Here is a 56489-nt window from a genome sequence, read left to right as displayed (position 1 = left end):
AGCTGCCCAATGGCGATCAGTTCTACGGCTTCCCCGCCGAAAATAACGAACTGAAAATCGGTAAACACAACGGCGGACAGCTTATCGACTCGCCTGACCAGCGTCAGCCGTTCGGTGCCCTGCCCGGCGACGGCAGCGAGGTATTCAGCTTTCTGCGCCAGATTCTTCCCGGCGTGGGCGTCTGTCTGCACGGCGCAGCCTGTACTTACGATAACTCCCCGGACGAGGATTTTATCATCGACAGGCTACCGGATATGCCGGAAGCCATGGTGATTACCGGTTTGAGCGGACACGGCTTTAAGTTCGCCAGCGTACTGGGCGAGATCGCCTGCGATTTTGCCCGCGGTAACCCATCGCCCTTCGATCTCACCCCTTTCCGACTTAGCCGCTTTAGCTGACCCCCTCTGCCGGCTTATTGACTGGCCGGCAGATTCTCTGCCTGACGTTCCAGCTTCTGCACCAGGCGATGCGCCTCTTCTTCACTCCCCACCGCAGGCGCCGACCCGTGCAGCGGCTTACGCGCGGTTTCACGCATAAAGAAAGCGGTGATCACCCCGATAACGCCAGCCCCCATCAGATACCAGGCCGGAATCATCACGTTACCGGTCTTTTCCACCAGCCAGCTGGTCAGCAGCGGCGTGGTGCCGCCAAACAGCGAGACCGACAGGTTAAAGCCAATGGCCAGCGCGCTGTAACGCACTTCGGTGGTAAATAGCGCAGGCAGAGTGGCCGGCATGGTGCCGCTAAAGCAGGTGTGCAGTACGCCCAGGATCACCAGCCCCAGGAAGATGGCCGACATCGAGCCGCTACCAATCAGCCACAGCGCCGGAATCGCCAGCACGATAAGGCCGATGGCGCCGCACATAATCACCGGACGACGGCCAAGCCTGTCATTCCAGTACCCCGAAGCCAGGGTCAGCGGCATCATAATAAACATGACCACCATCACCAGCATCAGGCCGCTCAGCTCGCTCATTCCCAGCACGCTGGTCAGATAGCTGGGCATGTATGACGTCAACATATAGTTAGAGACGTTAAACACCAGCACCAGGCCAACACATCTCAGCATCTGGATGCGGTAACGTGACAGCATCTCCCACAGACCAATCTGCGGTTTGCTGTGCTCCAGCGCCTCCTGTTTTTCCATATGCTTCTGGAAGGCCGGCGTCTCTTCAAGCTTCAGACGGATGTAGAGCCCGAACAGCCCCAACGGCCCGGCGATAAAGAATGGAATACGCCAGCCCCAGCTCATAAGCTGCTGCTGGGTCAACAGCGCGGTCATGCCAGTGACCAGTATCGCCCCCAGCAGATAGCCAGACAGCGTACCAAACTCCAGCCAACTGCCCATAAAACCACGCCGCTTATCGGTGGAGTATTCCGCAATAAAAGTCGCCGCACCGCCGTATTCACCGCCGGTAGAGAACCCCTGAACCAGACGCGCCACCAGCAACAGCAGCGGTGCCGCAATCCCTATCTGGTCGTAACCGGGGATCAGGCCGATACAGAAGGTCCCTATCGCCATCATGATCATGGTGAAAGCCAGTACCTTCTGGCGACCAATACGATCCCCCAGCGGTCCAAATACCATGCCGCCCAGCGGACGAACCAGGAAGGCGGCGGCAAAAGCGCCAAAGGTGGCAATAAGCTGAACCGCCGGGCTGCCGCCGGGAAAGAAGACCTTACCGATGGTGACGGCCAGGAAACTGTAAACGCCAAAATCAAACCACTCCATGGCGTTACCCAGGGCAGCGGCGCCAACGGCGCGCTTAAGCATCTGCTGATCGACAATCGTAATATCATCGACCGATAGCGTTTTCTTCTGACGCTTGCGCCAGAAACTATGGCGCTGGGCCTGTTGTTTTTCCGAATGATTACTCATGAATATCCCTCAGATAATGACCTGATTATGCTGACGGCATCATAGCTTTCTCGTCCTTGTTGCGCGTGGTACTCCGCCAACAGGCGCCACGCAGGGTGTGAAAGCTATAACGCAGAGAAAAATCGGGGGGCTATCTGTAGCATGCCGCCCGACTTACATAACTTTAATTTACACAAAAATCTAACTGCAATCAAATTTGCGACTTTTATCACTACCATTTGCGACATATTGCAGCAATAAACATCAATAAGATGACGTTTTTATAGTGAAAAACACCAATAAAATTACAGTACGGGATAGCGCTATGGTGAATAATACAACTATCCATAAGGTGATTTACCATCGGTGATAATGGAAAAGAGTATCACCCGGGTTGCTTATTTAACCCTGAAATAGCGTATGAGATTGACACTTATTGACAAACAATAGCATATCATCTTTTTCAGAAAAATTATTTGATGATTCAAAAAATTAGAATAAATTGTTATTTTTCATTGCAGTACATCTCATCACCATTGATAGCACACCATTAATTCTGCATTATTGATAATAAATGGCATTTCTTTTTCATATTTTTTGAATATCATAAAAATACTATTCCCTGACGTTATTTTTTTGTTGCAGATAGTAATTTTCCAGGACACATTTAGCGCTACCGATAATTATTTTGGCAATTCTGATATGCAATGGCGTAATTCACCATCGCGCTACGGGCATCTTGCGCTCCTGTTCCACTGGCTGGTGGCGTTAACGGTCTATGGCATGTTTGGCTTAGGTCTGTGGATGGTCACGCTGGGTTATTACGACGGCTGGTACCATAAGGCGCCTGAACTGCATAAAAGTATCGGCATTATGCTGCTGCTGGTTATGCTGGCCCGCGTAGTCTGGCGCTGGATATCACCACCGCCTCCCCCACTTGACAGTTATTCGCGCTTTACCCGCGTTAGTGCGGCGGTGGCGCACCTGCTGCTCTATCTTGGTCTGTTCGCCATTATCTTTACTGGCTATCTGATCTCTACCGCCGATGGTAAGCCCATTAACGTTTTCGGCTGGTTTGAGGTTCCCGCCACGCTGAGCGGCGCGGGCGAGCAGGCCGATCTGGCAGGAGATATTCACCTGTGGCTCGCCTGGGGCGTGGTATTACTCTCCCTCGCTCATGGGCTGGCCGCATTAAAGCACCACTTAATTGATAAAGACGTTACGCTCTGGCGCATGCTGGGCAAAACGTCACGTTAACTATGGAGTGAAATGATGAAAAAATGCCTGCTGGGACTGACCCTTGGCGCCATGATGTTCACCAGCGCCCCGGCGCTGGCCGCGGACTACAAGATCGATAAAGAGGGGCAGCACGCCTTTATCAACTTCCGAATCCAGCACCTTGGCTACAGCTGGCTGTACGGAACCTTTAAAGACTTCGACGGCGGCTTTACCTTCGATGAAAAGAACCCTGCCGCCGATAAAGTGAATGTTACCATCAATACCAATAGCCTGGACACCAACCACGCCGAACGCGATAAGCATCTGCGCAGCGCCGATTTCCTGAACACAGGGAAATTCCCGCAGGCCACTTTCACCTCAACGGAAGTGAAGAAAGATGGCGACGAACTGGACATCACCGGTAATCTGACGCTGAACGGCGTCACTAAGCCGGTAACCCTGGAAGCAAAACTGCTGGGCCAGGGGGACGATCCCTGGGGCGGCTATCGCGCAGGCTTTGAAGCGGAAGGGAAAATTCGCCTGAAAGACTTCAATATCACCAAAGATCTGGGTCCGGCCTCTCAGGAAGTGGATCTGATTATCTCCGTGGAAGGGGTTCGTCAGTAATTCCCCAGCCCCGCCGGGCGGCGGGGCGATTTCCTTAGTCGGGATCGGGAATACCGGTCAGGGTATTCAGCCGTCCGCGCGACTTGTTAAAGATCTTCATTCCATTTTCACGCTTTGCCCGACGCTGGCGTTGCTCTTCCGGCGACAGTTGCAGTTCATCACGACAGAGTTCGCTGCAGCAGCCCTGATACTGCTCCGCACAGCGAGGACACTGAATAAACAGCAGGTGACAGCCGTCGTTTTTACAGTTGGTGTGGCTGTCACAGGGGGTACCACACTGGTGGCAATGGGCGATAACATCTTCAGTAATCCGCTCACCAAGACGTTCATCGAACACAAAGTTCTTACCCACAAAACGCACCGGCAACCCCTGTTCCCTGGCCCGACGCGCATATTCAATAATGCCGCCCTCAATATGATACACCTGCTTAAAGCCGTTATGCCGCATCCAGGCGCTGGCCTTTTCACAGCGAATACCGCCGGTGCAGTACATCACAATCTTTTTCTCGCGGTGAGGCTCCATCATCTCTACCGCTTTCGGTAGCTGTTCGCGGAAAGTATCGGCCGGGATCTCCAGCGCCCGCTCAAAGTGACCGACTTCGTACTCATAGTGATTACGCATATCGATAAACAGCGCGTCGGGATCGTCCAGCATGGCGTTAACGCCGTCGGCGGTCAGGTACTCACCCACGTTCGAAGGATCGAAGTTGGGATCCTCAATACCATCCGCCACGATGCGCTCGCGCACCTTCATGCGCAGCACCCAGAACGATTTGCCGTCATCGTCCAGCGCGATATTCAGACGCAGGCCGTCCAGCGCTGGGTGAAAACCGTACAGCGTCTGGCGCAAGGACTCCACCCGGCTCTGGGGCACGCTGATTTGCGCATTGATACCCTCATGGGCCAGATAGACCCGACCAAAGACCTTAAGGGCCGTCAGCGCCTGATACAGCGCATCACGGGTCGCTTTGGGATCGTCGATAGTAAAATATTTATAGAACGAGATGGTGATGCGCGGTTCGCTTTCAGCCAGCATGCGCGCTTTCAACTCCTCGTTACTGATTCGGTTATGTAACACTGGCATGGTGTTTTTTCCTGCAATCGGTAAACGCTTATCTGTGGCGCGGCATCATATAGCAACAGCGGCCAATTTACATCCACACATTTTACGCTACATTCTGCACACAATATGATGCCGCCTGCGCCAAATATGGCGAGAGTTCAGCCACCCGGTGCTTGCGGTTTTGGCGGTGACACAAATAAATGTCACAATATAGCTCTTCGTGGCGTTGCCATTAGTTGATGGAATTTTCATGACTCATTTACCACAATTTTCCCGCGCCCTGCTGCACCCCCGATACTGGCTCACCTGGTTGGGTATCGGCGTACTCTGGCTGGTGGTACTGCTTCCCTACCCGGTTATCTGGCGTATCGGCCGTCTGCTCGGCTGGCTGTCGATGAAGTTGATTAAACGTCGGGCGCAGATTGCCCATCGTAACCTTGAGCTGTGCTTCCCCGAGATGTCGGAAGCAGAGCGCCAGCGCCTGGTACGGCAGAATTTCGAATCCGTGGGTATGGGGGTTCTGGAAACGGGTATGGCCTGGTTCTGGCCTGACTGGCGTATCGCCCGCTGGTCAGAGGTTTCAGGCATGGGGCCAGTAAAAGAGCTACACGCCCGGAAAAAAGGCATTTTGCTGATCGGAGTTCACTTTCTGACCCTGGAGTTAGGAGCCCGGATGTTTGGCATGCAGGAGCCGGGCATTGGCGTCTATCGTCCCAACGATAACCCGGTGCTCGACTGGTTACAGACCTGGGGGCGAATGCGCTCCAACAAAGACATGATCGACCGAAAAGACCTGAAAGGGATGATCAGGGCGCTGAAAGGCGGTGAGGTGGTCTGGTATGCCCCGGATCATGACTACGGCCCACGTACCAGCGTCTTCGTGCCTTTCTTCGCGGTGGATCAGGCCGCCACGACTTCTGGCACCTGGATGCTGGCCCGCACCTCTAAGGCCTGTATCGTCCCCTTTGTGCCGCGCCGCAAGCCGAACGGCAAAGGCTATGAGCTGATTATGCTGGAGCCGGAAAACGATCCGCCGCTGGAAAGCGCGGAAGCCACCGCAGCCTGGATGAACAAGGTGGTCGAGCGCTGCATTATGATGGCTCCCGACCAATATATGTGGTTACACCGCCGCTTTAAGACCCGCCCGGAAGGGGTTCCTTCCCGCTATTAGTCATATCCTGCGCCCGGGGCACTCCCGGGCGCCTGAATCCCACGTCGATCTAAACCTGCTAATTTTTTTTCCACGATATTTTCTGCTGCGCCACAGTTCGTCTATTCTTTCCAGAAATCAGGTCAACTCAGGGAGCACGCTATGTCAATGTACACCACGCTTGAAGAAGCCATCGACGCCGCACGCGAAGAGTTTATTGCCACCAACGGTGAAGATACCCCCGTCCAGCAACTGGCCCTGCAGAAATATATTCTGCAGGATGGCGACGTTATGTGGCTGGCCGAATTCTTCGCTACCGAAGAGGAAGAGGGAGAATGCCTGCCGCTGTTTAGCGCAGAGGCGGCCCAGGAGGTCTTCGATGGTGACTATGAAGATATTGAAATCGAAGAGGAGTGGCAGGAAGAGAACACCCTGCATGAATGGGACGAGGGCGAGTTCCAGCTCGAACCGCCGCTGGATACCGAAGAGGGGGAAGCCGCGGCGGACGAGTGGGACGAGCGCTGAGTGACGGTTTATCGCGTTTAGCCGGGGCAGATAATGATTCTGCCCGCCTCAATGGTCACCTTAACCGGACAGCCGATTTCAAACCCGGCTTCACCCAGCCGGCAGCCTTTCAGATGCAGGCTGGGGCGGCGGTCGTAGTAAGTTGTTTTGCAGGTCAGGCTATTTTCGTGACGCGGGCTGATATATCCGACGGTCAGGTTGCGTTGCGTTTTGGAAATAGCGGGGCGTGGCTTATGATGGGTATCAGCCATAATCAACTCCTTGTTAGTTGGTTGTGGTTAGCGGCCTGTCAGTGTTCGTGCACTGGCGGGTCGCGTCTGTATAAGTCTCTATAATTAATTGTGTTTTGCTGTTTTTCTCCTCTCATGAATAAAAATCGCTGCCGATATTTTACCCTGTAATAAATCACAGTGGTGGCCTGAATATTTTATTGCTGAACCTGTCTTGCAATAATTCTGTATGTTTTCAGTATTATTTCATTGACGGGGAATATTATTACTGCGGTGCTGTTTTCAGGCGGAATATGTCACGCTGATGAAGGTTCCGTTCACTTTAAGGTTATTTTTTATATGTCAGTTTCGGAACCGGTGAATCAACAGAGAAGCAGTCGCGCAAAGTGAACGGAACAGCCCACTACCGCCCCATATTCCGCCTCTTTTATTCTGAAACAGAGCATCAATGATATTGACTACCAGGCGCCGGAGCTGCCTGTCACCCTCACCCCGGCCCTCTCCCTGGAAGGGAGAGGGAGTATTCCCCTGACCCGTTCACCGGAAGGGAGAAAGAAATTACTCGTAAGGCCCGTGATGGCTATCTATCGGCAGCAACAGGGTATCGAAGACCAGCGAAAACGGCAGGTCAAGCACCGTCACATAGCGCCACGGCGAGTCGCGCAAATCCCACTGTACACCGGGGTAGTACTGATTTCCGTTGCCCTGCCCCGGTATCGTACGGCTGATAATACTGCCGCAGCCGCTCAAAAGCAGAGCGGCAATAATGACAAAGATAATTCTCAACGGCTATCCTCTTTAGACGTCCGCGCCCGTCCCGGGCAAAAAAAAAGCCGGCGTTACCGCCGGCATATTCCTTATCACTGAGCCTTAAGCGTCTCAGGATTTAACGTTACCGACTGATAAAGCTGCACCCAGGAAGAGTAGCGATCCGGGTTCGCCCAGACGCGATAGTGCATCCGCGTCATGGTCACCGGGTCGCTCAGCAGCACCAGGCGACGGTCGCGGTTCAGCTTGTCAGGTGTTTCATTAAGCGCCTGCTCTACGTGGCGATCCCGGGCAATTTCCAGTACCTGGCTGGCACGGTGACGGGCCGTCGCCATGGCGCAGGAGAGTGCATTCAGGGCCGGGTTAAACACCGCGTGGATAAAGCCGTCATCCAGCACCCGCGAGCGATTGAGCGCCAGATACTTTTCGGTATCCACCAACACCTGCGGCGGGGAATACTCTTCCGGGATCAGGAACAGCTTCCAGCGTTTGGTGCGCAGTCCGATGGTCGCCCGGCTGGAGAGCACCGATACAAACGGCGACAAAATCAGCGAGAAGACAATTGGCGCCAGCCAGAACAGGAAACGCAGGTCGAGCCACGCCATGCCGGCAGCCCATACCAGACCCAGCAGCAACTGAGAGCCGTGACGCATAAAGGCTTCGCCCCAGGGGGTGGAGTCATCGTCACGCTGCGGCGAATTCCAGACCACTTCCCAACCCAGGAAAGCGCTGACCACGAATACGGTGTGGAACAGCATGCGCACCGGCGCCAGCAGCACGGAGAACAGCACTTCGAGCAACAGCGACAGCGTTACGCGAATAAAGCCGCCAAACTCCTTCGAGCCCTTGCACCAGATCAGGATAACGCTCAGCAGCTTCGGCAGGAACAGCAACACCATAGTCGAGGCAAACAGCGCAATCGCCAGTTCCGGACGCCACTGGGGCCAGACCGGGAACAACTGTCGCGGTTGCAGGAAGTATTGCGGCTCAGTCAGGGCGTGCACCACCTGAAGCGCGGTGGAGAGCGCCAGGAACATAAACCACAGCGGCGCCGACAGATAGGACATAACCCCCGTCAGGAACACCGCACGATGCACCGGGTGCATCCCCTTCACCAGGAACAGGCGGAAGTTCATCAGGTTGCCGTGACACCAGCGGCGATCGCGTTTCAGTTCGTCCAGCAGGTTCGGCGGTAGCTCCTCATAGGAGCCCGGCAGATCGTAGGCTATCCACACGCCCCAGCCTGCACGGCGCATCAGCGCGGCTTCCACAAAGTCGTGCGACAGAATCGATCCTGCAAAAGAACCCTCGCCCGGCAGCGGCGCCAGCGCGCAGTGCTCGATAAAGGGTTTGACGCGGATAATGGCGTTATGGCCCCAGTAGTGGGACTCACCGAGCTGCCAGAAGTGCAGACCGGCGGTAAACAGCGGACCATAAACCCGGGTGGCGAACTGTTGGCAGCGCGCGTAGAGAGTATCCATCCCGGATGCGCGCGGGGCGGACTGAATAATCCCGGCGTTGGGGTTGGCTTCCATCAGACGCACCAGCTGCGTCAGACACTCGCCGGTCATCACCGAGTCGGCGTCCAGCACCACCATATAGCTGTACTGGCTGCCCCAGCGGCGACAGAAATCGTCGATGTTGCCGCTCTTGCGCTTCATACGGCGACGGCGGCGACGATAGAAGATCTGCCCTTCACCCTGCACTTCGGCAATCAGCTCCATCCAGGCCTTCTGTTCGGCCACGCAGATGTCGGGGTCGTAGCTATCGCTCAGAATGTAGATATCGAAATGCTTATGCTGCCCGGTCGCCTTAACCGACTCCCAGGTGGCACGCAGCCCGGCAAAGACGCGGCTGACGTCCTCATTACAGATAGGCATGACCAGCGCAGTGCGGTGTTCGGGATTAAGCGCTTCGTCCCCCACCGTCGAGGCTGAAATACTGTATTTATCCTTGCCAATCAGCAACTGCAGGAAGCCCATCAGCGCGGTCCAGAACCCGGCCGAAACCCAACAGAACAGAATGGCGAACAGAATCAGGATGCCGCTCTGCAGGACGTAAGGCAGCAGTTGCATAAAGGAGATCCACAGATCCTGCCCCACCATATCGGCGGGGTTGATCAGCGCCCAGCCCTGATAAGGAAGGATAGTCTTCATGTACCAGGTGGCAACGGCGGTCTGGGACAGCGTCAGCAGCAGCAGGATGTAACGACGGATGGTGCCGACGGTACGCCACTTCTGCTCATTGGCCTGCTCCTCTTTGGACATCGCATGATGGCGCGGCGACAGATTACGCCCAAGCAGGCGATCCCAGAAGCGGCCGATCGGGTTGGTACGCCAGGGTTCGGGCACCATGGATGAACGCTTAATCTTCGGCATAGCCTGTAGCTCGGCGCGCCCTTCGGCATCATCAACGAGCTGCCCGTTGCCGACGGAATCCGGCCACTGATGCTCCAGACGGGCTCTGACCGAGCCCAGGGGAGAATCATCCTCACGCGGATAGCGATGCGCTTCGGCGTCCAGCGCCTGGTGCACCTCACGCACGTCCGTTGTGGGCAGCCGGGCCTGCTGCTCCGCAGGCAGACCAAGCGCCTCCACATAGTCTTGTGTCGTCAGTTTATTCATTGGCGGGTAGCTGGTAGCTCCAGGTTTCACTCAGGGTCTTATCACCGTTAACCAGCGCAGCGCGCATATCGGTGGTCTTCTTCTCGTCTTTTACCTTCACGCGCAGCGTCAAACGCCAGCCTTTAGTGACCGGGTTGTAGCGCACGTTGTTTTCGACGATTTCACCATTGTCGCCAATGCTGGCCTGAGCGGTAATCGGGGTATCCGCCGCCATTTTCTTCATCTCTTCGCCGGTGAAGTCCACCACGAAGGCCACGGTACCGTCAGGCTGGCGAATCAGATTAGCCTGCTTCACATCACCGGTAGAGCGGCGGGTCTGCTGCACCCAGGCAATCTTCGGATCGTGCAGTTTGCCTTCATCGCGGGTCATCAGAATGGAGTACTTGTAGTTCATCTCCTTACCCGGCTCCGGCAGTTGCTCCGGCGTCCAGAAGGCGACAACGTTATCGTTGGTTTCGTCGTTGGTCGGAATTTCGACCAGCTCTATCCGACCTTTACCCCAGTTGCCTTCCGGCTGAACCCAGGCGCTGGGACGCAGATCGTAACGATCGTCCAGATCCTCATAGCGGGAGAAGTCGCGGGTGCGCTGCAGCAGACCAAAGCCTTTCGGGTTTTCGGTGCTGTAGGTACTGACCGCCAGACGTTTCGGGTTATTCAGCGGACGCCAGATCCACTCATCATTACCGGCATGGATCGACAGACCGTCGGAATCATGCATTTCCGGGCGATAGTTGGTGGTCGGCGATGGCTGGTTAGCCCCGAACAGGAACATACTGGTCAGCGGCGCTACGCCCAGTTTGCCGACCTTGTCGCGCAGGTAGATCTTGGCCTGCACATCGATTTTACTCTCTTCGCCCGGACGAATAATAAAGCGATAGGCGCCGGTGGCGCGCGGAGAATCCAGCAGCGCGTAGACCACCAGCCAGTTGGCTTTCGGCTGCGGCCGCTCGATCCAGAATTCGCGGAAACGCGGGAACTCTTCGCCGGAAGGCAGAGCGGTATCGATGGCCAGGCCGCGGGCGGAAAGACCATACACCTGGCCTTTGCCGATAACGCGGAAGTAGCTGGCCCCGAGCATGCTGACAATTTCGTCGTTCTTATCTTTGCTGTTGATCGGGTAGAGCACTTTAAAGCCCGCGAAGCCAAGATCCTTAACGGTGTCTTTGTCGTGCTTCACGTTACCGAACGTGAAGTAATCCGGGTTGTACTTGATCTTGTTCACGGCCGTGGCGGTCACTTCGTTGATCGTCACCGGCGTGTCGAAGTACATCCCCTGATGATAGAATTCGAGCTTGAATGGGGTCTTAAGCTTATTCCAATACGCTTTATCGTGATTGAACTGGATCTGCTGGTAGTCCGCATACTTCATGTCGCGGAACGCGGAAGGCAGGTTGCTTTTTGGCGCCTCGTAGCTTTTACCTGCCAGAGACTTAGCCTGTTTCGCAACGTCATCAATAGAAAAAGCCCATACCGAATTGGCATACAGGGACAACATTACAGCAGCACCCAACCAGCGCAGTTTCTTCATTTCTGGTTTATTTTTCATAAAAGTCAGCACATCCCCCTTTGTGTGCTAATGTCAATCCAATCCATTCTAATGGATACTTCAACTTTCCGACAACCATATCCCCATCAGGTTCATACTGGCGGTTCAGGGTTTAAGCGAATATAAGTCAAGTGATTACGCTTTCCGTGCTTCTCCTGGAGACAGTCAGGCTGCGTTAGTGTAGGGTTAGCAGCCAAATGTAATCCGTAGTCGTCTTAAGGATAAGGCGAAAAGTCTTATATTACTCAGGAGTGTTATGAGCAACCCACCGGCACAACGCGAATTTTTCCTTGATTCGATCAGGGCCTGGCTGATGTTACTGGGGATTCCGTTTCATGTCTCCCTCCTCTATTCAAGCCACCAGTGGCATGTTAACAGCGCAGAGGCCTCTGACTGGCTCACTCTGTTTAACGATTTTATCCATGCCTTCCGCATGCAAGTTTTCTTTGTTATCTCGGGTTATTTTTCCTGGATGCTCTATCTGCGCTACAGCCCCGGTCACTGGTGGAAAGTGCGGGTCGAACGTGTGGGCATTCCGATGTTAACCGCCATTCCGCTGCTAACCCTGCCGCAATTTTTGATGTTGCAATTTGTCGGCGCCAGAGAGCCAAACTGGTCACAGCTTAGCGGTTACCAAAAATATAATACGCTGGTCTGGGAATTGATTTCGCACCTTTGGTTTTTGCTGGTGCTGACGATATTAACCACGATTGGTCTTATTCTGTTTCAAAAAATGAAACAGGCGCCAGTCAGAGAGAGAAACTTCTCGCTACTGTCGCTGAGCGTTATTTTCCTGGGATTAGGGATCGGCTGGGCGGCGCTACGCCGTTTGCTACTAATCCTCTGGCCGCCTGTCCTCAGCGACGGGCTGTTTAACTTCGCGGTGATGCAGACGCTGATGTATCTGCCGTTCTTTATCCTGGGCGCCGTCGCCTTTAAGTATCCGACGCTGAAAGCCCGCTTTATCACCCCCTCCCCGGCCTGCTATGTCGGTTCACTGCTGGCCTTTATCGCCTATGTGGCTAACCAGCACTACGGCAGCGGCGAAGGCTGGATGTATGAAAGAGAAGCGGTAATCACCATGCTGATGGGGCTGTGGATGACCAATGTGGTGTTCTCGCTGGGACACCGGCTGCTGAACTTCCACTCGCCGCGGGTCACCTACTTTGTTAACGCCTCGCTGTTTATTTACCTGGTGCATCATCCGCTAACGCTGTTTTTCGGCGCTTATATCATGCCGCATATCCGCTCCAATACTCTGGGGTTTGTGGTGGGTCTGGCCTTTGTGATGGTAATTGCGACCCTGCTCTACGAGCTGCACCTGAGAGTGCCGCTTCTGCGCTTCCTGTTTTCAGGAAAACCGCAGAAAAAGAAAGCGGAGCCCGCCACCAGTGGCGCCCGCTAAAACCCAAAACGCCCGGTTCAGCGCCGGGCGTTTTTGATTACAGCAGCCATTCCACCGGCAGCCGGGCGGTGATCCGCACCACCAAACGCTTCCAGAAGCTGGTCTGCGGCTCTTTACGCCAGACCACTTCCCGCTCGCCCTCCTGCTCCACCCAGTTGATACGCCCGCGCCTGTCCAGACGTAGCTCCCAGGCGCTGTGGCGGCGGCTGCGGATAAAACGCTCATGGCCCAGTTTCGCCAGGGTTTCGCACTCAATGACAAATCCCATTTCGGTATTGAGCAGCGCCGAGCGCGGATCAAAGTTAAAGGAGCCGATAAACACCTTTTCGCCATCCACGCTAAAGGTTTTGGCGTGCAGGCTGGATCCCGAGTTCCCGGTCAGCCCCCGGTCGTGGGGCGTGGCGCGCCCGGAATGCTGCTGAGGCTTTAGCTCATACAGCGCCACGCCGTGGCGCAGCAGCTTTTTGCGCCAGCGTGCATAGCCCGCATGCACCATGGCCACATCGTTGGCCGCCAGCGAATTGGTCAGAATAGCGATTCTGACCCCCTTGCGAACCAGGGTCAGCAGATGCGCCACCCCGGAGCGGGTGGGCACAAAATAGGGAGAGATAATATCGAACTGCTCGCGCGGTTCTCCCACCACCCGCATCAGGCGTACGCCCAGCAGGCCGCGTAGCCGTACTTTCCCTTCGCCTTTACGCGGATCGTCGCTGAGCAGCCGGGTCTTCGCCCACAGCATATTCAACTCGCCGGACTCCAGCTGCGCCACAAAACGGCTGGTGCGCAGCCGTTCCAGATAGCGCTGCGCCATCGGGTTTTCAAGCCAGTCCGGAGGCAGTTGCACGCGGCGTGAAATTTCGCCTTCGTTCACCTCCAGCACCCGGGAAAGCGGCGCTACCGCGGCCGATTCCCAGTAGCGCTGGAAATCGTCGCACACATCAGCCACCACCGGCCCGGTGGCCATCACGTCGAGATCGGTAAACAGCGGCTGGTCGCCAGCGCCAAAATAGGCGTCGCCTATATTGCGTCCGCCGACGATGCTCACTTCGCCATCCACCGTAAAACTCTTGTTATGCATCCGCCGGTTCAGGCGGGCAAAATCGGTGAGATAGCCCAAAAAGCGCAGCCTGCGAAACGAGAAGGGATTAAACAGCCGGACGTCAATATTCGGGTGGGCATCCAGCAGCATCAGAATGCCGTCCATCCCTGGGGTATTATTGTCATCCAGCAGGATACGCACCCGCACGCCGCGGCTCGCCGCCGCCAGCAGCGCCCCGAACAGCAGGCGCCCGGACATATCGTCCTCCCAGATATAGTACTGGACATCCAGGGTCCGCTCCGCCACCCCAGCCAGGGTGTAGCGCGCGGCAAAGGCGTCCAGGCTGTTATCCAGCGGATGGATACCGCTCAGCCCTTCATGGCGGGCCGCCTCGGGCGCGACTGCGCGTCCAAGACGGGTGGCGTGATCGTCACTCGCTGGCGGTTTCTGCCAGCAGACGTTGGTAAAGTCGGGTATTTTCTTCGTCATAGCAGACGAAGTATACCTGCTCCGGTAGCGGATGTGTTCTGAGAAAATCGCTCACGGCACGCCATGCCACCTCTGCCGCCAGGGCCTTCGGATAACCGTATACGCCGGTGCTGATATTGGGGAAGGCCACGCTGCGCAGGCTGTTATCACTCACCAGTTGCAGGCTGTTGCGATAAGCGCTGGCCAGCAGTTCCGCCTCTCCCGCTTCACCGCCATGCCAGACCGGCCCCACGGCATGGACCACGGCGCTGGCTGGCAGTTTCCCGGCGCCGGTAATCACCGCCTGCCCGGTGGGGCATTCGCCATGACGCTGACGCACCTCGCGACACTCGGATAACAATTCCGGTCCGGCTGCGCGGTGAATGGCGCCATCCACGCCGCCACCGCCCATCAGCGATGAATTAGCCGCATTAACAATGGCCTCTGCGTTAACCTGTGTGATATCTCCCTGGATAATTTCAATTCGGTGCTGCATTGCGACCTCCTTTTATTCGGCGATGCCCAACAACGAAAAACCCCGGCCAGGCCGGGGTGTGGGGATCAGAAGTCGACGGACATCGACACTTTCACCGTTCGTGGCTCGCCCTGAACAATATAGGTACCGGAATTATCCACCGATGCCCAGTATTTCTCGTTGGTCACGTTTTCTACCCCGGCACGCCAGACGATCTGCTGCTCATTCACCTTCATACTGTAGCGCATACCAAGGTCGAGTCGGGTCCAGCCATTAAGTTTCACGCTGTTATCGGCATTAGCATACTGGCCGCCGGTGCGATACAGGGTGCCGGTAGCGGTCAGGTTTTCCTCGCCAGGAATGTCCCACTCGCCGCCCAGACGCCACTGCCAGCGCGGCGTGCCGACCGCGTCGTTGCCGTTGTTAGCGCCATCTTTAGTTTTGGTCAGTTCCGGGTCGATAAACACCGCGCTGCCCATCACCCGCAGGCCGTAGACCGGCTCGCCGAAGACGTTCAGCTCCACCCCGCGGTTACGCTGTTCGCCGTACAGGCTGTAGTAGCTGTTGCTGTCCATCATCCCCACCGGCTGCTTAATTTCAAACAGCGCCAGGCTGCCGCCGATACGGCCATAGTCCAGCTTCACCCCCACCTCGTTCTGCTTTGCGGTAACGATACCCGACACCTGCCCGGAATTAGTCGCATCGTTCGGCGCCGTCGATCCCGGCTGTAGCGACTCGATATGGTTGGCATAGAAGGAAACCTCTTCCCAGGGCTTCACCACCAGCCCGTAAACCGGAGTCACCTTCATGGCATCGAAGGCGGCACCGCTCTCTTCCACCCCGGCCGCCGAATAGTTACGCACCATCACATCCTGACGGCGCGCCCCCAGGGTCAGCAGCAGCCGATCGTCGAGCACCGACAGGGTATCGGAGACAGATAACCCGGTACTGCGGGTGCGGGCGGTGACTGCCGGGTGATTCATATCGCCGCCGGTATACAGCGTTTCCGGGTTCGGGATAGAGATCGGGTCATAAATATTGGTGTCGTAAGCGCCGGACATGGTCCAGGCAGAGCGGGCCTTGCGGTAAACCCCGGAATAGCCCAGGTTGACATTATGCTTTACAAAGCCGGTTTCAAATTTGCCGCGCACCCCCATCATGCCCGAGAAAGTATCCGCCTTATAGCGAGTGCTCAGGCGCGACATGGTGGCATTGCCCGCGTTATCCACCAGCTTAGGGGAACTGTAGGCGCCGCGTTCGTCGGTATGGCTACCGCCAAAGGCGCTGTAGACCGTCCAGTCCGGCGTCAGGTCATATTCACCGCGCCACATGGCGAAACGCGAGGCCATATCGCTATAAACCCACGGCTGGCTGTAGTTGGTGCGGTTATCCGGTACGTTGGGCGCTTCGGTCGCCTGGCCGATACCAACACCGATGCGGCCATTGTGCATGGTCGACTTTTCCCAGCCGGCATCCAGCGAGCTGCGAAAGCGATCGCCTTTATAGTCCAGACCGACGGTGGCCAGGGTCATACGCGATTTTTCGTCATCGACCGCGGTCTCCCCTTCCCGGTGCAGTACATTGACCCGCACGCCGTACTGATCGTTATCGCCGAAGCGACGCCCGGCATCGATTGCGCCGCCCACCCGGGAGTCGCTACTGTAATCCACGCTCAGCCGGTTCAGCGGCTCGCTGTCAGCATGTTTCGGCTCCAGGTTAATGGAGCCCCCCACCCCGCTGCCGCCCGGCGGCACGCCGTTAAGAAAGGCGGTAGAGCCTTTGATCACCTCGACCCGCTCCGCCAGCTCCATACTGATCACCTGACGCGGCAGTACGCCGTACAAACCACCGTAGGCGATATCGTCGCTGGTAAGGTCGAAGCCGCGAATACGGAAGGATTCGCCGAAGTTACCGTAGCCCGCCACGTTCTGAACGCTGGCATCGTTAGCCATCACATCGCTCAGGGTCTGGGCCTGCTTATCGCGCAGCATCTTCGAGGTATAGCTAATCACGTTAAAGGGAACGTTACGCGCATCCTGCTCGCCGAGGATCCCCAGACGCCCGCCGTTGGCCACCTGACCATCCAGATACGCCGGTACCAGCTGGTCGCCGCCCGGGGTAAAGTCGCTTTCCGGCGTGGCGGTCACGGTAATGGTGTCGTCGGTTTTTGCCGGTGCGGTTTCAGCAGCCATGGCCGGGCAGAGGGCGGCACTCATCAGCACCGCCAGCAAGCGGGGGCGCAGGCCCGGAGCCTGCGGAGTATCAAGACGCATAACGGAATATCCCTGAACAAGAAATCAAATAATAATGCTTATCATTTATAGCTGCGATTATCGATGTGTTGACACGCATTGCAAGCGGTTTTTCATATCAGGTGCCTGACCGACGACTAAATAACCTGATGAAAATATGGGGTATTATCTGAAGAGCCTGTGCCGCAGAGACGGCGACACAGGGAAAAGAACCGGTTACGCCCAGCGGCGGAAAACGAGCGAGGTATTAATACCGCCGAAAGCGAAGTTGTTGGACTGAATAAATTCCGTATCGATAGCACGCCCCGCTCCCATGATGTAGTCGAGATCGCCGCAGGCTTCGTCCGGCTCCTGCAGATTGATGGTAGGCGCAAACCAGCCTTCGCGCACCATTTCAATCGCCAGCCAGGCCTCCAGCGCGCCGCAGGCCCCCAAAGTATGACCCAGATAACTTTTCATCGATGAGATTGGCGCTCCCCGACCAAACAGTGCCGCCGTGGCCTGGCTTTCCGCGATATCGCCGCGCTCGGTAGCAGTACCGTGGGCGCTGATATAGCCGATAGCCGCAGCTGGCAACCCGGCGCTGGCCAGACTCTGCTCCATACAGACCTGCATGGTACTGCTGCGCGGCTGGGTAATATGCGAAGCATCACAATTGGTATGGAATCCCACCAGTTCGGCATAGATGGTGGCGCCACGCGCCCTGGCGTGCTCCAGCTCTTCCAGCACCAGGGTGCCCGCTCCTTCGCCAATCACCAGGCCATCGCGCTGGCGGTCGAATGGTGCCGGGGTGGCCCCGGGCTGGTCATTGCGCTGACTGGTGGCGAACAGGGTATCGAAGACCGCCGCCTCTGAAGGACACAGCTCTTCTGCGCCACCGGCCACCATCACCGTCTGATAGCCGTGGCGAATCGCCTCCCAGGCGTAGCCAATAGCCTGGCTGCCCGAAGTGCAGGCGCTGGAGCTGGGGATCACCCGCCCGCGCAGGCCGAAGAACAGACCGGCGTTGACCGCCGTGGTGTGGGGCATCATCTGAACGTAGGTCGTGCCGGTAATGTTGCCGGTATGCTTTTCGGTCAGCATGGTGGCGAATTCGCTCACCGGCCCGGTACTGCCAGTCGAAGAGCCATAGGCGATGCCGACTTCACCACTGGTCAGCAGAGGATCTTCCAGCAGCCCGGCCTGCTCCAGCGCCAGTTCACTAGCCCGGGTCGCCAGCAGCGACACCCGCCCCATGGCGCGAATGCGCTTGCGGGTGTAGTGCCCTGGCAAAGCAAAGTTTTCCACCGGTGCCGCCAGCAGGGTATTCAGCCCCTGATATTCGCGCCATTCGGGCATCATCCGTACCGCATTGCGCCCGCGCTTCAGGGCCGGGGCTATCGTCTGCCAGCTGTCGCCGAAGGCGGTGATCCCCGCCATGCCGGTGACCACTACCCGCCGGGTCATAGCATGCCTCCATTGATGGCGATGGTCTGGCGAGTCACGTAACCCGCGATATCGGACATCAGATAGCTGGCAAGCCCCGCCACCTCTTCGGCCCGCCCCATACGGCGCAGCGGAATGCTTTGCATCGCCTGACTCATGGCCGCCTCTTCCATCTCGATCATGCCGGTATCTATAAGCCCCGGCGCAATGCAGTTGACGGTAATTTTTCGCTTCGCCAGCTCCACCGCCAGCGCTTTAGTGGCGCCAATGATCCCCGCCTTGGCGGCGCTATAGTTTACCTGGCCGCGGTTACCCATCATGCCGGATACCGATGACAGCGTGATAATCCGGCCACCGTCGCGCAGGCCGATCATCGGCATCACGCAGGGGTGAATCACGTTATAGAAGCTGTCGAGGTTGGTGTGGATCACCTGATCCCAGTCATCGTCACCGAGCGCCGGGAAGGCGCCATCCCGGGTAATGCCCGCGTTGCTGACAATGCCCCAGTAGGCGCCGTGCTGCGCAATATCCTGCTCCAGCGCGCGGCGGGTATCGTCGCGCCGGGCCACGTCAAAGCTTATCAGGCGGCCGTTACCGCCCGCCTGTTCAATGGCGGCCAGGGTGTGACTCGCCCCCTGTTCGTCCCGGTGATAGTGCACCACCACCGTAAAACCATCGGCCCCCAACTGTCGGGCGATGGCGCTGCCGATCCCTTTACTGGCACCGGTAACCAGAACCGTACGTTTCATCCCTTCTCACCTATAAGCTGTTGTAGTTGTTCGTCGTCCGGCTGCCAGGTGTTGATCCTGCCGCTGGCCAGTTGTATACCCTGGCAGCAAATGCGGCCTTCAAAACTGCCGACTTTATCGTCACGCATCAGCATCTGCACGTGGCAATCCAGCACCATGCCAGGGGAAAAGTATCCCGGCTCGCAGCACAGTTCACGGCCCCCAAGCAGCATGCCGATGCGCTGATTGTCCGGATCGTACCAGCCGTTCCACACCCCCACCGTCTGGGCCATCAGCTCAATGGCGAACCAGCCAGGCAGTGCCCCATCGGGCGTCAGAAACGGCGCCAGCACGCCATCGGGCTTCACCGTTACCCGGCAGTGGGCGCCCTGTTCAGAAACCGCCACCACCTGTTCCAGCAGACACATCGGTGCCTCGTGCGGCAGATAGCTTTCCGGCGTCTTAAAATGGTTCATCGTTTCTCCCGAGAATCAGACTGGTGTTATTGCCGCCAAAGGCGAAGGCATTGGACAAAATCCAGGGGCGGGCAAGCGGCGCAGGCGCCGTCAGCACCCCGCACGGGGGCAGCGTCTCATCCCGGGGATGGCGGCTGAAATCCTGGGGCGGCAGTGCCAGATTCCGGGTCAGAATCAGCCAGCACAGCGCGGCCTCCATGGCCCCGGCGGCCCCCAGAGTATGGCCGATCAAATGTTTGACTGAACTGGCAGGCACGCTATCGCCAAACAGCCGGTTCACAATCCTGGCCTCAATGTCATCATTAAGCCGGGTCGCCGTACCGTGCATATTGATATAACCGATATCGTTCGGGGCTAAACCGGCATCAATCAGCGCCATCCGGATCGCCCGACCGGCACCTTCCCCTTCGGGATGCGGCGCCGACATATGCCAGGCATCGGAAGATTCTCCTACCCCTTTCAGCGCTACCGGCCCCCCATCGCGGGTCAGCAGCAACAGCGCCGCCCCTTCGCCGATGGTAATGCCGCAGCGATCTTTACTGAAGGGCGCACAGCGCTCAAGGCTCAGGGATTCCAGACTGTGAAAGCCGTTGATCGGCATCCGGCTCAGGGTATCGGCGCCGCCAACCAGTGCAGCGTCAACAATTCCTGCGTCGATCAGACGCTTGCCGGTAATTATCGCCCGGGCGCTGGATGAACAGGCAGTCGAGATCGTCAGGGACGGGCCATCCAGCTGCAGCGCCTGGCTGATAAAACGAGACGGATCGCCCAGTTCCTGCTGGTCGTAACGCCAGGCAGCAACCCGCTCTGCGCTGACTCTGGCATCGCCTTCATCCAGTCCGGAGGTGCTGGTGCCCATCACCACCGCCACCCGATCGCGGCCATGGCATTGAATAACGTCCTCAAGCTGCGGAGATAGCTGATTCAGTGCCGCCAGCAGCAGACGGTTATTGCGGCTGTCATGACGCGTAAGCAGCCGGGGCAACGACGGCAAAGCGCCCTTCACTCGCGCGACGGCGCAGTTTCCCGCCTGTAGCCAGCCGCTGGCCTGCTCTTCCATGCCGGGCGCCTCACCCGCCGTCAGATTTGCGGCGATGGTGGAGAGATCGTTGCCCAGAGCGTTAAGCATCGCCACCGCGCGGATCGCCGTCATGATTTGCCCTCCAGTTGTTCAATGGTCAGGCGGTAGCCAAAGGCGTGGTTATCGATAGCCGTTGGCACCCGCCGCTCCCCCTGGAGCTGATAGTGGATGGTTTCCACCAGTACACCGTCTGCGTCACGTAGCTCGCGGCGATTCGCCTTATCGGTCAGGCTCCAGCCTGTGGGGAGCTGCGGCTGCCAGTGCGCCGTCGGCCAGTAGCACAGCATAATATCGGCCAGTACCTGGCTGGCGGGAGGCAGTTTCGGCAGCGCTATCGCCTGTTCCGTTTTCACCCCTCGCTCATCGTAGTTCAGGCTGAACAGCCGCACGCCGAGCGGCGACAGTCCGGCCAAACGAAGCCGCTGTCCGTCGGCTTCCAGCACCACCACCAGCGAGTGAGTCTGGCCGTCCACTTGCGCCGTCAACAACTGCTGGGCGCTGAATGGCACGATCTGCGTCGGCGCCGGTAAGGTTACCTCAACGCCGGGTTTTAACCAGGCTTCAGGCCGCCCCTGACTATCATCATGATTGCTACAGGCGCTCAGCGCCAGGCTCAGCGCCAGCAGCGCACCGCGTAATACGCCCTTCATTCATAGTTCTCCTTGCGGTCTGACAGCGCCAGCGGCGCGGTCAGCCATGCGATAAATATGCCGCTGGCCAGTACGGTGCCAAAACCGCTGATGGCGCCGGTCTGGCTAAAGACCAGCATCCCTAAAGTCAGCAAGGTAGTGGCCAGGGCCACGCTCACCGCCAGCAGCGAAGTTAGCGGCGTCCCTCTGGGGTTGCTGAAAAACAGCGTATAGTTAATGCCGATCCCCAGCACCAGCGTCAGCGCCAGCAGGGCGAACAGATTGAGCGGCTGGCCGCAGAGCCCCAGAGTCGCCAGCCCGCCGAGCAACGCCAGTAACGAAGGCGCCACGCTTTGCAGGCCGCGCCGCAGCCCCAGCCGCGCCACGTAGCTGACGGCGATCACCAGCAGCGCCAGCGCCAGCAGCCCGCTCAGCAGCCCGCGCCAGAAGCCAAATAGCCCGTCGAATTCCGCTTTGCGATCCACCCAGGCCACGCCGTGACTTTCCTGCGCCAGCCTGCCCAACGCCGCGCTTTGGGTAACGCCGTCCACCGGCACCAGAATGCCGCTGCGGCCATCCGCCAGCGAAAGCCATAACAGACGCCAGCCGCTGCTGTTAACGCTGTTCAGCCACTGTTCCGGCGTCAGCGGCCGCTCTTCGGGAACCGCCACCTTAATATTCAGTCCGGCCGCCGCCAGCCGCTGTTCCACCCCAGGGGCTGCGCGACCGAGCAGCGCCATATCGGCCTTCTGCCGCGCCAGCGACGACAGCGGCAACTGGCGCCACCCCGTCAGCCAGCCCTTGTCCCGGGCCTGCTCCAGGCGCGGGGTCAACGCTTCAAGGCGTTCCAGCGCCTGTTGCGGGCTGTCGCCCCACACCATAAACCAGCGCTGATCCAGGCTCTGGCCGGTTAACTGACCGATGGCGCGATCCTGGGCCACCAGATCCGGCGGCATGGCCTGCAGACGCGAAATATCATCATCCACCCGCAACTGCCACAGCCCCACGGCGCTGAACAGCGCCACCAGCAGCGGTAGCCCCAGCCGTAGCCCGGGACGTCGCCAGGCCGCCAGCCACCAGACCATCAGTCCACGCAGCGGCACAGGTCGAACCGGCAGACCTTTTGCCAGTTGCGGATACCAGCAAATCACCGTCAGGCATGACGCGCTCAGTCCGGTGGCGGCAAACAGCGCCATCTGGCGAATGCCGGGAAACGGCGCCATCATCATGACGCCCCAGGCGAGCAAAGTGGTGCCCAACGCCAGCAGTAGCGTAGCGCGCACCTTCACCAGGCTTGCCAGCGCCGAATCTTTCGCGCCATGCACCATCCGTTCGGTCAGGTAATAAAGGGTGTAATCGGCGGAAACGCCGATGATGCCCATGCTCATCACCAGGGTCATCAGGTGCAGTTCGCCATACCACAACAGCGTTACCGTTACCCCCGCCAGCGCGCCGATAGCCACCGAAAGCAGACACAGCAGCAACGGTCTGGGCGAGCGGAACACCGCAAAGACCAGCAGCAGCACGCCGCACAGCGTTCCCACCCCCAGAGTGGACATTTCGTGATGGGCCTGACGGCTGGCATGGTCGCTATAAAACAGGGCGCCGCGCGACAGCAATTGCGCCTGGGGCCAGCGCTGATGTAACTGCTGCGAAAGCGTCGTCAGCCGGTCAACGGCGGCATTCCCCTGGCGCATACTGAAGGCATCGCCTTTTAACTCGCCGTGAATCAGATACCAGCGCTGCCCCTGACCGTCGACGGCCGTCAGCCAGCCGTTGTGCAGGCGTAACGCCCCGGCCCCCTGCTGCTGCGCCAGTTGGGCGCCGCGCACCAGCATCAGCGGGTCGCCGCGCAGTTCGGCCCCGCTGACGCCGGAAAAGGCCGAATAGAGCTGGGCCAGAATCCAACTGGCCTGCGCTTCTCCCCCCTGCCCCAGCCGGGCCCGGGTTGTCGGGTCTATCAGGGCGGCGCGATGCTGCCATGCGAAGCGTCCCCATTCCTTTTGCTGCGCATCGCTCATCGGCCCCTGTATTGACTTAAGCAAGGGCTCCTGCGCAAGCCTCGTCAACCACCAGCGCGCCGCGGCGTCATTCTCTTCTTCTGGCGCGGCCACCAGCCACATAAGCTGGCCGTCCAGGCGCTGCATAAAGCCGTGGCGCAAGGGCGTGGGAACCTCCTTGCCGCCCACGCCCGGCAACAGCGCCAGTACGCTGCTGTTAAGTCGGGCGCCCGGTAGCTTCAGCCCCAGTACCGCCAGCATCAGCAGCACGACAGCCAGCCACAGCCAGCCTGCCCGCCGCTGTCGGTCAGAAGTCAAAGCGCTGCTGTTCGGCATCGGTCAGGGTCCGCGGCTCGGTCTGATGGTCGCTAAAGGTGATGCCGGTGGTATCGCCCTGCTTATCGTCGAGAATGATTTTCTGCAGGAAGCGATCGCCGTCCAGGGTGATGCTGTTGAAGATTTGATTCAGCGGTGCGGCTTTTGGGATCAGCACCAGACGCCAGGCGCCGTTGCCCTTGTCGCTCAGTCGGCTGGTGAAGTTCTCTTCCAGAGTTTTTCGATCGGCTTCAAACAGCGCACGCAGCAGATGGTTGAACTGGAACATCTGGGGATTACTGGCGGCGGTAATCACCTGAGGCGCCTGGTTGCCCATAGCCTGCACCATGTGACTGTCATCCAGCACCAGGGTCATCGGGAATGGTCGCTGCTGATGCCACCATAGCCCTTTGTCGCGGGCAATCAACAGTTCGCCGCTGGACCACAGCGGCTGGCCCATATCTTTAATCTGGCGCTGTTGTTCAAATTTGGCCCGCACCACCGGCTGTTGCGCAAAGCGCTGATGCAGCTCGTCCAGGGTTATCGCCTGAGCCGCCGCGGAGCACAGCAGCAGCGCCAACATCATCATCACCTTCTTCATGCCGTTACCCCCATTCGTGCCAGCAGCACCGGCGGGCTGACAAAGCTCATCTCGCCGCTGGCGGCATCGACCGCCACCTGAATGGTATAGCCGCTGGTGGTCAGCTTCCCGCTGGCGATGTCGATAATCTCATAGCCGATGCGTAGCCGGTTTTCATACTCTTCGATCCGGGCGCGTACGGCTACCTGCTGTTCGAAAGTGAGCGGGCTGCGGTACTTCACCCGGGTATCCACCACCGGCCAAACCCAGCCGGAGGCCTTCATTTCGCGGTAGCCGTAATTCACCTGATTCAGCAGAGCCTCGCGCGCGACTTCGAAGTAACGAAAATAGTTACCGTGCCAGACCACCCCCATGGGATCCACATCGTGAAACGGGACTTTGATCTGCACTTCACTGCGAAAACGGGGATCCGTCAGCATTCAGCCTCCTGCTCCGGCGGCAACCGCCAGAAATCATAAAAGTTAAACCAGTCCAGCGGCGAGCGTAACGCCATCTGCTCCAGCCACTGCGCATAGCGGTCGGTCAGCACCTGTAGCGCCTGCTGGCGCCCTTTGCGCGGCAGCGCCTGTCCGTCAGAAAGCGGCCCGGCATGGATAACCAGACGCCCCTGCTCGCGCAGTACCGTCATCATCACCACCGGGCTCTTCAGGGCCGCCGCCAGTATAAAGGGACCCTGAGGAAAGGGTGCCAGGTGCCCCATAAACGGGCTCCAGGTGACCCGCTGACCGCCGCCACGTTGGGGCCCCACCGCCGTGCGATCGCCAACGATAGCCACCCATTCGCCCGCTTCCAGCTTCTGCTGAAGCAGCATGGCGGTTTCGGGACCGATATCGGTCACCGGCATCAGATTCACGCCGGCCTGGGGGGCAATCTCCTCCATCACCTGGCGAAAGCGCCGGGCGTGTTCGGTAAAGACCAGCGCATTAATGGTCAAGCCGGCATGGTGCTGCGCCAGCGCCCGGCTGGCCTCGATATCGCCCAGATGCGAGGCCAGAATCAGCTTGCCGCGTCCCGGATCATGGTTCAGGTAAGCTTCGGCCCCGGGGGCAAAGTCAATTTCGTGCCCGATACGGATCTCACCGCGCCATGCGGCAATTTTATTGAGCATGGCGTCGCCGAAACGCAGAAAGTGGCGATAGCTGTTTAGCCCCGCAGGCAGCGTCACGCCCAGTTGAACTGCCCGGGTTTCCACCCGGCTCAGCCACAGACGGGAAGCCCGACGCTGGTTGCCGCCGGTCAGCCAGTAAACACCCACCACCGGGCGCAGCAGCCACCCAAAGGCCCGACGCCCGAAGCGCTGCCATACCCACAGCATAAAGCGCATACCGGCCAGCCCCCGCCGCTCTTCGGTGCGCGCCCAGTGTTTTTCAGTACCGCGCGGCAGCAGACGCCGGGGCAGCCCCATCAGCATGCCGCAGACCAGCCGGGTATGCATCCAGGAGATCCGCAGGTTGTCGTTCAGGGCATCGAAGTGCGATATCCCGTCCGCCGGATAAACAACGGGCGTATCGATAAAGCGACTCGGGGTGCCGTCCCGGTACAGACGCACCATAATTTCGGTGTCGAAGTCCATGCGCTCTCCGAAGCGAACCCGGTCCAGCAAAGCGACGCTCGGCGCCAGCGGATAGACCCGGAAGCCGCACATGCTGTCGCGCAGGGAGAGCGACAGGGTTTCGATCCACACCCAGACGTGCGTGATATAGCGGCCCCAGCGTCGGGCGCGGGGAATGGAGTCGTCGTAGATCGGGCGTCCGGAGATCAAGGCGTCCGGCTCACGACGTGCCGCCGCCAGCAGACGCGGCGCATCTTCCAGCCGGTGCTGACCGTCGGCATCCACCTGGAGCGCATGGCTGTATCCCGCCCGCGCCGCAGCCCGCAGGCCGTGCATTACCGCTGCACCTTTACCCCGATTCACCGGCAGACGCAGCAAGGTCACCCATGAATGGCGCGCCGCCGCTTCCCGTAACGGCACCTGGGTCGCCGCATCGCTACCGTCATCCACCAGAATACAGGGCAGCGCCAGGGGTTCAAGACGCCCAAGCACCGCCGCCAGGGTCGCGCCGTGGTTATAGCAGGGAATAATGATACAGGGGCGGAAATCGTCCTGGTTCAGCGACATAGCTTAATCTTTCCGCTGCTGGCCACCCGTTCGGATTCGCCATCCACCAGGTAGTAACAAAAATGGAGCAACTGGCGCGCCGCCTCGTGATGCAGCTCCAGCCGCAGTTCGCTGTCCGGCATCACCGGCGTCTGGAATTTGACCCGATCCACGCTGTAGTAGCGCAGGTCGCCCGTCAGCGATTCGCTATAGGTCATCGCCCAGTGGATCTGCGCCACGCCGGGCAACACCTGCCACTGGGGGAAGTGCCCCTGGAACCAGAACAGCGTCTTCGGGATCCACAGGCGCAGCACCAGTCGCTCCGCATCCGGCGCGCTGCGCTGGAGTTCAATGGGGTTCATAAAACAACTCCTGTATCAGGTTCCATGCTCGTTTGCTCTGGCTGGTTAACGGGATTCGGGGTACCTGCCGCCAGTAGCGCGGTACCGCGGAAGGCGCCAGCCAGCGCATCAGCTCGCGGCGCCACGCCTGACGGCGACCCAGCGACCACGCTTTTTCATCGCGCAGTACCACTACCGCCGCCGTCACGCTGCGACCGCCGCGGGTCACCACCAGTACCGCCGCGTCAGCGATCTCCGGAAGCGCCCTTAGCCGACGTTCGATCTCATCCAGAGATACCCGCTGCTCTTCAATCTTGACGGTGCGATCTTCTCGTCCCAGTAGATCGAAAGTCTGCGAGCCACGAAACGCCAGGCGATCGCTTAACTGACAGGCGCCGCCGTCAATCAGCGGCGAATTCACCCATAAGTCATTATTATCGACATCAAAAGTCACGCCCGGGAAGGCGTGCCACGATTCATGCTGCCGCCGGCGTTCACGCCATGCCACCACACCGGTTTCGGTACTGCCGTAGATTTCGGCCACCGCCACGCCAAAGTCACGCCGCGCCTGGCAGGCAACAGTATCGCTGAGCGGCCCGGCGGCGGAGAGCACAAAGCGGCAGCCCGCGGGGATAAGCCCGGGATCCATACGCCCCAACAGGGCCGGACTGCTGATAAAGGCCCACGCCCTGCCCTGCGCCTGCAACGGCAGCTGTTCAGGAAACTCCACCCGCCGGGCGGCCAGGGGCAGCCCCAGCGCCATCGGCAGCACAATCCGAAAGGTTAAGCCATACAGGTGCTGATGACTGACCGAAGCCAGTACCCGACATCCCGCCAGTCGGCGCCCCCAGCGCTGGACCAGCCAGCCAGCTTCCGTATCCAGCGCCGCCACGGTTTTCACCACCCGCTGCGGCTCTCCCGTGGATCCGGAGGTAAACAGCACCAGTTGCGCCAGAGGGGGGATCGCCGGTAGCGGCGTTTCGGGGGCGTCAGGCACCAGCATGGGATCGATAACCGGGAAGTCATCAAGCGTCAGAGCCTGGTCGGTCAGCAGACCGTCAAAATGCTGGCGCTGTTCGCGCAGTTGCGCTTCGCGGCTGTGACCGGGCAGTACCGGCGTCTTACCGGCATGCAGCAGGGCCAGTAGCGCCACCAAAAAGCTATAGCTGCTGTCGCAGCAAATGGCCCAGCGGTGCTGAGGCTGATGATGCAGCCAGCCGCAGAGTCGGGCCGTGGCCACCCGCAGTTCACCCAGGGTATAGCGCCTGTCGCCATCCAGCGCCACCGTGCGGGCAGCGTCGTGGCGCGAATCCAGCCAGTCGGCCAGTGGCAGGCTAGCGGGCATGGCGTTTCACCCGCTGTCGCACGCACCACTCCACCGCAAACAGCGTGCCCATCGCCAGATAACTCAGGACGCCGTTCCACAGGGTCCAGGCCCGCAGGCTGCCGGACAGCACCGTCGCCAACGCCAGAGCGCCATTGAAAAGAAAGAACAGGCTCCAGACCCGGGTGACCTTACGGGTATAGCGCCGGGCTGCCAGGGGCAGTTCGCCGCCTTCCTGCCAGCGGGCAATGCGTTCTACCAGCGGCGGTCCGGCAAACAGCGAACCGCCAAACAGCAGTAACATCACCAGGTTAACCAGCACCGGATACCAGAGCATCAGGCGCGCCTGGGGCAGCCAGTATCCGGCCAGCGCCAGCAGCGCGCCCGCCAGTAGCAGAATGATTCCCGGCAGGCGCAGCGCACCGGCGGGCATCACGGCCAGACGCAGGGCAAACAGCAACGCCAGCGCCAGCATCAGCGCCCGCCATTCGGGGTGCGTTAGCGCCAGCCAGACGCAAAACGGCCAGCTTACCAGCGCCGCAGCACCTGAGATGCGCGAAACGGCTCGCAGCGACGGCATTAGCCTTCGCGCACCAGTTTTTCCACCGCGTTCACCACATCTTCCACGGTGCGCACGGTTTTAAAATCATCGGGAGAAATTTTCTTGCCAGTGCGTTTTTGAAGATGTACCACCATATCCACCGCATCAATACTGTCGAGATCCAGATCCTCATACAGGCGCGTCTCAGGCTTCACCTTTTCTGCGGGAACCTCAAATAATTCGTCGAGCAGTTCACATACCTGCTGCCAGATTTCATCTCTTGTTGTCATCATTCACTCCATCAAACGCCGCGCGCTGAATTTTGCGCAGCGATAAATTCGGCCAGGGTCGCTACTGAATAAAAGTGCTGGCGCATTTGATCATTCTCGGCGGACAGCACCACGCCATAGCGATTTTTCACTGCCAGCCCCAGTTCCAGCGCATCAATAGAATCCAGCCCCAGGCCGTCTCCAAACAGTGGCGCCTGGGTTTCAATATCCTCCACGCCTGTCTCTTCCAGATTGAGGGTATCGATGATGAGTTGTTTAATTTCAGCAAATAAGGATTCCATACGTGTTCCGGTATTAACGGGTCACAGGCAATGCCTGTTCCAGATAGCGGGTGAGACGCCGCGCCGCGCGGCTGCTGGCTTCGTCCCCCGCCAGATAAATTCGACTGTCGATGCGCGAACGCACCGAGACAACGACTTTGGGTTTACGCGCCGGGACCTGATACCAGCGGCTCTGTTTATCCAGCCAGCGGGTATTGCAGTCAATATGCACCAGCCGCAGCGGGCAGCCGCTGCGTACGGCAATATTGGCGGCGCCGCGCTGGGCTCTGAAGGGCTGACCTGGCCGGGTGCGGGTGCCTTCGGGAAAAATCAGGATAGACTCCCCCGCCGCCAGCCGCTGGCGACTTTCCGCCAACAGCGTTTCACCCTGGCTGTTAATCAGATAATCCGCGGCGCGGATCACACCACGCATAAAAATATTGCCCGTCAGGCTTGCCTTCACCAGGCAGCCCACCTGCGGCATTTGTGAGGCGATAAAAACATAGTCCAGAAGCGTAGGATGGTTGGCGACAATCAGCGTTCCGCGCTCTTCACGCAACAGCGCGCTATTCTCAAAATGGTAGTCGAAGACGCCCAACCAGCGGCCATGACGCAGAAAAAAACGGAAGCTGGCAGACACTGCCCGACGCGCCAGGTTACGACGCCGGAGCCTGTCGCGCACTGTCAGGTTCAGCAAATTGAAGCCGAACAGCGCCATCAGGAAGCCCCCCAGGCCGAACAGAACAAACAGCCAGCCGGTCATCGCCACGCGCCAGCACCAGTTCAGGCGCTGCATCACGACGTCACGCTCCAGCGCCATGCCAGGCGTTCACCGGCCAGGCAAAAGGCGCGTTCTCCCCCCAGCCAGGCGCGCAGGAATGCCAGTCCCTGAGGTAAGCTCCCCGGCGGTATCTGGCCACGGGGTTCGCTCTGGCAGCTCAACCCGCCGCCGGACGCCAGTACCAGCCCGACGGCCCAGGGGAAATAAGGCTCGCTCACGCTGCTTTGATAAAATTCCGGGACAGCGCCGTCAAAATCCACCAGCAGTACCTGGCGGTAACCGGCATGGTGCAGCGTCGCCACTTCCAGCAGCGCCTGCTGGAAGGTATCGGCGCCTGCGCAGACCGAAGAAGAGACCAGCGGCGCCTTTGCGGCAATGGTCAGGCTACCAACCGCGGCGTTGTGGACCGACATGGCGAAGTCGGTGGGCGACAGTGGTTGCTGCTGCGCCAGCGCGCTCAGGATGCGGTAGTTGCGTTCCAGCTCGCCGTGGCGGCTGGCGAAGACCACGGCATCCACCGACTGGCGCGCCATCAGCGCCAGGCCGCACTCAACGGCCTGACGGCTGCCGGAAGCAAGACGCCGCGCCGTCATCATCGGCAAATAGCGACTCTTTGCCAGCATAGCGGTGGCGTCGATAGCGCCATCGCCCGCCGCCCACGCCAGCCACGCCTGCGGCTCAGCGAGCCCCGGCGCACTGGCCTGCCAGTCCACAACAGTAAAAGCTAACTTCATTTCTCTACCAAAGTTTCAGGAAGGGAACTCATTATCAGACACAGCATAGAAGATATAGCAGAGCTCCGTGCCGGACAGCCATCGCATTATTCCCAAACCCGGATACATCGCACGACGGGGTAAGCTGCCCGCATTCACGGTCAGTTATCGGCGATGATTAAAGGTTAAACAGCATTATACGGTATGCATTTCAGACACTTCGCCCGACGCGATACGCCGGGCGATAATAACAAACCCCAGGCCCCGAATGCACTCTTAATAGCGAAGTTAGCTGGGGTTAACCTAAAAAGAAACGGGCAAATTCTTACTCGTCTTCAGGCCTGTTACCCTCTTCCTGGAGTTCTTCTCGCATCGCCTGCAGCGCTTCGCGGGTCAGTTGCGCCAGGGTCCGCCAGAACGGCGTGGTGGCACAGGCTTCGACCTTACCGAGGAAGCTATCGCTCCAGGGCAGCAGCCAGACGGCAAACAGCGTTTCCAGCGCCCGGCTCTCCGGCTCGGCGTTATCCTCAAACCAGGAACCCGCCAGCAGCAGCGCGCCGAAGTGTTCGGCTGGCCCTTCTCCCAGCGGCATGCCCTGACCGTCCAGGAAGTCGCGCACCTCCTGCTCGCTGCCCCCTTCGACCCAGGCGGAACGCAGCGGCGACACCTGGCAGGCTTCGCCGACGAACAGCGCGTTGTAGTCCTGCGCCAGCAGCCCGGCATCGCAGTTTTTCTGCAACCGCTCCAGCAGGTCATCCTGCTGGAGCGGCCAGTGCTGCACCAGTTTGCCTTCGCTGATGAGCTGGTAGAGGGGCTCCAGCAGCGGATCCTGGGGCTGGCGGTAGAAAAGCGAGCCCAGCACGCGGCAGAGCATTGAAAAATCGTTCATAAAGGCTTCCGTTGTCGTTTCAGAGTTCGGCCAGTTCCGGAATTGGCGCCCGTCCACGGGATTCGAGAAAATCGAGCAGACGACGGGGCGAAACGTTCAGGATTCGCTCCTCCGGGAAATTGACTTCATGCAGTATTTTACGACATTCCGTGAAATCGCCCAGCGTAAATGCAGTATGCGAGTCCGATCCCAGCGCCAGCCACCCACCGGCATCGCGAACCGCTTCGGCAATCGCCCGACAGTTCGGGGCGCTGCCCTTACGGGAGTGAGTAAAAGAGGAGTTATTCAGTTCCAGCGCCACCTGATATTTCGCCGCCGCTTGCGCAATGGCGGGAATATCGACCGGGAACTTCGGGTTGCCCGGGTGGCTGATAATATGCACCTCGCCAGCGGCCATGGCGGCAATCATGGCCTGGGTGTGGCTCTCTTTATCGCGGGGCGGGAACACCGGCTCATGGAAACCGGCGACGATCAGGTCCAGGGCATCCAGCATCGGCCCGGTACAGTCGATCTCGCCATCGGTGTTTTTGATGTTGGCCTCAATGCCGCGCAGGATCCCTACACCATCCACCACTCGCGGCCAGATACGCATGTTCATAAAGTGCCAGTAGTGCGGGGCATCCGCCATGTCGGGGCCATGATCGGTAATGGCGAAGAGCTTAATGCCGCGGGATTGTGCTGTGGCGATATAGTCATGCAGGGTGCTGTAGGCGTGGGTGCTGGCGACGGTATGCATATGCAGGTCTACGGGATACATGTCTCTCTCCATTTTGCCGTTTTGTTCAGGATAACAGCTATTGGCTCCCGTTTTTAGTCCGGCGCCCGGAGCCGGGCGCCGGATTGCGCCATTAATAGCCGCGCAGGCGGTCCACCTGACCGCCTGGATTTTCACCTCTTTCCAGCTTCGAGAGCGTGTCGGCTATCCAGGCTATCGCCTGGGCGGGCAGCGTGACGGCCGCCACGTGAGGCGTAATAGCAACCCGTGGATGGGCCCAGAGAGGACTTTCACCAGGCAGCGGCTCCCGGGAGAAGACATCCAGCATCGCCCCTTTTAACTGACCGCTGTCCAGCGCCGCCAGCAGGGAGTCTTCCTCAAGATGAGCGCCGCGGGCCAGGTTCAGGACATAGGCCCCCTGCGGAAGCTGCGCCAGAAGTGCGCGATTGATGATGCCAACGGTCTGGGGAGTATTGGGCAGCAGGTTTATCAGCACCCGGGTGCCTTTCAGGAATACCGGAAGCTCATCATTTCCGGCAAAACTGACCACGTCGGGATACTGTTTACGGCTGCGGCTCCAGCAGCGTACCGGGAATCCCCACGCCGTCAGGCTTGCGGCCACCTGCCCTCCCAAAACACCAGCCCCCAGGATGCCGATGGTAAATTCTTCATGGGAATACGCCGGGAGCGGTTGCCAGAGCCCCTGCTGCTTCTGGGTTTGATAATCATCGAAGCGCCGGAACCAGTGCAGCACCTGGCTGACGGCATACTCCTGCATCTGACGCCCCATACCGGTGTCTTCCAGTCGGAACAGCGGCACGTTGACGGGCAGCATTTCCGGATGCGCTTCCAACTCGCTCAGGATAGCATCGACGCCGGCTCCCAGCACAAAGACCGCCTTCAGGCCCGGGCGCCCGCTCAGCATTTCCACTGGTGGCTGCCACACCAGCGCGTAGTCGGCGGGCCGTTCATCACCCGGCGCCCATGCCCGAATGCGCGCATCGGGCAGCGCCTGTTGCAAGCGTTCGATCCAATATTGCGTGTCGAAAGTCGGATGGTAAAACAGGATATCCATACAGTCTCCCGGTTCCAGGGTTGTTATTGAGGTGTGACGGTACTCTAGCACAGCTGACTTTGTCGCTGCTGGCGGTGTTTTTTTATTCACCCTGCGGCGGTGGGAAACGATATTTGCGCTTTTAATCAACAAACTGGACGAAGTTTAGCTGAACGCACCACTGCGTCAGAAATTTACGTTGACGTCACTTAGCCTTTCCCCTACATTAGCGCCCGTTCCGACGAGAGTGGGAACGACAATTTGGTGAGGTGTCCGAGAGGCTGAAGGAGCACGCCTGGAAAGTGTGTATACGGCAACGTATCGAGGGTTCGAATCCCTCCCTCACCGCCATATTTAAAGAGAGAGCCCGGGTTAACCCCCGGGCTTTTTCGTTTATGTGGTGCTGATGCTAACTCAATTTCATGCCACCCAGGCCATTGATAATAAGAGAGCCCAGCGACTTAATGCCCAGCTTTCGCATTGCATTAATTTTATGCACGCTCACCGACTTCTCAGTGATGGAGAAGACCGAAGAAACCTCCTTAACCGATATCCCCTGAGCCAGTCGGCTAATCACCATCAGCTCTTTCTGAGTCAACAGCCGATTTGAAGGAATAGCTGAAAATCCGCAGGAGCGAGGCGATTCCCGACGGAAAGCCCGGCTAAATAGTCGGTTCAATTGATCTAATGAACTATCTTTCGCGACAAAAAACGACAAATTCATGAGCTCGTGGGGATAACAGCGTAGCCATATCGGTAATCCTCCCCAGACAATTAACGGTTTATCCCGATGATGCTGATAATAGGTTTCAATGAAACTGATATTCGGCGTAAATAGCCGTGCCGGATTGCACAAATCGGCAATAACAACATCAAAATCCACGCACAGAATTGCCGCATAGAGCTCCGCTTCTGTTTTGGGACAGCAGATCACAGAGACTGATTTAAAATATCTCTTTAAATATGCATCAAGGCTAAAACGAATAAGCTCGCAAGGCTCATAGATAATAACCGATATAACTTTCTGCATATAATATCCCTCTAACGAATTTACCACCGCGAAACCTGTCATAAAAGACGATCAGGTAGCAGGCGAAACTTTCAATATATAAGTTCCTTTATATGTGCCGAGCGGATAGTTTTCGACCGTTTTTTCTGATTTAAAGGAAATCTTTGGCCCATAATTCAAATCATCGACCTGACCGATATCGGAATAAACTTTTTGATTATTGAGATCAAAATTGGTAACAGCCGTTCCCCCATCAGCGCGCTGCCAGAGGGTATTCAGCTTCATAAGGTCGCCATTCTCTGAGAGCAGCGATTTATTCGCCGGCGACTCAAGAGATAACTTAACCGAGCTGGCATTACCAATAAAAATAAAAGCTGGCGTAGTGCCTTCCATATAACCGCCGACCTCAGAAAGTTGCAGCATAATGCTGCCATTAGTCACATCCTTGTTACCAACATAAACTCTGACGCTGGTTTCGACCTTTGCCTCGACATCAATATTCGTTTTTACCGTTACGGCACACCAGGCGCTACTACTGACGCAAAGCAGAGCCGCTAAGAATTTATTCATCATAGAACCGTTCCCTATTTATAACTCCGGCGTAACCACAGCCGTTAACGTGTCGGACAAACGCGATCCAGCGATGATGTCATGCGTGTCCTTACCTGCCACAGAGACTTTTATCGTCAGGACATCCGTGGCCAGGAGCCCTGATGGAATCACGCCGCGATAAATATCCGCCGGACCTATCGCCCTGCCCGCAATGGCGACCTGATAGGGAACATATTTATCTTCCAGCGAGGATTTAAGTAAGAACCGATCGCTATGCTTATGTGAAGATTCGAACTGCAGGGTATATGCCAGGGCCTCCATCGTCGCCCGCTGAGTTTTCGCGACCGTCAACTGCGTCTCTGTACTGGCGTCATTAAAGGGTCCGACGTCCCCTAAGACTAAAGCCGTACGCCGCGTAAAAGAGGCCATTAGCGTTGGCTGGTCAGACAATATCGACGACAGATCGACATACAGCGAATCAACGCCAAGCAGCTTATCCTCTGAGTAAAAGCTCAGGTTGCCTAATAATATTCGCTGATTCAGCAACGCTGAAGAAGCTGCGGGTATTTGTTCAGGTGTCACACGGGCAGCGTGCTCCTGGACTTTAACTCCCAGGAACCCACTGGCACTTTCCAACGTATCGCCGCAAACCAGCGTTTTCCCCCGCCGATCGTCAGTACTGACAGCGACCATTGGGATCTTAATCGCCTCCAGCTCGCTGCTCCCCCCCAATATTCCATTACGGCATTCCCCTTTACCCGCGGCCTGTAGCCTAACCATCAGACGGGTGCCGGCCTCTGCGCGACGCGCGAGTACACCAGACCCCCACTGTGCATTTCCTCCCTCCTGAATGATCTGAACCGTCTGGCCGGGCTGAACACGGAATACCAGATCGTCAGCCCCGGAGAATGCGGAATATGACAGTAAAACCACACCACACAGTAGCGGCCTCATCCGTTACTCCTTACGACTGCAGTTGTCGTAGCTGTAAAGCCCGTTATCCATCTCGAACGCCAGGGTTTTGTTGACTTTCAGCGTGCGGGGATGGCCCGGATAAACATTAAAAATGCCCTGATCCTGACGACCGTCGATCACCAGTTTGCGCATTTCACTGCGCACATTACCCGTCGCGCTAATCGTCCACTGAGTCCCGCTGCATTGAATGCTTATGCCCTGGCGATGCGGCCCCTCTGGAAGATAGCGAATTAAAACATCGTAACCGATGGCAAAACGGACCTTTCCGGGCTCCAGCGAATCCTCGGGGTAGCTCGGACGCACCCGTAAACGAAAAAGCTTCTCTTGTTCTACTGGCTTCATCGGCATAATACGAATTTTTCGCTGTTCGCCATAAGGAATAATGATCCTGCTGGGCGAATAAACCAGATAGGGTGAATCCTTACCCAACTCTTTCTCCAGAATCTCATTCCCGGCTCCGGGATTAGTAATAGAAAACAATTCCAGTGTGACAAACTCATATTGTTCTTTTTCAGATTTATTTTCCGCAAGTTCAGGTTTGGCCGTAAACATGGAACGCACAGTAATAAAGTTATCGCGAGGCTTACTCTGTGCAATTTCTTTAACTATGGGAAAAACCTCAATCGCCTGAGATGTCACTGGTAGCAACCCTGTTCCGAATAATACGGCCCCAATAGCCAGTGCTTTTTTATTTAATTTCACAATTAACCTCACGAATCTGCATGACGCCATGCGTCAACTTAATATTTTCTTCTTGTAGCGGACAGACATAGTTCACCCCGTCATGAATAACCGACAGTTCAGAAATTTTGTCATTAACAGCAAGGGAAAAATCACCAACGAACAATCCTTCTTCATCAGTAACCGTATTCCCACCAACCACCCTGGCGCTGCCAAGAGGTCGTCCGTCAAAATAGATACGACCGGTAACAGTCTGATTCTTTTTCCCTTCAACCTTCACGGTGTAGACCTGGCCCGGCATAATCCAGGTAGAAGTCGTTCGGGTCTTGAAGGTATAAAACTCCTGCTGATCTCCGGTATATACCTGATCCACAACTGGCGCAATTTTCTGGTGGGGTTGCAGACTCAATGTCGTTTTACTACCGCCTTCAACCACCGTCGGAGTGCCGGTCTTATTACGAACTTCAAAGTATTGCCCCTGCGGTAAGTCAGTGGCGTCGACAATCAATGCGCTGACGGTATCAAGCTTGCCGAAGCTCGCCTGACCATCGCCAATCGCAAACCCGCTACGTTGAGCCAGATACTTCTGGGTATAGCCATTATGACCAAAGTCTTTACTGATACTGGCCGAGGTATAACCCAAATTGTTATCGACAGTCATTCCCGCAGTGGCGATCTTTTGCCCGTTATTGTTTTTGGTTATTCCAGCCCTCATGGAATATTTACCGGAGCGATCGAATTCCGGGTTATAGATATCAAGATTATAATCGCCGGAGTATGAATCACCTTCACTATCGGAATCCGTCATCCGCGAACGTAGAAAAAACGACTGATAGTGATTATAGCTGCGCTCCCGGGCGCTAAGAGTTAACTGAGCATAAACACGGCGATCCCGGGTAAAACTCTGGCTGCTGACGCTGGCATTATCATAACGGTAATCATTATTCCCCTGGTGATACCCTAAATCCATCCTGAGGTTAACCAGCTCGCTCAACAAAAAGTCTTTACTCAAATTCACATCCCAGTTTTCATAGCGGGATCTATTCTGGCGGCTCCACGAATGATAAAGCGTCTCCAGGCCATAGCTTACGGAAAGCCCAATCCCCCAGGGGAGCAGCGTACTGGCGTTCATCTGCCAGGTATCATAGTCATAGGCAGAGACAATGCCGACGCGATGATAAAACGTCTCGGGGCCCTTATAGCGGTTAGTTCTATAATTCAGATCGAATCCATAGTGGCCAAAATTTTTATTGATTCCCGCCATCCATGCATAGCTTCCATGCTCGCCCAGCAAACCATCACTATAAAAACGTTCAGCAATCCAGGTATCAACCGGCATATCAAGACTGCCGCTGAAATAGTAGTGGCTATCGTCGACCAGAAGCCCGCTGCCTACAGAGGTCGCCGACTGCGTGGTATAACCCAGCAGCGCGCTGCCCATCATGTTGCCGTCCACCCGGGAGGAATCATCACTATAGCGAGACGATCTGAACTGTCCTTGCCGCTCATCGTAACGGCCAAGTTGAATTAAATACTCGATATCCCCCGAACGGAATGTCCCGGTACGCTTGTAAAACGGTTGACTTTTACGCTGCTGGGTTCCGTTAGCCAATTTAACGATCAATTCGATCGTATATCCGCCGGCAGGCCAGGTCTCGGTATCCAGGTGATGCATACCAGCAGGAAACTGCTGCATATCAATCAGACGACCACTGCGATAAACCTCAACTGTACCGCTATCAGGAAAGTAAACGGTCACCGGAGAAGCGGCGCCGCTGTTTCGATAAACATAGTGTTCAGGCGAATAGCCAAGGGAAACGCCATCAATACTGACAGGAGAAAAGAAGCTGTAACTCACCGAAGGCGTGGAATTTAACAAGCTATCGCTCATTCTCTGCCGCCCTAACTTATAATGAATTTTTTTCTGCTCAATATTTAACGCGAGTTCATCCAGGGTAAAATTATAGCCATCAGTATAGTTCCACACACCATTGATATAGCTGTTTCCCGTCAGACCCAGAGTATCGGTTGAGGTAAAAGCGAAACTGTCGTTAAAATTATCTGAAAGATAACTCAGATTGTGGCTATGGGCATAGCCAGGATGACTCTTATAGACAATCAACGGACTGTCGGTTGCTGATGCCTGTGTACTAAAATAACTTTCCGGGAAGATCAATTCGATAACAGCAGTCGACTCATCAATTCGCGCATTAATCGCGTTACCATCATAACCGGCTTTAGATACTCGCTTCAACGGCAACGAAAGTTCACTCATAAGCGTATCACGCGATATGCTCAGACGAGGCATATCCGGATCATAGAGTTGATCAACCAGCGCCCCCACCGTCGATAGCCAAGCCTGCTCACGATCGTATTTCACGGTCACCGACCCCAAAGAGTGATTACGCTGGGTAATTTCAAAAATGCCGCTATTCTTCTGATTATAAATATCTTCAAAACCCGCAGGTAATGAGATCGCATAACCCACAACAGGAATCGAAAGCGAAAAAAATGAAACGCATCCTGCGATAATAATCGTATTGGTAGAAAATGTCCTTTTCATCCGCTGGCCCCATCACATGGCAGGCGTCAAAATAAGAGTAAACACATTAACATAACGCCCTGAAGGATAATTATGCGCCAGATGTTGTGATTTCATATGAACCTTAAAACCATTAGTCGAAGTACCCTGCCGTACATCACGAAGAACAGGAACGGTTAAGTCTGATGTCACATCATAGCGTATTTCATTGAATACAAACGCCCCCACCATAGAGATATTCCTGCCCGGGGTCTCTTCATCATCAAGAATAAATGCATCAGCAAATTTCACCTTCGCATTTTCAATATTCCCAACGACATAAAAGTAATCACTCAGTTCTTCAAATAAACCGTTAGTAGCATTGACAGGAAGCGGAAAATCAATGCTTTTATCCGTCACTCGCTCTCCCCTGTAATAAAGAGCCACCCTGGCTTCAAGCAATGCATCAACACCCAATGACAACTGCGAAGATCGTCCAGGCCCGGCATTAACGGAAGACATGAAAAATAAAAGAGAGCCGCAAAATAATAATAGTTTATTAGACATAGGTCAGGCCCATCCAAAATGGCCGGTGGAAACCACCGACCATAGAGTGCGAATTATCGATTACGGTGCGGCATTTACATTCGCGTAAACAACGCCAGTGTAATAACCCTTCGCAATATCCAACGACTTATCGACAGAGACGAATTTAAACTGAACCGGCTCATCAGCAAAACCTGACTGTACATTGCTCAGAGTAAAATCGCGGCTGTCGCCGGAGTTGGTAAAAGTCGCCGATGAAGCCGCTGTGGTCATGGCCTGAATAGTATATTTCATCGACTTAAGAGAGCCCCCTGCATTGCTCCACAGCGCAAATGGTGAACCGGTAGAAGCCAGGGAGTCATCCAGAATCATAGCGACTTTAGTTCCTGCCGGATCGTTGTTGCGCAGACGAAGCTGATCGGTGACTGCTTCCATAAAACCACTCGGTTGTGCGGTCAGCACGACATCAACCTCAGTTACGGGGTTGCCATCCGGATCCGCAATATAAACTCCCGTAGGCACGTTCGCACTAACGTTGAATTTAGTATCGTAGCTGGAAGGCGTTGCAGCCATAGCCGATGCAGAGATGACCAGGCCAGCCAGTGTGGCAATAGTAGATTTTAACTTCATTAAAATATCAATCCTGTGATAAATTAAACTTACGACTCCAGATACTAAGTAGTCGTATCCTGTAACAGGCGCCTGAGATTAACGTCCAAATAATTTAAACGACGTTATCTGCAGCGCCGTAAAAATAATAGGAGAAAACTTAATTATTCTTAAGTCATTAAATCTCAACAAGCCTTTAAAAATCTCATCATTCATCTTTCAGGGTATTGTGTCCGACCTCTTCAAATACCGCCCGGCGCATCGCATCACGTAAAGCAGGTACATCCTGGGGCAAAAAGAAGTTATTTTTCCCTACGCATGACTCCCAATCCATTGTGGGCTGATAGCCAATTGCAATAAAGGCTAATTTGCCGACGCTCTCTTTCGTGGTCAATACCCGGCGAATTTTGTTGCACATTCCGGCATCCACCAAACGTTGACTGATATTGGTCACCCCCTTCGACTCAGTGGGATCGTCCTGACCATCAGAGACGACCACCAGTACTTTCCTTGGCGCATCCCCGGCCATCAGATATTGAGTTCCCAATAACATTCCTGAAGCCACCAACGTTCCACCGTTAGGCGTCATAGTATTAATCGTATTTACCTGAGTAATTTCTCCACTTAACGGTAAATTAAAGGAGACGGTTCCACGTAAACAGAATGAATCGCTGGGCGTCTGTGAATATGGAAATATAAAGTCGGTTGATGGATAAGGGATCCGCTCCACTGTCGCAGTGTAGTCAATGGCATCAGCAACTCTCTGGTATTGTTCATACGACTTACCGCTACCGCCCGGTCGTACCAGATAATCTTCAGGGAGTTTTCCAAACTTACTGACGAACTGAAAGTTGCAGGCATCGCCCTGCCGCGTTCCATAAGCGAAAGGAACAAATCCCACTTTATTCTGCAATTCGTAATGATAAAGTTCCTGGGCCAGTTGCAGAACAATTCGTTTAAGCTCATCAATTTTTATGTGATTATCAAAAGTCTCCTTCATTGATCCCGAAAAATCGGTAACAAACATAACATCCATGTAGGAACGAAACTTTCGTGCTGCACCGTTATTGCCAATAGTTACCGAACGGTCAAAGCTGGGGAAAAAATCGCTGGCCAGCCACGAATTCTCATTCACCCGGGCGCTCACTCTAAACTCCGTATAGAATAAACGCGCATTCTCGGCTGAAACACCCTGCAGCTTGCGAATAACGGGCTGAGCAATGCCGGTATTGTGCCGCATATAAGCCGAAATATAGTGTCTGGCAAGCGTATCGTTACGTGGATCGCCTTCAGGGTTATCTTCCGACGTCAGTGCTAATGCAGCCTGCTCCAGGGAATCGGAGAGTCTGGCTCGCTCAGTGATATAGCGAGAACCATCTAATGCCATCGATAACATCGCCATAATAAAAGCCGATGCCAGCACAAAAGAGACTGCAAAAGCGCCATCCTGATTGCGCGCCAGGCGTAAAAGATATTTTTGAATTAACTGCCCAGACATAACTTTATTTCCTCCTGGCTACCAATGGTCAGTTGCCGGACAATCCGTTGCCCACCTCGTAAACAGAACAGATAAGGCAAAGCTCCTGGTCTCATCTGCGCCACCGCTTTTCCATCAAAATCTCTGCGATAGTCGACATCGCCGGAAAAACCGCGATGGGTCGTATCGGTATTAATGTCATACGCCGTCACCTTCAGCCCGGCGCGCAGACTGGCGCTAAAAAAAAACGCGCTATTCAGTGCTTCAATCATTGCGGCCTGCTCGGGCCTTGCCGAGTCAATAAAAAGAACAGCGTGGTTCGTCGTCGCGCCGACAGCGTATTGCGTCAGACAAAGCGCTAACACGAATATCATTACTTTCATGTTTCCCTGCTACCTCGCCATGACAACGGCATAAGAAACAATCTGATCCGTAGAACGAAAAAAATTGGCGATATTGAATAACGAGCTCTGCGGAAGACAGACCGTGACCTGGTATAGCGGCACCCAGCGACCGTAGCTTCCCAACGGGGAAAGGTCTTTCAGGGTTATTAAATCTCCGGCAGGCGAAACACAGCCGGGATCGCGGATAGTCTGATTCAGGGAAATGACCTTATTCTTATTCACCAAATCACTTACCGGTGCGAAATGTAAAGCCTCAAGCCCGATAGTGACCTGCTCGCTGTGCGGGTAATGCATATCCGCCAGCATCTTCGCAGCCAGCGCCCGCATCTCGGCTAACTCCGTCGGAGCTATCTCCTCGCGTTCCGCATAGAGCTGCTGACGCTCCCTGAGGATCCCGGCCAGCGAATAAGAGATGCGATCGAGTTTGCCTACCAGAGTTTGTTTCATCACCAGTTCGGACGCCAACACCATAATCAGCGCCAGGATTATCGCGATAAACGAAAATTCAACGGCGACTGCTCCCTTCTGATTAGTCCATAAACTTTGAGCGTTCATATTCCTGAACAAAGATCACCTCCCGATATAGCAAGCTATTTGCCCAAAAGCCAGGAAACGGAAAAAACATAGGTTGATAACGATAGTGGACCTGATATCTGGCTAATGCCATATTTCTGGAGTTTGCTGACGAGCTACCTCCGCTTCTTATCATATCGCCAACAGAATCACTAAAATAAACCCTGAGCTCTACTTCATTATTTTTTGTCAAAAAGTCCCATAAATGTCCTCCGTTACTCACAAAGCGCTGACGAAATCGCGTTTGATAGCTGGAATCAAACGTTGATGCGTTCTTTGCTGATTTGGAGGCTTCGGACAGCGCCAGATCCAGCACCGCAGAGATATAAGACATACGAGCAATCTCCGCAATAAAAAATAGCAATATAACAAAGGCGATAATTGAAAGAGAAAATTCAATACTCGCTACTCCAGTTTGATCGCGGGAAAAGGTCTTCTTTAAATTATAACACCTCATTTTTAATCGGCCCCAGGCTAATTAGAGAATCAATAAGCTCATCCGGATAATCACTCAAATTTTCGGCGCGAACAATTTGTTTTGCATAACCTGCGTCGCCCACTTTCACCAGACCAACCACCAGGTTATGAATCATGCGCTCCTGTTTACGCCCTCGCAGATATTGAGGCAGTAGTAACCCCACGGCATCCTGATACCGTTGGTCGAGCAACGCGATCATTGCCATATTGTTAATGGCTACATCATCGGCGATAAACATATCCCGCGCCTGCTGAATCGCAGCGTTGGCTTCAGAATATTTTCCTGACATTGCCAGAGCAACACCTTTTAAATTATAAGCTTCCGCATATTTATTATCCCGGGATAACATTTGCTGAGTCACTCTTATCGCCTGGGGATAGTCACCAAGAGATATCATATTTTGTGTCTGAAGCGTATAAATAGTCTGATCGGGATTCTTTAACAGTGGCTGTAAGTAATAGAGTGATGATTTATAATCCCCCGCCTGATAATAATACTTAGATAGCTTGTAACGGATTTTAGGATCGTCTTTTTTCTTCAAAGAGCTACGATACAAATTAATCAGCCCAGTATAGTTCCTGGATTTAAGATAGATATCCTCTTGTATCTGAGTATTCTCAGTACTGGCATGAAAACCGCTCATCGAGCTGCATCCTGTTAATATAAAAAGTACGCCGCCAATCACAAGAGTTTTTTTAGAAAATACCATGCTTCATTATCCTTAATATTCCTGGTGCCGAAATAAGAATCGTAATGGGGAACATAATAAACAAAATCAAGGGAATGCTCATTTTTGCCGATAATTTTCCGACTTTTTCTTCTATATGAAGTAACTGATACTCGCGAATATCATGAGCCAGTTCCAATAAATTTTCATAAAGCGAAGTACCGTAATGAACGCTTTGCTGTAATGTCGCACAGAACATTTTTAGCTCAGGAGTCTCCGTTGAGTGGTAAAGTTCACCTAACGCTTCTTCCAGTCCAGCAACTTCCGCTTTCCTCGAAATTGACATCATGATCGCAGAAAGATTTTCATCCATTTTATCAAAGCGCATGGCAACGTATTTAATTGAGCTTTCGACCGTCATTCCTGTCTGTACACAAACGGCGGTTAACTCAATAAAATACGGCAATATATCTGTCATACGTTTTAACTTCTGATGAATCACGGGGCCAACGATCGCCCCCGGAACCACGATCGTCGCCACCATAATCACCATCATAATCATTGCGCACTGTCGGTAACTGACTGGTAAAACGTGCAGTAACGACAGAATGAAAACAGGAAAAGACAGAACCAGCGTCGTTTTAATCTTACGTATCAGATCGCTATCTACCTCTTTCAGGAAAAGTAGAATACGGCTGTTCGATATAATAATGGCATTAATATCCAAAGTGGTTCTGGACACGACTCCTGACTCTTGTGATTCAGAATTAACCAGGCACATTTTTTTATAGATCGTCAGCTCTCGATGGACCAGATACAGGAAGATAACTACGCCAAAAATCAGCATGACTAAAAATGTCATATTGCTTTCCTTACCAGATGGTTGATAATCAATAAGCCTACAACTTCACTGGATAAAACATAATAAAGAATATATCTTCCGGTACTGTCATTAACAATAAAGTCAAAGTTATCAGGGCTCAAAAACTTCATCCCCAGAAAAAAGATAACAGGAATAGCCGCAACAATTTTTGCCGATGATCGGGCTTCTGAAGTCATTGCTTTTTTCCTTTTATCCATATTTTTATTTATATTGATCGTCCGGGAAAGACGACTAATTAACGTACGTAACTGCCCGCCTCGCTGTAGACTCACCATCATAACAATAAAGAAAAAATAAAACTCCCGATAACGATATATGTTAACAGCATCATTAAAGACTCTTTCAGGCTCTTCCCCCAGATTTAAACGCCGACTAACATTGTTAAAAATATTTCCCATATCGCCGTCAATATTCGTACCGCATCGTTCCAGAGCCTGCTGAATACTGTTGCCTGCAGAGATAGCAGAGCTAACAACAGTCAGTACCTCCGGGAACTTATTCTCAAAGTATTTTTTCCTTATTGCCCGACCCATACGGATCTGCGCGACAACCAACACCATGCAAACAATAAGGATAAAAAAGACCCAAGGGAAGCCCAAATAATAATAATTGATAAATAATGAGAGCAATAGCAAGGTTAACGAGATAATAAATCCATTGATTCCCCATCTCACTGAGCCAAAAGCATAGTTACGCCACTCGGTATATAACTCAGCAATGAAATTGGTTTTTCCTTCAGCCTTCTCTACGACACGCGTCAGCGCTGCCGCATCGATAACCCGATGAATCCTCCAGTACCTTAATAATGCCATCACGAAGATAGCCAATCCTGTTATCACAATTGCTATATACATATTAAGCTCTCATGTTAAATATTTGCTTTAACTCTTCAGTTAAATTAAAGAGCGTCGCATTTTGCATGATTGATGAGCGCACCAGTAATCCATGATTAACGAAATCGCCCTGAATTCTGCCATCACTATTTCGTTCGTCATGACTTTCAAATGTAAAAATATCTTGCAAAATAACATGCTCTCCTTCAATGCCCATCACCTCGCTGATATTCATAATTTTACGAGATCCGTCATTCAGTCGCGAAACCTGAATAATAATATTAATTGCCGAAATAATATTACGCCGTATTGATTCAATAGGAATACCCATTCCTGCCATCATTACCATATTTTCGAGGCGGGAAATCGCATCACGCGGCGAGTTGGCATGGAGCGTTGACATGGAGCCATCGTGCCCGGTATTCATCGCCTGCAGCATCTCAAAAGCCTCTTCGCCCCGGCATTCACCGACAATGATCCGATCCGGCCTCATCCTTAGCGAGTTGATAAGCAATGCGCGCATTGACACTTTTCCGGTATTTTCGATACCGGCCATTCTTGTTTCCATTCGTAAAACGTGAGGTTGCCGTAATCTCAGTTCGGCCGCATCCTCCATAGTAATAATACGTTCATTCTCATCAATATAAGCCGACAGGGCATTCAGCAGCGTTGTTTTCCCCGATCCGGTACCGCCAGAAATAATAATGTTAGCGCGACAGCGGGCGGCGATAACAAGAAAATCCGCCATAGCGCTACTTAGCGCACCAGAGTCGATTAACTCCCGGAAGCCCAAATGATGGCGAGAAAATTTACGTATGGAAATTGCCGTACCATCCAGCGTAATCGGCGATATCGCGACGTTAAGACGGCTACCATCCAGCAATCGGGCATCGACCAGCGGCTGGCCGGTGTCGAGACGGCGCCCGACGCGCTGGACCAGCCGTCTGGCGACATCAGTCAGCTGCGCATTATCAATGAAACAGTATGGCGTAATTTCCAGTTTTCCATAACGCTCTACAAAGATTTTGTCTGGTCCATTAACAAGAATATCGGAGACTGTGTCATCTTCAATCAGAACTCGCAGCGGACCAAATCCCATGATCTCGTCGGTCATAATCTCAGCCATGGCTCGCTGATCGCCGCCGGTCAAATAGATATCTTCCTGTTCCACCACCTTCTCAATAACGCTATTCATCTCGGAAACCAAAGCGTAACGATCTTCGATAAGGTGTTCTATTTTGGCTATTTCAATATTTTTTAACACGCCCTCGCGTAGCAATATCTGATTCTCTTTCGATAGACTCATGTTCTGATTCTCCGGAAGATAGTATTAAGGACAGAAAATTTCTTTTCTGTACGGGCAACACCTAAAATTCTGTCGACAAGCAAATCCAGACTATTGACGCCCTGTGACGCTAATAATCCGTCTGAAGGTAAAGTACTGACTCTCTCAAGACCACTTTTTATATAGGGGATGTGAATATCTACCCGTTGCTCAAGTAATTTTTCCAGATCCTCCAATGTAATTTCACTATGCTGCCCCGGGCGGTTATCATTAAAACAGAGGTAGACTCTGCGGGACAGCCGGTTAATTCTGTGAAGAACATCCACCTGTTCCAGCATCGCCCGAGCAACCCTGGCAGAAGAAAAACTACGGTCGATAACCAGCACCAGACATAGCGCTTGCTCCGCGAATCCACGCAATTGCTCTTTCGAGGCAGTATGAATAGATTGCTCGTAGATAACGAAGTTATACCGATGAAAAGCGTCTTCGGCGACTTCGCTGAGCTGAGTGACCGGCTCACCATAAATATCCAGGTGTTTTTTGACGCTGGTATATTCGTGAGAAAGTTTTTTACCGGCAATAATATCCATATCCCTGGTTCCTCCGCTGCCAGATACCAGTAACGTCGCCACTCTTTTTTCATCCGCTATCTTGCGCGCAATATGCCAGGCTAAACGCGAATTGCCGACCCCTCCCTTGCAACCCAGAATGCCGATCATAATCGCTTTTTTTTTGGTGACCGCCTGGGAGCCGTTCACTGCAGCTTCCACCAGTAAATCACGCTGAGCGGAAGAGTGATAATAAGCGACGTTATAGCTGGAGAACTGCTGAGCCAGCGTAATCGAGTCGCTATTGCCAACCACACAATACCAGACGCCCCCCGGAATCAGCATCTGTAATTGCTGTACGACCGTATCGACATCAGTACAATCACCGATATCAATCACCGCCCCGCTGATATCATCGGGGATCGTACCCTGTAATTCATCGGGAATATTGCATTTAATCCCCCGCACATGGGGCAATCCGGCAAGACGTAATTCACTGGTTAAATTTTCGTTCAGCAATGGCGAACGAGAAAAAACATAAAAAACGCCATCTTCTCGCTTGTCTTTATTTTCACTTTTGGAGAACAGCAGCATACTACTTCCTTGTTACATTTGATACGAAAATGGGTTTACCAGACTTTGATCTATAATGTTATTTAACACACATCCAGCATCATCGCTCTGATATTTATAATTCAGAGCCTTTCCCCGGCATTCAGGCGCGCGCAGCACAACATTTCGGAGATAAACTTTAATTCCCTGATAGCTATTTTCAGTAAATCCGCCACGCTCCTGCTTCAGAATTATTTGATAGGGGTTAATACCATGAGCAATCAACTCCTTGCGAATATGCTGTGCAAACTGGGTGAAATCATTATTATTCCAGTAAAGGTAAACTTCACCTGAAAAACCTTTCCCGGCATCATAGGCGATCTTGCCAGCCAGGACTTCAACAGAAATCGCGTCACGAGTAGTGAAATTATAGGTCTTCACATCCTGAATATTGGCCTGCGCAGAGTTGAAGAAAAACACCATGATAGCCAACAGGATAGTTCGGCTGAACAATATCATTTAATAAACCCTCCGCGTTCTATAAAATTTACCGCGCGTTCCTTGTCGCGACGACTGGTAATGCCATCCAGATTAAAAAGTCGGCTCCAGGTCGTGGTTGTACGGAATTCGGGTACGACGATTTCCCGGGTGGCGACAGGCTTAACCAAGTTCACCGTGGCGATAACGACCAGTTCTTTATTTTTTCGCTCCGTTGACGCATTACGAAAGAGCGCTCCTAATATGGGAATATCACCGACAAATGGAATTTTCGCCAGTTGCTCCTGCTCTGTTTTACTGATAAGCCCACCCAGCAAAAAACTTTCGCCATCAGCCAACTCTACCGTTGTCCGGGCGCGTCGGGTTTGCAATGCGGGAATCGAGGAGCCGGCTACGGTCGTGTACGTGCTATCCAAATTACTGACTTCCTGGCCAAGAATAACGCGTATTTTCTTATTGTTATTGACCTTCGCGCCAATGTTCAGTTTGATGCCATATTCTTTATAGTCCACGCTGGTGCCGTTATTTGAGGTTGTCACTACCGGAACTTCGCCCCCAACAAGGAACTCTGCAGTTTCCCCGGAGAGAACCGACAGATTAGGTTCGGCCAACACGCGCGCCACGCTATCATTACTGATTGCATGTATCAGACTGGTTATTGAGTTGGCGTCAAATTTTACCAGACGAAACATTCCTGATGCCGTTTCCCCTACCGTGTTCCAGTCCACACCGATGTTGTCGGTAAATTCACGGGTCACTTCGACGATGGATAACTTAACGTTCACCTGATTGGTGATGGGCAATTGCAGCTTGTTAATAAGGCCTTCATAGAGGACCTGGTCCATCCAGGGAAGACGTTCGTCGTTCTTATCCCCACCGCCATTACCGTTTTTTATCAGCGTCCTTTCCAGCACCGTTTTTTTCGCGCCAATGCTCTCGCCCACGATCTGGTAAATGCGATCTTTAGCCTCTTCGGATTCTGCGGTACCGGAAAGAATATAGGTTCCGGCCATCTTTTTAATGGTCACCTTGCTGTCAGGAAACTCCTCACTGATTCTCTGATGCGCTTCACCAAGAATCGCATCGACGATTATGAGTGTTTTTAATACCTGCTCGCCATTTTTGTTAAATGCAATCAGCTCGGAACGCCCAAATTCCTTACCATATGCGACCAGGCTTTTATCACCGATAATCTCATATTCCACAACGTCGGGGGCAGAAACAAATACTGTATCAATATTTTCCTGTAACTGGATAACCCGACTATCGCCTGGCTGGATCCATATCTCGCCGGCACCGGCAGCGCTGCTAACTACCAAAAAAAAGGTAGCAAGTAAATTCCTAAACAACCTGAGCATGTTATCTCCCGATCCTGTTAAGTAAAGGTTGTCAATTTTTATCTGATTATTTTTTCGCTGCTGATTTCCCATTACCTCGAATTTCCTTAACCGTTCTGAATTGAGGCAGTACATCGTCCATACTGACCTTGCCATTTACATAGCGACCTTCAGTCCCCGCTGGCGCCACAAAAAGCTCACCGGCATTCTCGACCGTTTTTAATTTCACCAACTGATCCTGGCTGAGCTTAATAGTGATATAACCAACGATTTCTTTATTACCTGCCAGGAGTGGATCCCGCGATGTCTTCGAATCTGGCACGGATTCAGTGGTCGCGATAACCGGCAAATTATCAAAGACCCTATTTACGACATATTTTTTAATATCTTTTCCGCTGGCGCTGCTCTCAAGAACTAAACCTGCTGCAGGACTTTTATTCTTTTCAATCTCAATGACTCTCAGATAGATAGCAACCTTATCGCCGGCGTTAAGCGCTGAGAGCAGATATTCATTATCATTCTTCTTCACTGGAAAAAGATAGGGAACATCACCGAGCTGCATACTTCTTTTGATAAACCCCTCAGAACCGGGTTTTTCCAGTGCGGCCAGTAGAATATTCTCACCACGCCCAATTTTGTTTTTGACCAGATATCCCTGAAGATTACCATTTATGGCACTGAGATCTCTGATATCGTGATCTTCGGATATCAACTGAGATTTAATCTTAAAAGCATTATCATCAATGATATCCCCAGGGAGAAGATCATAAACTGCTTCAGCAATAATGATGTTTTTTGATACTGCCTGAGGCGTTTCCGGCACGGTTTCCGGCACGACCTCATCATTTGATCTGATGAGGCCCACAACGCCAACGACGATGATAATCACGGATAAAAAAAGCAAAATTCTTTGATTCATTGAATATATCCAGGAGCTGAAAAAAACATACAACAAATAAAAGACAACGAAATTGCCACACCATAAGGCACGCCTGTTGTCTGCATTTGTTTCCGGAACCCAACAAAACCGATCGCCACAATCGCGACGCCATACAGCGTCGTCAGAAATAAAAAAGAAAAAAACTGCTGCTGGGGAACAAACAGCACCAGAGCAGAGAAAATCTTCACATCTCCCGCACCAATGAAATGCGCATAAAACAGGAAAAAGCCAGCCAGTAGCGACAGGCCAGCGGCGACAGCATTTATCTCTCTTCCAGGTAAAACCCCATAGATAGCGGCGAGCAAAACAATACATAGCACATATTTATTATGTATTGTTCTTTTATACAGATCGTTCCAACTGATCACCAGACATAGCAAAGTCACCAGGAATAAAATTCCATATTGATAAGAACTAATCACAAACTCATCCTTAAATTTGCCTGCCGCAACGTAAGCCCTGCCAGTAACAGGGCTTACAGAGCAACGATTAAAGCGTGACGCTCAGAATCGCATTTTTGATAGCCTCAAAGGTATCATTCAGCGCCCCCAGGAAACCGGAAGTCTGATCGCCAAGTACTGCAGCCAACAGCGTAGCCATAGCGACAGCAATCAGGGCGTATTCAATTGCAGTAACACCCTGCTCATTTTCAGCAAAGTTTTTCACATTGGCAGTCATACCAGAAAACCATTTTGACATAATAATTCCTTAAAAATATAAAAGTTACTAATACAAAATCCAGAGAATATTTATCAATCGTATGTATCGAATTGACGGACAGAGATTACTTTTCTCCCCAAAATGAGTCTTCATTAAGAATCTCAATACTGTTCATTTATTTTCATTTCAGTAAAAAGAGGAACACAAAGATCAGCGTCGTGATCCAACATACGGCAATAACGGCTAATACGGAGACGAATACATTCCAGCTACGGCTTTGGTACCACTCGGCACTACCACGTTGTACTGGAGTAGGCCGTACCTCTACTTCAGCTTTTCCATGAAGCTCTTCTTGCCCGGATTCTGCCTCTAGCGCTCCGGACAACGTTTCACTAACCTCCTTCTCAGACGTCGTATTGCTGTCAATGCTCACTTCCTTTACAGTCCCTGTATATCTCACCCCTTTACGCGGTATCGTTTTAATCAATGACTCTGCCAGCCCGCATGCCGTAAGCGCTTTTCGTAACAAATATAATTGACCGTAATAGCTGCTTTCACTCACCGACCCATTTTGCTCCTGCCAGACAAAATCAATAATGGCCTGCTTATCTGTCTCACCGGTAAGAAGTAAAGAAAGAAACCGATAATTGTTCTCTGTCAGTTCCACCACCCGATTATCTTCCGATACCAGTCGCCTTTTGGAGGGCAAAAACATTACATTTTTGTCAAGAAGAAAAGTTTTCCCTTCATTAAGTTTTAATCCATTCATATCGCCATCCTACAAAAGCAATGTCCGTTCCTTTCAGAACTTCTTATATAAAGGATGAGGGAAAAATAACAACCTCATAATTCTCATTTTTTCTCATTAATTTCTCGTCAATGATCTTAATACCATAGTAATGCAAGAAAAAACCTATCCTACTATCATAAAGAGACTGAATACTGCTTATGGAGGCATGATGAATATTTAGGCCAGATGTTTCCTTTTAAAGAAAACATTAATCGTACTTATCATTTCAGCTACACGCTGTTACCTGTACCTGTTAAACAATATGATATTGGTTCTTTGGCCCACAAAGCGATATACGGCTTGTCATCAGATTGTTAAAGATCCGCCACAAGGCGTTTTCTGAAGAACCCAATCTTCAGTTTGTTCATCCCTTGACCAAAACAATGCGGAACGAAAAAATGTGCTTGACCATATCTGGCTGACTCCCTATAGTAGCGCCCCGTTAGCCGTTACAGGCGGCTGGCAAGACAATTTGGTGAGGTGTCCGAGAGGCTGAAGGAGCACGCCTGGAAAGTGTGTATACGGCAACGTATCGAGGGTTCGAATCCCTCCCTCACCGCCATATTTAAAGAGAGAGCCCGGGTTAACCCCCGGGCTTTTTCGTTTATGTCGCACAACCCGGGAGGGTGAGAACCCTCGACTGGGTTCGACAACGGGCGAAGCCCGTAGGACAGGCGACGAGCCCGCGAGGAGACTGCCCGAAGGGCGAGCGCAGCGAGTCAATCCCTCCCTCACCGCCATATTTAATGAGAGAGTTCAGATTAACACCAGGGCTTTTTCATATCTGCTGCACAAAATCCCGGCCAGAGTTTAACCGGCAGGAAAAGCGAAAACCCTCATCTGGCTCGCCTCTACCGACACCCGTTATGTTCATCCTATAGACGTTTCCTCTTTCAGTGCTGTTTGGATAATCCTCACTATTACTGCGACTAATCGTCTGGCTGTTAGCGAATTTCTGGATAATTAATACAATCCATGAAAGCCCTTTACACCAGCGCCAAACGATTTCTCATTATTCTGGTTATGACTGCCGTCGCGGTTCCTGTATTACGTGCAGGTTCATCCACTATCCTGCCGGTTCAAATCGCCGGCAAGCAGAAGATGCAGTTGGTCGCCGAATTCGTCGAAGCGAGGAGTATCAGAAACGGCTGTAACGGATAGACGTCAACCATATGCAGGACTATTTTATCGGCAAGCCGCTCCCCTTCCCTACCACAACCTGACGGACATTAACGCAAAGGCCCGGCAGCGTGTACCGGGCCTGTCGCGATTAGTTTCAGGTTAAGCGTAAGCGTTGAGCGCGCGCTGGCAAAGATCAGAGCGTACGCAGTCCTCTTTGGTGAAGCGAATAACGCTGACCATCTCATCGTCGCTAAAGCGCCGCAGCGCGTCTTCCAGCCCGGAGAGCACTCCGGCTGGCAGATCGCACTGGGTGATATCACCATTGACGATAACCGTGACGTTCTCTCCCAGGCGAGTCAGGAACATCTTCATCTGGGATGCAGTTACGTTCTGTGCCTCATCCAGAATCACCACCGCATTCTCAAAAGTGCGGCCACGCATATAGGCAAAGGGGGCGATCTCTACCTTACCGATTTCCGGACGCAGGCAGTACTGCATAAAAGAAGCGCCCAGGCGCCGTACCAGGATGTCATAAACCGGTCGGAAATAGGGCGCGAACTTCTCTCCGATATCGCCAGGCAGAAAGCCCAGGTCTTCGTCAGCCTGTAGTACCGGTCGGGTGACGATGATTCTCTCGATATCTTTATGAATCAGGGCCTCCGCGGCTTTAGCCGCACTGATAAAGGTTTTGCCGCATCCGGCCTCGCCGGTGGCAAAGATAAGCTTTTTGCGCCCGATAGCTTTCAGATAGCGCTCCTGCGCGGCATTACGCGCCTCAATAGGCGAATTATCCCTGCTGTCCCTGGCCATGCCAATAGATTCCACGCCGCTCATCTGCACAAGCGAGGTGACCGACTCTTCTTCACGCTGTTTATGGCTGCGTGAGTCCCGCCTCAGCAAACGTCTGGCTTCGCGACGAGCTTTGATCACTGCTTTTTGTCTTCCCATGGATGGCACCTTGACTGGTTGGTTTCACTACCCGCGCCTGCTCACAGGCGCGATCATGCGCACAAACAAAGAAGGTTGGCTCCCTTTTAAGCCAATAATTGCCGGTTGAGGAGAGGCGACACCGCCGCCATGAGGCGGATGCCGCATCGGTAATGACTGAATGTGTCGTGAAGGGATATTGAGCGGTGAAGAGGACGTTGCCGGTGGCAATGCCTGCCAGCTGGGGAGTGCGGATTGCTGTTTTCGGATGTCCAGTTCTGGACGCTACCATTCGCGATCTCCATTGTGAAAAAGGCTTTCACTGCCGGGAACTACCGCTCTTCTCTTTTCTTACACTAAATATTATCAATATTGCAACATATTATTTGATAAATATCGTTCTGGTTATTTTTTAAACAACAGGAAATTCTGATAGATAATATTCGGGCGGGCTATCTCATTGCGCCATGATATGACGTAACGTGAGAGGAAAATGAAGACTGCCCCGGCAGGGGCAGTCTGAAGAGATTACTCGGCCTGCTGTAACTTAGCTGCAGGAATATCCCGGAAGTGCTGTTCTGCCTTATTAAAACGCTCAACCACGTCACGGGATGGCGCTTTGCCCATCAGGCTGACCACGACAATACCCAGGGTGGCGAACAGGAAGCCCGGAATAATTTCGTAGAGATCCAGCCATTCAAACTGTTTCCAGACCACTACGGTCACGGCACCAATTACCATACCGACCAGCGCACCGTTACGGGTCATTCGCGACCAGAACAGCGACAGAATCACCACCGGCCCAAAGGCGGCGCCGAATCCGGCCCAGGCGTAACTAACCAGCCCCAGTACCCGGTTATTGGGATCTGCCGCCATAGCGATAGCCACCAGCGCCACCAGCAGTACCATCAGACGTCCAACCCATACCAGTTCACGCTGGCTGGCCCCTTTACGCAGGAAAGCCTTGTAGAGATCTTCGGTAATCGCGCTGGAGCAGACCAGTAACTGGCAGCTCAGGGTAGACATTACCGCCGCCAGAATCGCCGACATCAGGATACCGGCAATCCAGGGGTTAAACAGTATCTGGGCCAGTTCAATAAAGATGCGTTCGCTGTTGTCATTGACGGCCGCGGCCAGCTGCGGGTTATCGGCAAAGTAGGCAATGCCGAAGAAACCTACGGACACCGTCCCCAACAAGCAGAGAATCATCCAGGTCATGCCAATACGACGCGCATTCACAATGGTGTGGTGCGAATCCGCCGCCATAAAGCGCGCCAGGATATGCGGCTGTCCAAAATAGCCCAGTCCCCAGCCCAGCAGCGAAATAATCGCAACGATATTTAGTCCCTTGAACATATCAATGTTCTCGATGCTTTTCTGTTTAATCACCTCCAGCGCATCGCCAAAGCCGCCCACGGTGAACAGCACCACCACCGGCGTCAGGATCAGCGCGAAGAACATCAGCGCTGCCTGAATGGTATCGGTCCAGCTCACCGCCAGGAAGCCGCCCACAAAAGTGTAGATAATGGTTGCCGCCGCTCCGGCCCACAGCGCGGTGGCGTAATCCATGCCGAAGGTGCTCTCAAACAGGCGAGCGCCGGCCACAATGCCGGAAGCGCAGTAGATAGTGAAGAAGACAAGGATAACCAGCGCCGAGATAATCCTCAGCAGGCGGCTGTTATCGGCAAAGCGACTGGTGAAATAGTCTGGTAGCGTCAGCGCGTTATCATTGGCCTCAGTCTGGACACGCAACCGTCCGGCCACCAGTTTCCAGTTCAGCCATGCGCCAAGGGCAAGGCCAATCGCTATCCAGCTCTCCGAAATTCCGGCGATAAATATTGCCCCAGGCAGCCCCATCAGTAGCCAACCGCTCATATCAGAAGCGCCTGCGGAAAGCGCCGTGACCAGGCTGCCGAGGCTACGGCCGCCCAGAATATAGTCGTCAAAGTTATTTGTAGAACGCCAGGCGATAAAACCAATCAATATCATGCCAAAGATATAAATCAGGAAAGTCACCAGCATCGGTGTACTAATATTCATTCGGTTCTCCGATGTTGTTTCCGGGTAAAACCCCAGGTTGACACCGCCGGAACGTGGCGGGTCTCGTTTGTCG

The 56489-nt window shown here is 54.1% G+C and carries 58 protein-coding genes, 2 tRNA genes and 1 other RNA gene (1 of these 61 cut by a window edge); 9 read left to right on the top strand and 52 right to left on the bottom strand.

Annotated elements, in window-relative coordinates:
* Positions 1-398: the 3' end of an N-methyl-L-tryptophan oxidase gene (gene solA, locus SCU88_RS09495; protein WP_138097011.1), read on the top strand. Its footprint begins 718 nt before the window's first position; only the last 398 of its 1116 coding nucleotides appear in the window; its start codon lies beyond the left edge, outside the window; its stop codon occupies positions 396-398.
* A 14-nt stretch (positions 399-412) separates the two neighbouring features.
* Here the strand turns inward: solA and proP are convergent, their stop codons facing one another.
* Positions 413-1879 (bottom strand): glycine betaine/L-proline transporter ProP, encoded by a 1467-nt coding sequence (gene proP, locus SCU88_RS09490; protein WP_138097009.1) that lies wholly within the window; start codon positions 1877-1879, stop codon positions 413-415.
* 681 nt (positions 1880-2560) lie between these two features.
* Here proP and SCU88_RS09485 point away from each other — a divergent pair.
* Both SCU88_RS09485 and SCU88_RS09480 read left to right on the top strand, forming a co-directional pair.
* Entirely contained in the window at positions 2561-3115 is a 555-nt protein-coding gene (locus SCU88_RS09485) for a cytochrome b/b6 domain-containing protein (protein WP_175339856.1), read from the top strand.
* A 15-nt stretch (positions 3116-3130) separates the two neighbouring features.
* On the top strand, positions 3131-3703 hold the full coding sequence (locus tag SCU88_RS09480) for a YceI family protein (protein ID WP_175339980.1): 573 nt from the start codon (positions 3131-3133) through the stop codon (positions 3701-3703).
* 34 nt (positions 3704-3737) lie between these two features.
* On the opposite strand, the gene SCU88_RS09475 is transcribed toward SCU88_RS09480, so the two are convergent.
* On the bottom strand, positions 3738-4787 hold the full coding sequence (locus SCU88_RS09475) for a rhodanese-related sulfurtransferase (RefSeq protein WP_138097005.1): 1050 nt from the start codon (positions 4785-4787) through the stop codon (positions 3738-3740).
* A gap of 229 nt (positions 4788-5016) precedes the next feature.
* On the opposite strand from SCU88_RS09475, the gene SCU88_RS09470 reads away from it, so the two are divergent.
* Complete coding sequence (locus tag SCU88_RS09470; protein WP_138097003.1) at positions 5017-5937, top strand: Kdo(2)-lipid IV(A) acyltransferase; 921 nt, start codon at positions 5017-5019, stop codon at positions 5935-5937.
* A 141-nt stretch (positions 5938-6078) separates the two neighbouring features.
* Positions 6079-6441 (top strand): MysB family protein, encoded by a 363-nt coding sequence (locus SCU88_RS09465; protein ID WP_138097001.1) that lies wholly within the window; start codon positions 6079-6081, stop codon positions 6439-6441.
* Between the two features lie 17 nt (positions 6442-6458).
* Here the strand turns inward: SCU88_RS09465 and SCU88_RS09460 are convergent, their stop codons facing one another.
* The 4 genes from SCU88_RS09460 to mdoG all read right to left on the bottom strand — a co-directional run bounded on the left by SCU88_RS09460 (position 6459) and on the right by mdoG (position 11591).
* Positions 6459-6692 (bottom strand): SymE family type I addiction module toxin, encoded by a 234-nt coding sequence (locus SCU88_RS09460; protein WP_175339855.1) that lies wholly within the window; start codon positions 6690-6692, stop codon positions 6459-6461.
* Between the two features lie 537 nt (positions 6693-7229).
* The gene (locus tag SCU88_RS09455; protein ID WP_138096999.1) at positions 7230-7457 is read right to left on the bottom strand and encodes a YceK/YidQ family lipoprotein; all 228 of its coding nucleotides are present in this window, start codon (positions 7455-7457) and stop codon (positions 7230-7232) included.
* Between the two features lie 74 nt (positions 7458-7531).
* On the bottom strand, positions 7532-10063 hold the full coding sequence (gene mdoH, locus SCU88_RS09450) for a glucans biosynthesis glucosyltransferase MdoH (protein WP_175339854.1): 2532 nt from the start codon (positions 10061-10063) through the stop codon (positions 7532-7534).
* Positions 10056-11591, bottom strand: coding sequence for a glucans biosynthesis protein MdoG (gene mdoG, locus SCU88_RS09445; RefSeq protein WP_175339979.1), 1536 nt, complete (start codon positions 11589-11591; stop codon positions 10056-10058). The genes mdoH and mdoG overlap by 8 nt, the downstream gene beginning before the upstream one ends.
* A gap of 274 nt (positions 11592-11865) precedes the next feature.
* Here mdoG and mdoC point away from each other — a divergent pair, with 274 nt between their 5' ends.
* Complete coding sequence (gene mdoC, locus SCU88_RS09440; RefSeq protein ID WP_138096995.1) at positions 11866-13014, top strand: glucans biosynthesis protein MdoC; 1149 nt, start codon at positions 11866-11868, stop codon at positions 13012-13014.
* 37 nt (positions 13015-13051) lie between these two features.
* Here mdoC and SCU88_RS09435 read toward each other — a convergent pair whose 3' ends face one another.
* The 22 genes from SCU88_RS09435 to ghrA all read right to left on the bottom strand — a co-directional run bounded on the left by SCU88_RS09435 (position 13052) and on the right by ghrA (position 33530).
* The gene (locus tag SCU88_RS09435; RefSeq protein ID WP_175339853.1) at positions 13052-14542 is read right to left on the bottom strand and encodes a phospholipase D-like domain-containing protein; all 1491 of its coding nucleotides are present in this window, start codon (positions 14540-14542) and stop codon (positions 13052-13054) included.
* Positions 14484-15017 (bottom strand): O-acetyl-ADP-ribose deacetylase, encoded by a 534-nt coding sequence (gene ymdB / locus SCU88_RS09430; protein ID WP_175339852.1) that lies wholly within the window; start codon positions 15015-15017, stop codon positions 14484-14486. The genes SCU88_RS09435 and ymdB overlap by 59 nt, the downstream gene beginning before the upstream one ends.
* A gap of 65 nt (positions 15018-15082) precedes the next feature.
* Positions 15083-17269: a TonB-dependent siderophore receptor gene (locus SCU88_RS09425; RefSeq protein WP_175339851.1), complete on the bottom strand. Its 2187-nt coding sequence runs from the start codon at positions 17267-17269 to the stop codon at positions 15083-15085.
* Positions 17270-17464: 195 nt separating this feature from the next.
* A complete protein-coding gene (locus SCU88_RS09420; RefSeq protein WP_175339850.1) occupies positions 17465-18694 on the bottom strand; it encodes a beta-ketoacyl-ACP synthase in 1230 nt (409 codons plus the stop codon).
* Entirely contained in the window at positions 18691-19422 is a 732-nt protein-coding gene (locus SCU88_RS09415; protein WP_175339849.1) for a 3-ketoacyl-ACP reductase FabG2, read from the bottom strand. The genes SCU88_RS09420 and SCU88_RS09415 overlap by 4 nt, the downstream gene beginning before the upstream one ends.
* Positions 19419-19877, bottom strand: coding sequence for a 3-hydroxy-fatty acyl-ACP dehydratase (locus SCU88_RS09410; RefSeq protein ID WP_175339848.1), 459 nt, complete (start codon positions 19875-19877; stop codon positions 19419-19421). The genes SCU88_RS09415 and SCU88_RS09410 overlap by 4 nt, the downstream gene beginning before the upstream one ends.
* Complete coding sequence (locus SCU88_RS09405) at positions 19864-21030, bottom strand: beta-ketoacyl-ACP synthase (RefSeq protein ID WP_175339847.1); 1167 nt, start codon at positions 21028-21030, stop codon at positions 19864-19866. The genes SCU88_RS09410 and SCU88_RS09405 overlap by 14 nt, the downstream gene beginning before the upstream one ends.
* The gene (locus SCU88_RS09400; protein ID WP_175339846.1) at positions 21027-21608 is read right to left on the bottom strand and encodes a DUF3261 domain-containing protein; all 582 of its coding nucleotides are present in this window, start codon (positions 21606-21608) and stop codon (positions 21027-21029) included. The genes SCU88_RS09405 and SCU88_RS09400 overlap by 4 nt, the downstream gene beginning before the upstream one ends.
* A complete protein-coding gene (locus tag SCU88_RS09395; protein WP_175339845.1) occupies positions 21605-23923 on the bottom strand; it encodes an MMPL family transporter in 2319 nt (772 codons plus the stop codon). Before SCU88_RS09395 ends, SCU88_RS09400 begins: the two co-directional genes overlap by 4 nt.
* Positions 23895-24503 carry an outer-membrane lipoprotein carrier protein LolA gene (locus SCU88_RS09390; protein ID WP_175339844.1) on the bottom strand — a complete coding sequence of 203 codons (609 nt, stop codon included), beginning with the start codon at positions 24501-24503 and terminating at the stop codon, positions 23895-23897. The genes SCU88_RS09395 and SCU88_RS09390 overlap by 29 nt, the downstream gene beginning before the upstream one ends.
* Positions 24500-24922, bottom strand: coding sequence for an acyl-CoA thioesterase (locus SCU88_RS09385; protein WP_138096973.1), 423 nt, complete (start codon positions 24920-24922; stop codon positions 24500-24502). The genes SCU88_RS09390 and SCU88_RS09385 overlap by 4 nt, the downstream gene beginning before the upstream one ends.
* The gene (locus SCU88_RS09380; protein ID WP_175339843.1) at positions 24916-26622 is read right to left on the bottom strand and encodes a glycosyltransferase; all 1707 of its coding nucleotides are present in this window, start codon (positions 26620-26622) and stop codon (positions 24916-24918) included. Before SCU88_RS09380 ends, SCU88_RS09385 begins: the two co-directional genes overlap by 7 nt.
* Complete coding sequence (locus SCU88_RS09375) at positions 26613-26963, bottom strand: hydroxymyristoyl-ACP dehydratase (protein ID WP_175339842.1); 351 nt, start codon at positions 26961-26963, stop codon at positions 26613-26615. The genes SCU88_RS09380 and SCU88_RS09375 overlap by 10 nt, the downstream gene beginning before the upstream one ends.
* Positions 26950-28287 carry an AMP-binding protein gene (locus tag SCU88_RS09370; protein ID WP_175339841.1) on the bottom strand — a complete coding sequence of 446 codons (1338 nt, stop codon included), beginning with the start codon at positions 28285-28287 and terminating at the stop codon, positions 26950-26952. The genes SCU88_RS09375 and SCU88_RS09370 overlap by 14 nt, the downstream gene beginning before the upstream one ends.
* Positions 28277-28846: a hypothetical protein gene (locus SCU88_RS09365; protein ID WP_175339840.1), complete on the bottom strand. Its 570-nt coding sequence runs from the start codon at positions 28844-28846 to the stop codon at positions 28277-28279. The genes SCU88_RS09370 and SCU88_RS09365 overlap by 11 nt, the downstream gene beginning before the upstream one ends.
* The gene (locus SCU88_RS09360; protein ID WP_138099221.1) at positions 28846-29097 is read right to left on the bottom strand and encodes an acyl carrier protein; all 252 of its coding nucleotides are present in this window, start codon (positions 29095-29097) and stop codon (positions 28846-28848) included. The genes SCU88_RS09365 and SCU88_RS09360 overlap by 1 nt, the downstream gene beginning before the upstream one ends.
* 11 nt (positions 29098-29108) lie before the next feature.
* Complete coding sequence (locus tag SCU88_RS09355; protein WP_138096962.1) at positions 29109-29378, bottom strand: phosphopantetheine-binding protein; 270 nt, start codon at positions 29376-29378, stop codon at positions 29109-29111.
* A gap of 13 nt (positions 29379-29391) precedes the next feature.
* Positions 29392-30177 (bottom strand): lysophospholipid acyltransferase family protein, encoded by a 786-nt coding sequence (locus SCU88_RS09350; protein ID WP_138096960.1) that lies wholly within the window; start codon positions 30175-30177, stop codon positions 29392-29394.
* The gene (locus SCU88_RS09345) at positions 30153-30872 is read right to left on the bottom strand and encodes a beta-ketoacyl synthase chain length factor (protein WP_175339839.1); all 720 of its coding nucleotides are present in this window, start codon (positions 30870-30872) and stop codon (positions 30153-30155) included. Before SCU88_RS09345 ends, SCU88_RS09350 begins: the two co-directional genes overlap by 25 nt.
* Before the next feature lie 304 nt (positions 30873-31176).
* Positions 31177-31740, bottom strand: a complete 564-nt coding sequence (locus SCU88_RS09340) for a TorD/DmsD family molecular chaperone (protein ID WP_138096956.1) — start codon at positions 31738-31740, stop codon at positions 31177-31179.
* A 19-nt stretch (positions 31741-31759) separates the two neighbouring features.
* On the bottom strand, positions 31760-32497 hold the full coding sequence (locus SCU88_RS09335; RefSeq protein ID WP_175339838.1) for a PHP domain-containing protein: 738 nt from the start codon (positions 32495-32497) through the stop codon (positions 31760-31762).
* Positions 32498-32588: 91 nt separating this feature from the next.
* Positions 32589-33530 carry a glyoxylate/hydroxypyruvate reductase GhrA gene (gene ghrA / locus SCU88_RS09330; protein WP_175339837.1) on the bottom strand — a complete coding sequence of 314 codons (942 nt, stop codon included), beginning with the start codon at positions 33528-33530 and terminating at the stop codon, positions 32589-32591.
* Between the two features lie 242 nt (positions 33531-33772).
* Between ghrA and SCU88_RS09325 the strand changes: the two genes are divergently transcribed.
* Positions 33773-33860 (top strand) — tRNA-Ser (locus SCU88_RS09325).
* Between the two features lie 58 nt (positions 33861-33918).
* On the opposite strand, the gene SCU88_RS09320 is transcribed toward SCU88_RS09325, so the two are convergent.
* From SCU88_RS09320 to SCU88_RS09215, 22 genes are all read right to left on the bottom strand, one after another.
* Positions 33919-34539 (bottom strand): LuxR C-terminal-related transcriptional regulator, encoded by a 621-nt coding sequence (locus SCU88_RS09320; RefSeq protein ID WP_175339836.1) that lies wholly within the window; start codon positions 34537-34539, stop codon positions 33919-33921.
* Between the two features lie 51 nt (positions 34540-34590).
* A complete protein-coding gene (locus SCU88_RS09315; protein ID WP_175339835.1) occupies positions 34591-35091 on the bottom strand; it encodes a hypothetical protein in 501 nt (166 codons plus the stop codon).
* A gap of 15 nt (positions 35092-35106) precedes the next feature.
* Positions 35107-36024 (bottom strand): hypothetical protein, encoded by a 918-nt coding sequence (locus SCU88_RS09310; protein ID WP_175339834.1) that lies wholly within the window; start codon positions 36022-36024, stop codon positions 35107-35109.
* Between the two features lie 3 nt (positions 36025-36027).
* On the bottom strand, positions 36028-36747 hold the full coding sequence (locus SCU88_RS09305) for a hypothetical protein (protein WP_175339833.1): 720 nt from the start codon (positions 36745-36747) through the stop codon (positions 36028-36030).
* Positions 36734-39289: a TcfC E-set like domain-containing protein gene (locus SCU88_RS09300; protein WP_175339832.1), complete on the bottom strand. Its 2556-nt coding sequence runs from the start codon at positions 39287-39289 to the stop codon at positions 36734-36736. The genes SCU88_RS09305 and SCU88_RS09300 overlap by 14 nt, the downstream gene beginning before the upstream one ends.
* A gap of 12 nt (positions 39290-39301) precedes the next feature.
* Positions 39302-39814 carry a hypothetical protein gene (locus SCU88_RS09295; protein ID WP_175339831.1) on the bottom strand — a complete coding sequence of 171 codons (513 nt, stop codon included), beginning with the start codon at positions 39812-39814 and terminating at the stop codon, positions 39302-39304.
* 60 nt (positions 39815-39874) lie between these two features.
* Complete coding sequence (locus SCU88_RS09290) at positions 39875-40423, bottom strand: hypothetical protein (protein ID WP_175339830.1); 549 nt, start codon at positions 40421-40423, stop codon at positions 39875-39877.
* A 187-nt stretch (positions 40424-40610) separates the two neighbouring features.
* Complete coding sequence (locus tag SCU88_RS09285) at positions 40611-41900, bottom strand: pilus assembly protein TadG-related protein (RefSeq protein WP_175339829.1); 1290 nt, start codon at positions 41898-41900, stop codon at positions 40611-40613.
* Positions 41885-42262, bottom strand: coding sequence for a hypothetical protein (locus SCU88_RS09280; protein WP_175339828.1), 378 nt, complete (start codon positions 42260-42262; stop codon positions 41885-41887). The genes SCU88_RS09285 and SCU88_RS09280 overlap by 16 nt, the downstream gene beginning before the upstream one ends.
* A gap of 9 nt (positions 42263-42271) precedes the next feature.
* The gene (tadF, locus tag SCU88_RS09275) at positions 42272-42838 is read right to left on the bottom strand and encodes a tight adherence pilus pseudopilin TadF (protein WP_175339827.1); all 567 of its coding nucleotides are present in this window, start codon (positions 42836-42838) and stop codon (positions 42272-42274) included.
* Positions 42813-43313, bottom strand: coding sequence for a TadE/TadG family type IV pilus assembly protein (locus SCU88_RS09270; RefSeq protein ID WP_175339826.1), 501 nt, complete (start codon positions 43311-43313; stop codon positions 42813-42815). The genes tadF and SCU88_RS09270 overlap by 26 nt, the downstream gene beginning before the upstream one ends.
* Positions 43300-44043, bottom strand: a complete 744-nt coding sequence (locus SCU88_RS09265) for a tetratricopeptide repeat protein (RefSeq protein WP_431810119.1) — start codon at positions 44041-44043, stop codon at positions 43300-43302. Before SCU88_RS09265 ends, SCU88_RS09270 begins: the two co-directional genes overlap by 14 nt.
* Positions 44030-44863, bottom strand: coding sequence for a type II secretion system F family protein (locus SCU88_RS09260; protein ID WP_175339825.1), 834 nt, complete (start codon positions 44861-44863; stop codon positions 44030-44032). Before SCU88_RS09260 ends, SCU88_RS09265 begins: the two co-directional genes overlap by 14 nt.
* A complete protein-coding gene (locus SCU88_RS09255; RefSeq protein WP_175339824.1) occupies positions 44860-45738 on the bottom strand; it encodes a type II secretion system F family protein in 879 nt (292 codons plus the stop codon). The genes SCU88_RS09260 and SCU88_RS09255 overlap by 4 nt, the downstream gene beginning before the upstream one ends.
* Position 45739: 1 nt before the next feature.
* Positions 45740-47023 (bottom strand): ATPase, T2SS/T4P/T4SS family, encoded by a 1284-nt coding sequence (locus SCU88_RS09250; RefSeq protein ID WP_175339823.1) that lies wholly within the window; start codon positions 47021-47023, stop codon positions 45740-45742.
* Positions 47020-48144 carry a hypothetical protein gene (locus SCU88_RS09245; RefSeq protein WP_175339822.1) on the bottom strand — a complete coding sequence of 375 codons (1125 nt, stop codon included), beginning with the start codon at positions 48142-48144 and terminating at the stop codon, positions 47020-47022. Before SCU88_RS09245 ends, SCU88_RS09250 begins: the two co-directional genes overlap by 4 nt.
* Before the next feature lie 12 nt (positions 48145-48156).
* Positions 48157-48621 (bottom strand): hypothetical protein, encoded by a 465-nt coding sequence (locus tag SCU88_RS09240; protein ID WP_175339821.1) that lies wholly within the window; start codon positions 48619-48621, stop codon positions 48157-48159.
* Positions 48618-50030, bottom strand: coding sequence for a type II and III secretion system protein family protein (locus SCU88_RS09235; protein ID WP_431810118.1), 1413 nt, complete (start codon positions 50028-50030; stop codon positions 48618-48620). Before SCU88_RS09235 ends, SCU88_RS09240 begins: the two co-directional genes overlap by 4 nt.
* Complete coding sequence (locus SCU88_RS09230; RefSeq protein WP_175339820.1) at positions 50005-50856, bottom strand: hypothetical protein; 852 nt, start codon at positions 50854-50856, stop codon at positions 50005-50007. Before SCU88_RS09230 ends, SCU88_RS09235 begins: the two co-directional genes overlap by 26 nt.
* Entirely contained in the window at positions 50853-51299 is a 447-nt protein-coding gene (locus tag SCU88_RS09225; protein WP_175339819.1) for a prepilin peptidase, read from the bottom strand. Before SCU88_RS09225 ends, SCU88_RS09230 begins: the two co-directional genes overlap by 4 nt.
* Positions 51300-51366: 67 nt before the next feature.
* Positions 51367-51576 (bottom strand): Flp family type IVb pilin, encoded by a 210-nt coding sequence (locus SCU88_RS09220; protein WP_175339818.1) that lies wholly within the window; start codon positions 51574-51576, stop codon positions 51367-51369.
* A gap of 142 nt (positions 51577-51718) precedes the next feature.
* Positions 51719-52306, bottom strand: a complete 588-nt coding sequence (locus SCU88_RS09215; RefSeq protein ID WP_175339817.1) for a transcriptional regulator — start codon at positions 52304-52306, stop codon at positions 51719-51721.
* Positions 52307-52801: 495 nt separating this feature from the next.
* Between SCU88_RS09215 and SCU88_RS09210 the strand changes: the two genes are divergently transcribed.
* Both SCU88_RS09210 and SCU88_RS09205 read left to right on the top strand, forming a co-directional pair.
* Positions 52802-52889: transfer RNA gene (locus SCU88_RS09210), tRNA-Ser, on the top strand.
* A 44-nt stretch (positions 52890-52933) separates the two neighbouring features.
* A non-coding RNA gene (locus tag SCU88_RS09205) (RtT sRNA) lies at positions 52934-53067 on the top strand.
* 541 nt (positions 53068-53608) lie between these two features.
* Here the strand turns inward: SCU88_RS09205 and phoH are convergent.
* Both phoH and putP read right to left on the bottom strand, forming a co-directional pair.
* On the bottom strand, positions 53609-54397 hold the full coding sequence (gene phoH / locus SCU88_RS09200; RefSeq protein WP_175339816.1) for a phosphate starvation-inducible protein PhoH: 789 nt from the start codon (positions 54395-54397) through the stop codon (positions 53609-53611).
* A gap of 507 nt (positions 54398-54904) precedes the next feature.
* Positions 54905-56416 (bottom strand): sodium/proline symporter PutP, encoded by a 1512-nt coding sequence (gene putP / locus SCU88_RS09195; RefSeq protein ID WP_138096909.1) that lies wholly within the window; start codon positions 56414-56416, stop codon positions 54905-54907.
* Positions 56417-56489 lie beyond the last annotated feature (73 nt).

It is taken from the genome of Jejuibacter sp. L23 (assembly GCF_050815825.1).
Taxonomy (GTDB): Bacteria; Pseudomonadota; Gammaproteobacteria; order Enterobacterales; family Enterobacteriaceae; genus Jejubacter; species Jejubacter calystegiae.
This window is presented reverse-complemented; position numbering and strand designations above follow the sequence as displayed.

Excerpts from the sequence above, each read along its gene's own strand:
- proP (WP_138097009.1), bottom strand. The coding sequence starts at position 1,879 with ATGAGTAATCATTCGGAAAAACAACAGGCCCAGCGCCATAGTTTCTGG.
- SCU88_RS09485 (WP_175339856.1), top strand. The coding sequence starts at position 2,561 with ATGCAATGGCGTAATTCACCATCGCGCTACGGGCATCTTGCGCTCCTG.
- SCU88_RS09480 (WP_175339980.1), top strand. The coding sequence starts at position 3,131 with ATGAAAAAATGCCTGCTGGGACTGACCCTTGGCGCCATGATGTTCACC.
- SCU88_RS09475 (WP_138097005.1), bottom strand. The coding sequence starts at position 4,787 with ATGCCAGTGTTACATAACCGAATCAGTAACGAGGAGTTGAAAGCGCGC.
- SCU88_RS09470 (WP_138097003.1), top strand. The coding sequence starts at position 5,017 with ATGACTCATTTACCACAATTTTCCCGCGCCCTGCTGCACCCCCGATAC.
- SCU88_RS09465 (WP_138097001.1), top strand. The coding sequence starts at position 6,079 with ATGTCAATGTACACCACGCTTGAAGAAGCCATCGACGCCGCACGCGAA.
- SCU88_RS09460 (WP_175339855.1), bottom strand. The coding sequence starts at position 6,692 with ATGGCTGATACCCATCATAAGCCACGCCCCGCTATTTCCAAAACGCAA.
- mdoH (WP_175339854.1), bottom strand. The coding sequence starts at position 10,063 with ATGAATAAACTGACGACACAAGACTATGTGGAGGCGCTTGGTCTGCCT.
- mdoG (WP_175339979.1), bottom strand. The coding sequence starts at position 11,591 with ATGAAGAAACTGCGCTGGTTGGGTGCTGCTGTAATGTTGTCCCTGTAT.
- mdoC (WP_138096995.1), top strand. The coding sequence starts at position 11,866 with ATGAGCAACCCACCGGCACAACGCGAATTTTTCCTTGATTCGATCAGG.
- SCU88_RS09435 (WP_175339853.1), bottom strand. The coding sequence starts at position 14,542 with ATGACGAAGAAAATACCCGACTTTACCAACGTCTGCTGGCAGAAACCG.
- ymdB (WP_175339852.1), bottom strand. The coding sequence starts at position 15,017 with ATGCAGCACCGAATTGAAATTATCCAGGGAGATATCACACAGGTTAAC.
- SCU88_RS09425 (WP_175339851.1), bottom strand. The coding sequence starts at position 17,269 with ATGCGTCTTGATACTCCGCAGGCTCCGGGCCTGCGCCCCCGCTTGCTG.
- SCU88_RS09420 (WP_175339850.1), bottom strand. The coding sequence starts at position 18,694 with ATGACCCGGCGGGTAGTGGTCACCGGCATGGCGGGGATCACCGCCTTC.
- SCU88_RS09415 (WP_175339849.1), bottom strand. The coding sequence starts at position 19,422 with ATGAAACGTACGGTTCTGGTTACCGGTGCCAGTAAAGGGATCGGCAGC.
- SCU88_RS09410 (WP_175339848.1), bottom strand. The coding sequence starts at position 19,877 with ATGAACCATTTTAAGACGCCGGAAAGCTATCTGCCGCACGAGGCACCG.
- SCU88_RS09405 (WP_175339847.1), bottom strand. The coding sequence starts at position 21,030 with ATGACGGCGATCCGCGCGGTGGCGATGCTTAACGCTCTGGGCAACGAT.
- SCU88_RS09400 (WP_175339846.1), bottom strand. The coding sequence starts at position 21,608 with ATGAAGGGCGTATTACGCGGTGCGCTGCTGGCGCTGAGCCTGGCGCTG.
- SCU88_RS09395 (WP_175339845.1), bottom strand. The coding sequence starts at position 23,923 with ATGCCGAACAGCAGCGCTTTGACTTCTGACCGACAGCGGCGGGCAGGC.
- SCU88_RS09390 (WP_175339844.1), bottom strand. The coding sequence starts at position 24,503 with ATGAAGAAGGTGATGATGATGTTGGCGCTGCTGCTGTGCTCCGCGGCG.
- SCU88_RS09385 (WP_138096973.1), bottom strand. The coding sequence starts at position 24,922 with ATGCTGACGGATCCCCGTTTTCGCAGTGAAGTGCAGATCAAAGTCCCG.
- SCU88_RS09380 (WP_175339843.1), bottom strand. The coding sequence starts at position 26,622 with ATGTCGCTGAACCAGGACGATTTCCGCCCCTGTATCATTATTCCCTGC.
- SCU88_RS09375 (WP_175339842.1), bottom strand. The coding sequence starts at position 26,963 with ATGAACCCCATTGAACTCCAGCGCAGCGCGCCGGATGCGGAGCGACTG.
- SCU88_RS09370 (WP_175339841.1), bottom strand. The coding sequence starts at position 28,287 with ATGCCCGCTAGCCTGCCACTGGCCGACTGGCTGGATTCGCGCCACGAC.
- SCU88_RS09365 (WP_175339840.1), bottom strand. The coding sequence starts at position 28,846 with ATGCCGTCGCTGCGAGCCGTTTCGCGCATCTCAGGTGCTGCGGCGCTG.
- SCU88_RS09360 (WP_138099221.1), bottom strand. The coding sequence starts at position 29,097 with ATGACAACAAGAGATGAAATCTGGCAGCAGGTATGTGAACTGCTCGAC.
- SCU88_RS09355 (WP_138096962.1), bottom strand. The coding sequence starts at position 29,378 with ATGGAATCCTTATTTGCTGAAATTAAACAACTCATCATCGATACCCTC.
- SCU88_RS09350 (WP_138096960.1), bottom strand. The coding sequence starts at position 30,177 with ATGGCGCTGGAGCGTGACGTCGTGATGCAGCGCCTGAACTGGTGCTGG.
- SCU88_RS09345 (WP_175339839.1), bottom strand. The coding sequence starts at position 30,872 with ATGAAGTTAGCTTTTACTGTTGTGGACTGGCAGGCCAGTGCGCCGGGG.
- SCU88_RS09340 (WP_138096956.1), bottom strand. The coding sequence starts at position 31,740 with ATGAACGATTTTTCAATGCTCTGCCGCGTGCTGGGCTCGCTTTTCTAC.
- SCU88_RS09335 (WP_175339838.1), bottom strand. The coding sequence starts at position 32,497 with ATGTATCCCGTAGACCTGCATATGCATACCGTCGCCAGCACCCACGCC.
- ghrA (WP_175339837.1), bottom strand. The coding sequence starts at position 33,530 with ATGGATATCCTGTTTTACCATCCGACTTTCGACACGCAATATTGGATC.
- SCU88_RS09320 (WP_175339836.1), bottom strand. The coding sequence starts at position 34,539 with ATGCAGAAAGTTATATCGGTTATTATCTATGAGCCTTGCGAGCTTATT.
- SCU88_RS09315 (WP_175339835.1), bottom strand. The coding sequence starts at position 35,091 with ATGATGAATAAATTCTTAGCGGCTCTGCTTTGCGTCAGTAGTAGCGCC.
- SCU88_RS09310 (WP_175339834.1), bottom strand. The coding sequence starts at position 36,024 with ATGAGGCCGCTACTGTGTGGTGTGGTTTTACTGTCATATTCCGCATTC.
- SCU88_RS09300 (WP_175339832.1), bottom strand. The coding sequence starts at position 39,289 with ATGAAAAGGACATTTTCTACCAATACGATTATTATCGCAGGATGCGTT.
- SCU88_RS09295 (WP_175339831.1), bottom strand. The coding sequence starts at position 39,814 with ATGTCTAATAAACTATTATTATTTTGCGGCTCTCTTTTATTTTTCATG.
- SCU88_RS09290 (WP_175339830.1), bottom strand. The coding sequence starts at position 40,423 with ATGAAGTTAAAATCTACTATTGCCACACTGGCTGGCCTGGTCATCTCT.
- SCU88_RS09285 (WP_175339829.1), bottom strand. The coding sequence starts at position 41,900 with ATGTCTGGGCAGTTAATTCAAAAATATCTTTTACGCCTGGCGCGCAAT.
- SCU88_RS09280 (WP_175339828.1), bottom strand. The coding sequence starts at position 42,262 with ATGAAAGTAATGATATTCGTGTTAGCGCTTTGTCTGACGCAATACGCT.
- tadF (WP_175339827.1), bottom strand. The coding sequence starts at position 42,838 with ATGAACGCTCAAAGTTTATGGACTAATCAGAAGGGAGCAGTCGCCGTT.
- SCU88_RS09270 (WP_175339826.1), bottom strand. The coding sequence starts at position 43,313 with ATGAGGTGTTATAATTTAAAGAAGACCTTTTCCCGCGATCAAACTGGA.
- SCU88_RS09265 (WP_431810119.1), bottom strand. The coding sequence starts at position 44,043 with ATGGTATTTTCTAAAAAAACTCTTGTGATTGGCGGCGTACTTTTTATA.
- SCU88_RS09260 (WP_175339825.1), bottom strand. The coding sequence starts at position 44,863 with ATGACATTTTTAGTCATGCTGATTTTTGGCGTAGTTATCTTCCTGTAT.
- SCU88_RS09255 (WP_175339824.1), bottom strand. The coding sequence starts at position 45,738 with ATGTATATAGCAATTGTGATAACAGGATTGGCTATCTTCGTGATGGCA.
- SCU88_RS09250 (WP_175339823.1), bottom strand. The coding sequence starts at position 47,023 with ATGAGTCTATCGAAAGAGAATCAGATATTGCTACGCGAGGGCGTGTTA.
- SCU88_RS09245 (WP_175339822.1), bottom strand. The coding sequence starts at position 48,144 with ATGCTGCTGTTCTCCAAAAGTGAAAATAAAGACAAGCGAGAAGATGGC.
- SCU88_RS09240 (WP_175339821.1), bottom strand. The coding sequence starts at position 48,621 with ATGATATTGTTCAGCCGAACTATCCTGTTGGCTATCATGGTGTTTTTC.
- SCU88_RS09235 (WP_431810118.1), bottom strand. The coding sequence starts at position 50,030 with ATGGGAAATCAGCAGCGAAAAAATAATCAGATAAAAATTGACAACCTT.
- SCU88_RS09230 (WP_175339820.1), bottom strand. The coding sequence starts at position 50,856 with ATGAATCAAAGAATTTTGCTTTTTTTATCCGTGATTATCATCGTCGTT.
- SCU88_RS09220 (WP_175339818.1), bottom strand. The coding sequence starts at position 51,576 with ATGTCAAAATGGTTTTCTGGTATGACTGCCAATGTGAAAAACTTTGCT.
- SCU88_RS09215 (WP_175339817.1), bottom strand. The coding sequence starts at position 52,306 with ATGAATGGATTAAAACTTAATGAAGGGAAAACTTTTCTTCTTGACAAA.
- phoH (WP_175339816.1), bottom strand. The coding sequence starts at position 54,397 with ATGGGAAGACAAAAAGCAGTGATCAAAGCTCGTCGCGAAGCCAGACGT.
- putP (WP_138096909.1), bottom strand. The coding sequence starts at position 56,416 with ATGAATATTAGTACACCGATGCTGGTGACTTTCCTGATTTATATCTTT.